We start from the raw sequence: 57,671 nt of genomic DNA, 5'->3' as shown, positions 1-57,671 counted from the left end.
ATTCACCTGGGGAAAATTGTTAATAACGGCAGGCTCATGAACCTGGTAAACAGGATCAATAGCCAGAATCCGGATCTGGTTTTGCTTCCGGGAGATATCATCGACGAAAATATCGGTCCTTTTGTCGAGCAAAAGATGCCTGACGTATTGCGCATGCTAAAACCAAAGTATGGCACATATGCTGTGTTTGGCAATCACGAATATATCGGGGGACATGCGGAAGAAGCGTTTCACCATTTGCAAGAAGCCGGGATAACAGTGCTGCGCGATGATTATGTGAAGGTGGACGAGAGCTTTTATATCGTGGGCCGGGACGAAAGTGCCGGGGGACGCTACAATGGTAAGGGCCGCCAGGAGTTATCCGTGGTGATGGAAGGAGTGGATCACTCCTTGCCGGTAATTTTAATGGACCACCAGCCGTCCCATTTAGAGGAAGGGCAGGAGCAGGGCGTGGATTTGCAGCTCTCGGGACATACCCACCACGGGCAGCTGTTTCCGTATAATCTAATCACCCAAAGAATATTCGAACAGGACTGGGGGTACCTGCGTAAGGGAGATTTCCAGATTATTGTTTCGTGCGGCTTTGGCACCTGGGGTCCGCCGATTCGAATAGGCAGCACGCCGGAGATAGTGGATACCACCATTCACTTTCAACCTTGATTGTCAACCCTTGCCTCACAAATTCCACAACCAGTGGCGCGACTTGCGCAGACACGTTGATGTTTAAAATCCTCCCTTTGAGCAGGCAGCACTTGCAGAATTCATGCGAACGCGAAAACTGACAGACATGTGTGCCAGTATGCGCAAGCTATATAGTGGATGCCAAAAGGACCGAGGATATAGAATATCCTGTTACTAGTTGAAAAGGTATAAACTAATTATTGTGGAAGTACTTTGATTCAATTCATGGATTAAAGAGTTTTTGAATCAAAGCATTAAGTGATTGTGTAAATGATATGAAACAGTCACCGTACTATTTTGTTGAGTTTGCTACCTTATGTAAACATGTTTCCTTTATTTTATATTGACTTTAATTTAAATACGGCTATAATATTTATTGTTAAAAGGGAGTAGTTAGTATTTGCATAGCCGTCATCACGGTTGACTGATCGCCCGGTTCTGCATCCGCAAGGTAACGAGACTTTTAACATAATTCTTATATTGAGAGTTATGTTAAAGGTCTTTTTCTTTTATGATTATTAAATCTGATATGAATATGAGGTGGACAGCTTATGCAAAACCTGCACAACAAAACCGCTGACCAGGTGCTTGCCCTCCTGAATGCGGACATTAACGGGTTAAATGACAGGGATGTCAATAGAATACGGTCTGAATACGGCTATAACGAGTTGAAGGAAACCAAAAAGAAAAGCGTATTCAGCGTGTTTTTCAGCCAGTTCACCGACTTTCTGGTGATAATCCTGCTGGTTGCCGCTCTGGTGTCAATTTTTCTGAGGGATTATGAAAGCGCTGTGGTAATCATCGCGGTCACCATTTTAAACGCTTTTCTGGGCACAGTGCAACATGTGAAGGCGGAAAGATCCCTGGAAAGCTTGAAGGCGCTGGCATCTCCGCTGGCCCGGGTATTGCGCAACGGCTACAAAGTGGAAATACCGTCGCGTGAAGTAGTCGTCGGCGATATTATGTACCTGGAAGCCGGAGACTATGTCAGCGCTGACTGCAGGATTATTGAGAATCACAGCCTGCAGGCAAATGAAAGCTCATTGACCGGTGAATCCGTAAGCGTCGCCAAGTCCGATGAAAAAATTGACGCAGTGGAGGTGCCGGTTGCCGATAGAAAGAATATGGCCTTTACCGGCAGTCTGATCACCTATGGCCGTGCCGTGGCGGTGGTCACCGCCACGGGGATGCATACTGAACTGGGTAAAATCGCGTCTCTGCTGGAAACTGCCAAAGAGAAGCTAACCCCGCTGCAGGTAAGTCTGGACGCCTTTGGCAAGAAACTGGCCTTTGTCATCATCGGGCTTTGTGCCATTATTTTTGTTATAAATGTGGTCAGGGACTATGGCTTGGGCGAGTCCTTTATGTTCGCGGTGGCGCTTGCGGTGGCGGCGATTCCTGAGGCCTTGAGCTCTATTGTAACCATTGTACTGGCTATCGGCACACAAAAAATGGCCAAGGAAAACGCCATCATCAGAAAGCTTCAGGCAGTGGAAAGCCTGGGCAGCGTCTCGGTAATCTGCTCGGATAAAACAGGCACTTTAACCCAGAATAAAATGGTTGTATCAAAAATTCATGTGGCCGGCAACACAGTATCCGCAAAAGAACTGGACCTAAACCACCCCTTAACCCGCGACCTGGTTGAAATGAGCGTACTCTGCAATGACGCAGTGACTCAAAACGGCCAGTCTATTGGCGACCCCACCGAAGTGGCCTTGAACGATATGGCCGCGCGATATGACCTTGCTGAGGCCGCTATAAGATCTGCCTCCCCCCGTATTGCGGAACTGCCGTTTGACTCCGACCGTAAGATGATGAGCACCCTGCATGAAAGAAAAGGCCGCCTTTTTATGATTACCAAGGGCGCCTTTGATGTAATCATAAAAAGAAGCAAGAGTATCGCCGCCCCTGCCGGTGCGCGCACCGCCACCAGGCAAGACCTGGACGGCATGGAGCAGGTTAACCTGAACCTTTCCCGAGAAGGGCTGCGTATTCTGGCCATTGCTTATAAGGTTATCGAGGACCGCCGGGAATTAATGCTGTCAGATGAAGACGGTCTTACCCTCCTGGGTCTGGTGGCCATGATTGACCCGCCGCGTGAAGAGTCCGCGAAAGCGGTCATGGATTGTGTCAAAGCCGGCATAAAGCCCGTTATGATTACCGGCGACCACAAGATCACCGCCTCGGCCATTGCCAGGGAAATCGGCATATTAAAAGATGAAAAAGAGGCCATGGAAGGCTACGAATTGGACAAGCTTACCGACGAACAGCTCAGTTCCGCCATAAACAACATTTCAGTTTATGCCCGCGTATCACCGGAACATAAAATAAGGATTGTCAAGGCCTGGCAGGAAAAAGGCCTTGTAGTGGCCATGACTGGCGACGGGGTTAACGACGCGCCCGCGCTCAAGCAGGCCAACATCGGCATAGCCATGGGAAAAGTAGGTACCGAGGTGGCCAAGGAAGCGTCTGATATGGTGCTGACGGACGACAACTTCGCTACTATTGTCAAAGCGGTTTCCAACGGCAGGAGCATTTATACCAATATTAAAAACTCCATTAAGTTCCTCCTGTCGGGGAATATGGCCGGTATACTGGCCGTTTTATATACTTCGGTGGCGCACCTGCCCCTGCCGTTTACGGCTGTGCATCTCCTTTTTATTAATTTGCTTACCGATTCCATGCCAGCTATTGCGCTGGGTCTGGAGCCGCACAATAAAGACACCATGAGCGAAAAACCCAGGAACATCAATGAGCCGATTCTGACCAAAAACTTTCTTGCGAAAATATTTCTGGAGGGTGCCGTAATTGCCGCCAGCACGATTGCCGCTTTTTATTACGGCCTGTATAAAGAAGGTGTCGGACTTGGCAGCACCATGGCCTTTTCCACCTTGTCTCTGGCCCGGCTATTTCACGGCTTAAACTGCCGTTCCAGGCTGCCGCTTTATAAAATAGGAATATTTACAAACAAATACCAGTGGGCTGCCCTGTTTATTGGCGCGGCCTTACTTACAACCGCACTCATAGTTCCAGCCTTTCAGGGCATATTTGACGTATATCCCGCAATAAAAAACGAATTGCACCTGGTGGCTGGCTTTGCCCTGATCCCGCTGGTGGTAATCCAGCTTTATAAAACAACAGCAGCAGCTCTGAATAAAAGGCGATTTGCGAAGTTGTTGTCTAACGAACAAAACTGAGGGTGCAGCGATCGATATAAAGTATAGAGTTAAAAATGGATAGGGAGGAAGGTATGCTGTAAATATTTTTCCATTATAATAATTCTTAGTTTAAATTTTGCCCTTTTCTCTGGCAATGCGGGTAAATAGCTCCATTTTATTCTTCGGGGGAACGTGCAAAACCGGCCTGCGGGACATGGTCAGCGCGCCGTTCGGACAGGCGGAGGCGCAAACGCCGCATCCAATACAGGTTTCCTTATTAATCTCCGGCACTTCAACCCCGCTTCCGTCATCGCGCATGGTAATGACTTTAATCTGGCAGCTATCGGCGCAGGTACCGCACGCGGAACAACCATCCTGGTCTAGAGCCGGGATGAAATTACTGGGGTGCGCGAACAATTTTCCATGCTTCCTGGTGGGACGCAGGGCCTCGCAGCAGCAGCCGCAGCAGTGGCAGAGGTAAGCCGGCTGGTTAAGCACATTATCTCCTAGATGGACCAGCCCCAGTTTTTCTGTTTGGTCCAGCACCTGCAGCAGTTCGTCCACAGCGGCCGGTCTGGCCATACCCCGGCTTACAAGCCAGTCTGCAGTGTCACCCAGGGTGGTACACGTTTCCATAGGCGCGCCGGCGTCACAAGTCCTGCCCAGGTGGCTTGCCTTGTGACGGCACGCACATAAGGACAGCGCCCCCCTGCCGGACTGGCGGATGATTTCAGAAGCCTTCTCGTAGCTTAAAACCTCTGTTTCCACTATAGCCGGGATCAGGCTTTCATATACCAGCGCCTTCATCAACTTGGTAGCGGTGCCGGTGAACTCTTCCCCAACTTCAGGCCTGCGAAAATATCTTTCGAATAGTTCTGCCAGTTCCCTCATGTTTTTTATCTCGTCTCTCACCCGCATGAAGGTAAACTCAAAAAAGCCTACCACCATCGGGGTCAGCATATAGTAGGTACCTTTCTTCGCGGGCAGCTCCTGCACAAGCCCCTTGTCGGACATACTGTCCAGTGTTTCTTTTAACGTTTCTTCTTTTATTCCGGTGATAGCGGCAATCTTATTCAACCTTATAGGAACCATGGGAAATTTACTGCCCACCATGGCCTCGCCCTCGGTATAGAGGCGGTGGAGAATTTCCATCAGAACCTCGTTTACGGGCGCTCCCACCGGATTCTTATGCAATCGTTCAGCCAGCGCCATGTAAACCTCTTCTTTGTCATTTGCGATATGTCCCATCGGAATTCCCCTTAGAAAAATTAATCAGCAATTCTCTCTCTATGCTTCAACTCATACATGGATTTTTTGAATAATATCATAAATTCCATGAATTCACAATTTTTTCACGCCGGTTTATAAAATCCAAAGAAGATCGAGCTGACTATACTAAAAGAGTTTTCAGCTTTGTTGCCGCCTTTTTGGAAAATGTTGATGAACCTTTATTTCATGATTAACGTCTAATAATTTAAAATTAAAAAATGAAAGAGGTTTTTCTATGAAAAAATTTATTGTCCTAATTGTAGTTCTGGCCCTGGCAGTTATTTTTATCCCCTGGCTTCAGCCAAAAGGCAGCGCCATGGAGCAGCATCAGGCAACTTTTTTAGTTAACCAGAAAATGTATATCAGCGACGGCCAAACGATTACAATGGATGTCGCCCCATTTACCCGGGATGGCCGGGTATACGTTCCGGTGCGCTACCTCGGCCGCGCCTTGGGGGTTCCGGATGAAGGTATCGCCTGGGACGGCGCGTCGCAGACAGTTGCTTTTACCACGGACGCTGCTGTGATACGGATGACCGTGGGCAGCCAGTTGTTGTACGTGGGTGAAGAGGAGCGTTCGATGGATGTTGCTCCCTTGGCCGTGTCCGACCGGGTGTTCATACCCGCCCGCTGGCTGGCTGAAGCTTTGCAGTATGAGGTGGAGTGGGATGAGACAGCTCAAGCAATTTTAATCGGACCTCCCGGCGACTTGCCCGCACCGCCTTCAAAAGCCAACGACCTCCCGGTAGTAGGCACGTATGAAAACTTAAAAAGTCTTTTAGCTAATTTACAGACTGAAGCAGGCTATGACCAGAGAGTGATGAAAAACGCCCCCGCGGTTACGGGGGCGGCGCCGGAGTCGGCAAAGTCGGCGGATACGGCGCAGTCTCTCGCTAATGCTTCCGGCAGCGACTATTCCAGAACAAATGTCCAGGTGGAGGGTGTTGACGAGGCGGATATTGTTAAAACCGACGGCAGCTATATTTATTTGGTTAAGGATCAGCGTGTCGTAATAGCTAAAGCTTACCCGGCCGGAGATATGCAAATGACCGGCAGCCTGGATTTTACCGATAAAAACTTTATTCCGAACGAAATGTATGTGGATGACAGGCACCTGATTGTAATTGGTCAGACATACAGCCGCGGGGATGGTCCCATTATTATGCCGATGGATGAAACAAGCAAAAAAATAAGTCCCGATATATACCCGCCGCCCTATCAGCGTGATACGGTAAAAGCAATTATTTATGATATCGCCGACAAGTCGGCCATTAAACAGGTGCGCGAGCTGGAGCTGGACGGGAGATACGTCTCTTCCCGGAAAATAGGCGAAGCGTTTTACCTGCTGGCAAACAGGGGTATTTATTACTATCCCCAAAAAGAGATAGAGAATCCCAAACCTTTCTACCGTGATACGGCGACAGGCAATGACTATGTAGATATAGATTATACAAGTATCAAATGCTTTCCCGATTTCATGCAGCCAAATTACCTGATTGTCGCCGGCATTAATTTAGACAGGCCGGATGAAAAAGCGGACGTGAACACTTACCTTGGTTCCAGTGAAAACATCTACGCTTCCATGAAAAACTTGTATGTCGCGGTGACGAGTGCGAGTTACCGTTATGGCATACTAGAAGATAGTGCAGCCAAAATATTGCCCGGCTCCCAGCCTGCTGACAGGAATAAAACAAAGGTTTACAAGTTCGCCCTGAATGACGGAAAGTTGTCATACTCTGCCGGCGGCGAAGTGCCGGGAACTATATTAAACCAGTTTTCCATGGATGAATACAATGATAACTTCCGGATCGCCACCACCAGCGGCGACGTATGGCGCACCGGCGAGTACACCTCGAAGAATAATGTTTACGTTCTGGATAGTGGGCTGAATGTAGTCGGCCAGTTAGAGGATATCGCGCCGGGAGAAAAAATTTACTCCGTGCGGTTCGTGGGAGACCGCGGGTACATGGTGACGTTTAAAACAGTTGATCCGTTCTTCGTGATTGACTTGGGAGACCCGGGCCAACCTGAGATACTGGGCGCTTTGAAAATACCCGGCTATAGCGACTACCTGCACCCCTACGACGAAAACCATATCATCGGCTTCGGAAAAGACACAATCGAGCTTGGACAAAAAGGCGATAACAGCGGCGGAACGAACAGCGTGGCGTATTACACGGGAATGAAAATGGCCGTCTTTGATGTGACGGACGTCAGCAATCCGGTGGAGATGTACAAAGAGAAGATCGGCGACCGGGGCACTGATTCCGAATTGCTGCGCAATCATAAGGCCTTGCTGTTCTCCAAGGATAAGAACCTGCTGGCCTTCCCCGTCAGCCTCATGGAGGTAAACGGCGGCGAAGTGCGGGATGGCTTCCCCGCATACGGTCAGTTTGTTTACCAGGGCGCTTACGTCTATAACATTGACCTGGACAACGGCTTCGCCCTCAAGGGACGGATCACTCACCTTTCGGACGAGGACTACAAGAAGGCGGGCAGCTACTGGTACGACAGCGACAAGAACGTCGACAGGATTATATATATCAATGACGTGCTGTATACCCTGTCGGGAAGATATATTAAGGCCAACAGTTTAAGCGACCTGGCGGAAATAGGGACACTGGAAATAAAATAGAGGTAAAAGGGGGAAGCGGGGGGAACGTTCTTTTTGCTTCCCCCCATCCTCTCTGGGGAGAAAACCTGAGAATGTTCTTGAGAAGACTAAGTTTTCTGAATGAAAATATTCCGAGTCGCAAGGTTTATCCGTTTTCCATGCCTGCGTTTAAGGGATTGGATACTATTGAGTTTAAAAATACGGTGACCTTTTTTATCGGAGAAAACGGCTCGGGAAAGTCAACGCTCATGGAGGCAATCGCCTATAAATGTGATTTCAACACAGCCGGGGGCGGAAGGAATAACTATTATGAAGTCCCATCCTCTGAGTCAGCATTAGGTGATTTTATAAGGCTTGCCTGGTCGCCAAAGGTAACGAACGGTTTCTTTTTAAGGGCGGAAAGCTTCTACAATTTTGCGTCCCATATTGATAGTCTTGGTCCGGAAGCTTATCTGGCTTATGGGGGAAAGTCCCTTCACGAACAATCACATGGGGAATCGTTTCTCTCCATCTTCTCCAACAGGTTTGGGAAAAAGGGGATTTACCTGCTGGATGAACCTGAGGCTGCTCTTTCCCCAACTCGCCAAATGGCTTTGTTGAAAATCATCAGGGAATTGGATCAAGAGGGTCAGTCCCAGTTTATTATCGCAACTCATTCTCCAATTATTTTGGCTTACCCGGGGGCACAAATTCTTGATTTCGACACTTCACCGGTCTCTGAGACTGCTTACGAAGAAACTTCGCATTACCAGATAACCAAAGGTTTCATGGATAACAGAGATCTATACTTGCGGAAACTCTTCGAAGAATAACGTTGTCTATTTTCAGTATTCCCGCCCTGGCTCCATGCCCATCTGCTCATTCATGAATCAAAATATAGTCTTTAAGGCGTAAATGTTAACGGGGAAGCAAAAAGAACGTCCCCTTAGGCGGCTTCCTTTTTGTTTTTTTATTGAACCATGGGTAAAAGTAAATATGGTATCTATATTATCTGCTCTGCATTTAATGTAAATATGCGCAAAAGAACTTAGCTTCAAACGAGGCCAAGCCCTTTTAGTGCTAAAAACTTTAATTTACAGTATTTTACTTCAAATCCATCTTCGAAAGCTGTTTTAGCTGTTCACGCTTGCCGTAAATAACGGCGGTAACCTGCACCTTACTATTTTCTTCGTCAATCCAGAAATAAATGAGAAAGTTTTTCACAGGCATTTTGCGAACGCCGCAGGTGCGCCACGGTTCTTCCTCTGTCACCGCAACCCGCTGCGGAAACTGTGAAAGCGACGAAATCGAGCGTTCCATTTCATTGAGCAGACGCAAAGCGGCTTTCGGTGCTTTTAGCTCGGAAGCGATGTATTTTACGATTTCCTGCAGTTGTTCCTCCGCCTGTGTGGTGATTTTAACCGTATACGTATTGTCTGTCATAAGCTATAATCCTCGTCTTAAATCAGCGAACACCTCAGAAGCTGGACGAGAATGGTCAGCTTTTGCTTCATCCAAACCATTCTGCATGATTGTATTGAACGTATCGGCATCCATTTCATCCCGTGCCATTGGAGCGGCGGGAAGCGACAGGGAAAACGGGATGCTTTTGGTCATAACAATTTGCTTGTAGAGCATATTGATAACAACGGAAGCCGGAATCCCCAGTTTTGACATGATCGCTTCCGCTTTTTCCTTTATTTCTGGCTCGACACGAGCAAGGACATTTGCTGTTTTAGCAGCCATAATAACACCACCTTTTCTTTTAAATATTATATTCTATTGTATAACGTTTAGCAATACATTATTCAAGTTTATTTCTGACTCCGAATTTCAACGTTTCGAATCTTCTATCATTAAGTATTGAAACTTTAATTGATATGCATTAAGTAATAAATGGTTTAGAACTTCGCAAATAATAATAAGAGAGAGGTACTATCCCTTGTGAGATAATGCCTCTCTTCCTTTTTCCGTATCGGTTTGGGGCATGGTTCAGTAAGTTTCTCTATTAAACCGCGCCTTTGCTTCCCTTTCCCTTGTTTCTATTACTTTGCAGGATTTTCCCTCAGTCTGAAGAATAATAATAAATCAATATAATAACAAAATAAATAACAAAAGACAGGTTAAGAGAAGCTGGTGCAAATCCAGCACGGTCGCGCCACTGTAAGGTTGAGTTGTCTGCGAGGCAATCCACTGGGCTTGAATGTCCGGGAAGGAGGCAGACGGCGGTGAAGCCGAGTCAGGAGAACTGCCTGTGTTTAGCCGCACCACTGCGCCACGCGAGATGGGGAGGTGAGGTAATAGTGTTTATCGTTACTGAACCCTGGCTTTTTGCGTGGCCGGGGTTTTATATCTGCTTGATGATAAAGGAAGCCGGAATTAAACAAGCCGTGGCTGGTTGAGATAGGGCGGGCCATGAAAAAGAAAGGTTGTCTGTCTGAGGAGAATTCCTCTCCCGAGGGCTAAAGAAGAACTGCTTTGCCGGCTTGCGGATTGCGGCGCCATGGTAAACGTGCAATAGATGGATGGGGGTAAGAGTTTTGCCTGAGAAGCGTTTGCGCGAGGGCTATACCACAGGTTCCTGCGCGGCGGCGGCGGCGAAGGCGGCTATTATGGCCCTGTGGGGAGAGTTCCTGCCTGATCGCATAAAGATAAATACACCGGGTGGGCGGGAGTTGTGCTTGCCCGTTCAGGTTGTACGGGAGCAAGATTGGGCCGAGGCGGTGGTAATTAAGGACGCTGGTGACGACCCCGATATTACCAATGGAATAGAAGTGCATGTTGCCGCCCGGCTGTGCCCGGGGCCGGTGCGGCTCCTGGCCGGGCGCGGCGTTGGTACTGTCACCCGGCCGGGTTTGGCGGTTTCCGTGGGAGAGCCGGCCATTAACCCGGTGCCCCGCACCATGATTTTGAATGAGGCCGCGCAGTTGTTGGAGCCCGGGCAAGGGGTGGAATTAACGATCAGCATTCCGGGCGGCGAGGAACTGGCCCGCCGGACGTTAAATCCCAGGCTGGGTATCGTGGGAGGCCTTTCTATTCTTGGCACTACCGGCATTGTCGAACCCATGTCTGTTGAGGCTTTCCGGTCTGCTCTCGTTCCCCAGGTCGGCATGGCCCGGGCGGCCGGCCACGAGACGCTGGTGCTGACACCGGGCCGGATGGGTCAGCGCCGGGCGGTGGAAGACTATGGTTTTGTTGGAGAAACGGTGATTCTGACCAGTAATTTTATCGGACACCTCCTGGAAGCCTGCGCGGACGCCGGAGTGAAGCGGGTGTTGTTGTGGGGCCATGCCGGCAAGCTGGTCAAGGTGGCCGGGGGCATCTTTTACACGCACAGCCGGGTGGCGGACGGCAGGCGGGAGATTATCGCGGCTCATTTGGCGGCAGGCGGGGCCGGTGCTGAGGCGGTGCGGGAGGTCCTGGCGTCACCTACCGTTGAAGCCGCGTTGGAAATAGTGCGTGGCAGCGGCCAGGCGGATTTTTGGGATTTGCTGGCCGGCCGGGCCAGCAGGCAGGCCGGGGACTTTGTTCACAACCGCCTGGCGGTGGGAACCGCTCTGTTAAACCTTAAAGGTGAAATTATCGGCCGGGATGTGATTGCCCGCCAAATTATGGAGGAGCTTCTTCATGGCTGAGTTCGAAAAAAGCTGGCTGACTGTGGTGGGAACCGGACCGGGCAGCCCGGATTACCTGACCCCGGCAGCCCGGGAGGCCGCCTCGCAGGCCAGAGTTTTAATCGGCGGGGCGAGAGCGCTGGGCCTGTTTGAATGCCTGAGGGCGGAAAAATTCATCTTGACCGGTGATCTGGAAGCCCTGGCAGCCTACCTGAGAAAAATTCGCGGGCAGCCGACGGCCGTGCTTGTTTCCGGTGATCCCGGCTTTTTCAGCCTGCTTCCCTGGCTGAAAAAGCAGTTTCCCCAGGAAGAAATACGGGTTGTGCCGGGGGTCAGCTCCATACAGCTGGCTTTCGCCCGTTTGGCGGCCACCTGGGAGCGAGCCACGTTTGTCAGCCTGCACGGGCGGGATATCGCCCTGCTGGAGCCCTTCTTGCCGGGCCTGCGGCGGGGCGGGGCCAAGCTTGTGCTTGTCCTGCTTGCCGGCGGCCGCAACTCACCGGCTGCGGTCGGGCGATATCTTGAGCATAACGGTTTGGGGGATTGCCAAGTCTGGGTCGGGGCCGCGCTGGGTTTTCCCGAAGAATGCTGTGTGAGGCTTAATGCGTCCGAACTGGCCGGCCGGGATTTGCCGGACGCGGTGATGGTGCTGGGAGATGACTGAAGTCAAATGGCCCTACCTGACGCCGGGCATCCCCGATGCCATGTTCCGGCGGGAAGAGGGGATCCCTCTGACCAAGGAGGAAATCCGGATCCTGACTATGGCTAAAGCGCGCTTGAAACCCGGGCAGACAGTGTACGATATCGGCTCCGGAACGGGTTCCTTGACAGTTGAAGCCGCGCGCCTGGTCAGCCCCGGCCAGGTATACGCCATAGAGAAAGAGCCTGCGGCTGCGGCCTTGACTAAAGCAAATGCGCATCGTTTTGCCTTGAATAACGTGGAATTGGCTGCGGGAGCGGCGCCGGCGGTGTTAGCCGGTTTGCCGGAAGCGGACAGGGTTCTGGTGGGAGGGAGTTGCGGCAGGCTTACGGCTATTCTTGAAGAATGTTTACATAAGCTAAAGCCTGAGGGCCGGATAGTAATTAATGCCATAACCTGGGAAACCTTACTGGGCGGTATGGACTTCGCCCGTGCGCATGGACTTGAGCCGGAAGTGATCAGCATTAACGTTGCCCGCCTGACGGCTGCCGGGCATAGTCAGCTCTGGAAGTCATTGAATGCAATTTATATTATTACTTTACAGGTATAGGAGGCCCTTGCAAGTTGACTGGAAGACTTTACGGCCTGGGCGTTGGTCCTGGTGATCCCGAACTGATTACTCTCAAGGCGCTGCGGGTTCTGCAGCAGGTTCCGGTAGTCGCCGTGCCGGTCTCCCGTCACGGGGAGGATAGCCTGGCCCTTGCGGTGGCAAAGCCTCATCTGAGGCCGGAGCAGGAAATTATGAGCCTGCAAATGCCCATGAGCAGGAACCGGGACTGCCTGCAAAAAGCCTGGGATTCAGCGGCGGGCAAGCTGTTGGAGAAGTTGGGCGAAGGACTGGACGTCGCTTTTCTAACCCTGGGTGACGCGAGTCTTTACAGCAGCTACAGCTACTTGGTGGAGAAGGTCGGAGAGTTGGACCCCAAGGTAGAGATTGAAACAATTCCCGGCATCACATCATTCGCAGCGGCGGCGGCGCGGCTGAACCTGCCCCTGGCCAAAGGCGACGAGTTGCTGGCGGTTGTCCCCCTGCTTGAGGAGCCGGAGGTTTTAGGTAAACTGCTGCCTCATTTTTCAAACATGGTGCTCATGAAAGTGGCGCGACGCTACGATGAGCTCGTCCGGGTATTGAAAGAAAGCGGCAGGGCTGAAAACGCGGTTTTCATCAGCCGCTGCGGCCTTGACGGGGAGATTATCAGCCGTGATTTAGAAGCAGAGACCGGCAGGAAACATGATTATCTTTCCGCGATAATTGTAAAGGGGGCCGAATCAAAATGAAAGTCTGTTTTGTCGGGGCCGGCCCCGGCGATCCGGAGCTCATTACCGTGAAAGGTCAAAAGCTGCTTGCCCGGGCTGATCTGATCATTTACGCCGGCTCGCTGGTCAATCCGGAGTTGTTGAATAACGCCCGCCCCCAGGCCAGGTGTTTTAACAGCGCGGGGATGACGCTGGAAGAGATGCTGGATCTGATGGCTGAGGCCGTGGCCCGCGGTGAACTGGTCGTGCGGCTGCATACCGGCGACCCTTCCCTTTACGGCGCCGTGCAGGAGCAGATGGACGGGCTGGCTCAAAGGGGGGTGCCTTTTGAGGTGGTGCCGGGAGTAAGCTCTTTCGCCGCGGCGGCGGCGGCCGTGCGGCGCGAGTTTACGTTGCCGGGTGTTAGCCAGACCTTGATCCTGACTCGCCACGAGGGGCGTACCCCGGTGCCTCCGGAAGAAGGTCTCGCGGCCCTGGCCGGACACCACGCCAGTCTGTGCCTTTTCTTGAGCGCCGGCTCCCTCGCGGCAGCCGCGGCCGAACTGGCGCGGGGCTATGGTCCGGACACTCCGGCGGCGTTGGTGTATAAGGCCTCCTGGCCGGAAGAAAAAGTAATCCGGGGAACGCTGGCTGATATCGCGCGACGGGCCGCCGCGGCAGGCATCAACCGTACCGCGCTGCTGTTGACCGGCGACTTTCTTTCCGCGCCTTACCGGCGCTCCAGTCTCTATGACCCTGAATTCGAACACAGCTTTCGAGGGAAGAAAGATGAATGTGGCAATTGTAACCCTGACTGAAGCCGGCCTTGAGACAGGCTTGCGCCTGGCCAAAGGCTTGGGCGGCGAGGTGACTTTCTATGCCAAACAAGCTGTGCCTGACGGTATTGAGGCAGAGCCTGTCGAAGGCAGACTGCGGGATTTCCTGGGGGTGCTCTGGGGCCGCTATGAAGGCCTGATCTTGATCATGGCGGCTGGGATTGCCGTACGCTGCCTGGCGAATTATCTGGAGAGCAAATACAAGGACCCGGCCGTAGTTGTCTTGGATGAGCAAGGCCGGTTTGCCGTCAGCCTGCTGTCAGGCCACCTGGGCGGGGCGAACGAACTGGCCAGGCGGGCAGCCGGTGTCCTGGGCGGTGAAGCGGTAATCACCACCGCCAGCGACCTGCACGGTTTGCCTGCCCTGGACTTGCTGGCGCGGGAACTGGGGCTGAAGCCGTCGCCGCCCGCCAGGCTGGCGGCGGTTAGCGCCGCCATGGTTAACGGCAGGCGGGTGGGAATATGGGCCGAAGAGCCCTGGTTAAGCCGTTGCCGCAAGGTGGCGCCGGAACTGCCATGTTTCAGCCTGGAATCTTTCGGCGGGACGTCAGGTTGGGACGCTGGAGTGCTGGTAACGTCGTTGCGCCTGCCTGACCCCGGCCCCCGCTGGCTCTTCTTCCGCCCGGCGCAAATTGTGGCCGGCATAGGCTGCCGGCGGGACATCGGGGAAGGCCGAATTCTGGCGGCCCTCAGGCGGGCGCTGCGTGAGGCTGGCTATAGCAGGTGGAGCCTGGCGGCGCTGGCCAGCATGGATCTTAAGGCCGGTGAGCCGGGCTTGCTGGCGGCAGCGCGGCGGCTGGGCTGCGGACTGAATACTTATCCGGCGGAAGATCTGGCTGCCGTGTTAAAGATGAGGCCGGATCTGACTTTTTCTTCAACAGTACAGGAAAAGGTGGGAGTTGGTGGCGTATGCGAACCGGCGGCTCTGCTGGCTGCGGGGGGAGGGGAACTGATTTTCCGGAAACACTGCTACGGAGGAGTGACCATAGCCCTGGCCAGGGCAGCCTGGCGATAATCGGTCTCGGACCCGGCCGGGCGGAAGGCATGACGGCCGGCGCGCTTGAAGCGCTGGGGCAAGCCGAAGTGATCGTGGGTTACCACGTCTATATCGAACTGATCAGAAACCTTATCGGCAGCCGGGCAGTAGTGTCATCAGGGATGACTCAAGAATTGGAGCGCTGCCGTGAAGCGGTGCGGCTGGCCCTGGCCGGGAGACGGGTAGCTGTCGTTTCCAGCGGTGACCCTGGTGTTTACGGCATGGCCGGCCTGGTTCTGGAAGTTCTGCATCAGGCCGCGCCGGAGAGCAGACTGCCGGTTCAGGTCATTCCGGGCGTGACCGCGGCTACGGCGGCGGCCGCCTTACTGGGAGCGCCTTTAATGCATGACTTCGCCGTGATTAGCCTGAGCGATCGCCTGACCCCCTGGGACCTGATCGCCCGGCGGCTGGAAATGGCCGCCGGGGGGGATTTCGTGACCGTTCTTTATAATCCCCGCAGTCACGGCAGACGAAGCCAGCTGCAGCAGGCCGGGGAGATATTTTTAAAACACAGGCCGCCGGAAACGCCCGTGGGCGTGGTGCGCAACGCCGGGCGCGGCGGGGAGGAAGTTTGGGTGAGCAGTCTCCAGAAATTTGCCGGCCTGCCGGTGGATATGCTGTCGACAGTGATTATCGGCAACAGCCGGACCAGGGTATTGAGCGGCCGCCTGGTAACACCGCGGGGTTATCAGATATGATCCTGGTGTTGGCAGGCACGGCCGAGGGACGTGAAATGGTGGCCGGCCTTTGCGCGCGGGGTTATCAGGTGGCGGCCGCGACCTTGACTGCCTACGGGGCCGAACTGGCCGGCGCCGCCGGGGCGGCGGCGAATATAAACGGCCCGCTTTCAGAGGACGGCCTGTCCGCCCTGCTGCAGGGCAGTCATTTTACGGCGCTGGTGGACTGCACCCATCCTTTCGCGGCTAACATCACTGAGATGGCGAAACAGGTCTGCGCCCGGCACGGTTTGCCTTATTACCGCTGCGCCCGGCCGGCAGCCGAGCTGCCCGTCAGTCCCTTGATAAAACGGGTCGATGGATGGGCTGGGGCGGTGAACGCCGTGGCATCCCCTGTATTTAACAATATCTTCCTGGCAATCGGTACGCGTCACTTGCCTGAGTTTGTCCATTCTCCAGATTTGCAGGGCAAGCGGTTAATCGCGCGGGTATTGTCTGAAACAGATTCAATTGCCTTCTGCCGCTCGCTCGGCCTGACGCCACGCGATATCATCGCCCTGCAGGGGCCTTGCGGCAGGGAACTGAATGCAGCCCTCTACCGTTATTACAAAGCCGATATTGTGGTTACCAAAGATAGCGGAACAGCCGGCGGCATGGAGGAAAAAGTATCCGCGGCCCTGGAATTGGGCCTGCCCGTGATTGTTATCAACCGTCCGCGAGAAGAAGCCGGCATGAGCAAAGCCGAAATACTGGCGGCCTTAAAAAAGACAATGGGGACGGTTCTCATTGTCTAATACGGGACCCCAAACACAAACAATGAGAACCGTCCCCATTGTCCCCAAGAGAGAGTTACTTTATAGGAGGTGGCGAGTCGTTGGCTTTTATGCAAAACCCGCAGGCTATCGAGGCCCGGAGTTATGATCTTATCGCCGCTGAACTGGGCTGCTGCCGGTTGACTCCTGGAGAAAAGGCGGTCTTGCTCAGGATCATTCACGCTACCGGCGACCACGATTATGTCCGGTTAATATCTTTTCACCCGGACTTTATCACGGCGGCGGTGGCGGCTTTGAAGCAGGGCGCCGGCATTTTTACCGATATAGAAATGGTCCGCGCGGGTATCAATGCCCGTTTGGTTGACTCGCTGGGCGGCAAAACCTTTTGCGCGATCCGGGAGCCCGACGTGGCTGCCGAAGCAAAAAAAAGAAATATCACAAGAGGCATGGCGGCCATGGAGTGGCTTGCCCACCGGATGGACGGCGGCCTGGTGGTTATCGGCAACGCGCCTACCGCTCTCTTTCGCCTGCTGGAGTTGATTGAGGCGGGCGCTGCCCGGCCGGCGGCGGTTATCGGTGTGCCTGTCGGTTTTGTCGGCGCGGCCGAGGCCAAGGAAGCCCTGGCCGGCACGGCTGTCCCGCACGTGATGGTGCGTGGAACAAAGGGGGGCAGCCCGGTGGCCGTCGCTGCCGTCAACGCCCTGCTCAAACTGGCGGTGGAATGATGAACTACAGTGTTATGTTGCAAGGCACCAGTTCCAGTGTCGGCAAAAGCGTTCTCGCCGCCGCCCTCTGCCGTCTCTTTTACCGGGCGGGTTACCGGGTGGCCCCGTTCAAGTCTCAAAATATGGCCCTGAATTCCTGTGTAACCCGCGATGGCGGCGAAATGGGCCGTGCCCAGGTTCTCCAGGCGTATGCCGCCGGCGTGGAGCCGAGCGTGCGGATGAATCCCATTTTGCTTAAGCCGACCGCCCCCGCCTCTTCGCAAATAGTGGTGCTGGGCAGCCCGGTGGGGAACCTTTCGGCCATGGAATACCACGGTAACTACAACCAGAGCTTGCTGGGCGTGGTGGAAGGGGCCTACACGAGTCTTTGCCGGGAGTTTGAAATTATCGTCATTGAAGGCGCTGGCAGTCCGGCGGAAGTCAATTTAAAGAAACACGAGATTGCCAACATGCGCATCGCCAGGATGACCGGGGCTCCGGTGCTGCTGGTGGCCGACATTGACCGCGGCGGCGCGCTGGCGGCGGTGGTGGGCACTCTTGAATTGCTTGATCCTGATGAGAGAGAGATGGTGTCAGGCATTATCATCAATAAGTTCAGGGGTGATTTGGCGCTGTTGCGGCCGGCGCTGGAATTTCTTGAGGCCAGAACCGGCAAGCCGGTGCTCGGGGTAATTCCCTACCTGCCTGACTTGGGCTTGCCTGAAGAAGATTCAGTGGCTTTAGAAAGGAAAATCAACCGGGCTTCGACAGCGGAGCAAATAGAAATTGCCGTTGTGACGACTCCGCGCATCTCTAATTTTACCGACTTTGACCCCCTGGAGCGGGAGCCTGGGGTAAATGTCCGTTATGTTGCCGGAAAGGAGCCTTTGGGGAAGCCGGACCTGGTCATTTTGCCCGGAAGCAAAAATACCCTGAGCGACCTCCTGTTCTTGGAAGAATGCGGCAAGGTCGCTGAGATTAAAAGGCTGGCCGCTGCCGGTGTGCCTGTGATCGGCATTTGTGGCGGTTATCAGATGCTGGGTATTGAAATAAACGACCCTGAGGGCAGTGAAGGCGGCGGCGCGCGGAGAGTCAAAGGGATGGGACTGCTCGATATTGTGACTGATTTCGCTCTTACCAAGGCCACTTATCTTGTTGAGGCGAATATAACCGGCGATGGTCCTTTTCTGGGACCCTGCCGCGGCTGGCAGGTGAGGGGATATGAAATCCACATGGGTGAGAGCAGGCGCGTGAACCGGACAGAAGCGGCCTTTCGGATCAAAAAGAGGGGAGAGGAACCGGCTGAAGTTGACGACGGTGCCGTGGCTCCCGGCGGGTTGATCCTGGGTACGTACATGCACGGCATCTTTGATAACGACAACTTCCGCGGCAATGTGCTGTCTTTTTTGCGGCGGCGGCGCGGCCTGGCGGACCGTCAGGGTGATTATAAATTTGCGGCCGATCTGGAAAAGCGCCTGGACGAACTGGCGCGGGTTGTCGGAGCTTCCTTGGACTTGGAACGGCTGGCGGAGATCATGGGACTATCCCGTCCCCTGGAGGTTGTGGATTTTGTTTCTTAACCTGCCCGTTTTCCTGGGAGCGATTGCCCTGGATCTGGCAATCGGCGACCCCAGGTGGCTACCCCACCCGACCCGGCTGATCGGCCGGCTGATCGCCCGCCTGGAAGGTTTATTCCGTCCCCTGGCGGTCACGCCGCGCGGGCAATTAATTGCCGGAGCAACACTGGTGACACTGGTGGCGGGTTCATCCTGGCTTTCCGCTTATGTGCTGCTTGCTTTGGCCTGCCGCCTGGCTCCGGCGGCGGGTGTCTGTCTGGGTATCTGGCTGCTGTCGACAACGGTGGCCTGGCGCGGCCTGGCGGAAGCAGGCCTGGAGATCTACCGGCTGCTTAAAAACAATAAACTTACGGAAGCCCGCAGGCAGACAGGATTAATTGTCGGGCGCGATACCGGGGAACTGCCGCCGGGTGAAATCGCGCGGGCGGTAGTAGAAACAGTCGCGGAAAATGCCAGCGACGCGGTAATCGCCCCTCTCTTTTGGGGCCTGGTTGGCGGGGTGCCGCTAGCGATGGCTTACCGGGCGATTAATACCCTGGACTCCATGCTGGGCTACCGCAACGAGCAGTATCTTTATTTCGGCCGCGCGGCCGCGCGCCTGGACGATCTGGCCAATTATCTTCCGGCCAGGCTGACCGGCCTGTTCATTTGCCTGGCTGCCGCCCTGACCGGCACTAGCTTCTCCCGCTCCTGGTCGACCATGCGGCGCGACGCGCGCAGCCACCCCAGTCCCAACAGCGGCTTTCCCGAGGCGGCCGCCGCCGGCGCCATGGGGGTGCGTCTTGGCGGCTTGAATTACTACCGGGGAATAGCTTCTTTCCGTCCTCATATTGGTGCACCATGTGAGGAGATAACATCGGAACATATTGCCGGTTCGGTCAAGCTGTTGAACGTGGCAATATTGTTGTTTACCGTGGCGGGCGGTATAATACTCTGGTTTCTACCGGACTTGGAACTTGGGAGGAGCTTTTTATGGTTCAGGCACGGGTAGTAATTGCCGGTGTGAAAAGCGGCTCAGGTAAAACTACCGTGGCCGCCGGACTGATGGCGGCCCTGGCGCGCCGGGGATTGCAGGTGCAGGGGTACAAGGTCGGCCCCGATTATATCGACCCCGGCTACCACACAGCGGTAACCGGACGCCCGTCCCGCAATTTGGACAGTTTTTTATTGCCTGAGGCGACAATCAGGGAGTTATACTTGAGAGCCGCTGCTACAGCCAATATAGGAATAATTGAAGGAGTAATGGGTCTTTATGACGGCAGGGCGGGCAGCGGCGCGGGGAGCACGGCGGAAGTGGCCCGCATGCTCAAGGCACCGGTATTGCTTGTTCTGGACGCGGGTTCTCTGGCCCAGAGCGCGGCCGCCATGGTAATGGGCTATGCCGGTTATGATTCCGGAGTGCATATCGCCGGTGTAATACTAAACCGTGTCGCCGGGGAACGGCACAAAGAGATTCTGCAAAAGGCGATTGAGGAAGCCACCGGCATTCCCGTCGTCGGCTGCCTGGAACGGGAGGCGGGTTTGGCGCTGCCCTCGCGGCACCTCGGACTCACTCCGGCGGTGGAGATGGCGGAGCTTGACAAGGTGCTGGACCGGCTCGCCCATATCGCCGGCGAAGCACTGGACCTGGATCGGATCATGACCCTGGCGGGTGGGGCGGAAAAGTTGGGGGCGCCGGAGCGCCCTTTATTCGCGCCTCAGCCGGTGACCGGGCGTTTGCCGGTAGCCATTGCCCATGACGCTGCTTTTAATTTTTATTACCGGGATGCCCTGGATTATCTTGAGTCCCGCGGCGCTTGCCTGCTGCCTTTCAGCCCGCTGACAGACGCCCGGCTTCCCGCGGGCGCGGCAGGACTGATCATCGGCGGCGGTTTCCCGGAAATGTTTTTGCCGGAACTGGCTGCCAATACAACGTTGCATGAAGATATCAGGCGAAAAGCAGCCGGGGGATTGCCGCTCTATGCTGAATGCGGAGGGCTGATGTATCTTTGCCGGGCGATCAAAGACTTTGATGACAGAATCTGGCCTATGGCCGGTCTGGTGCCCGCCGTCTGCGGCATGCAAAAGAGACTGGCCGGCATGGGTTACCGGGAGGCGGCAACACAGGGCATTAGTATCCTCGGCCCGGCCGGTTTATTGGTAAAAGGCCACGAGTTTCATTATTCAGGGCTGGAAGTGGCAGAAGGTCATCCCTGGGCCTATCGCCTGACTGAAAATAATCAATTAGAAGGTTATGCTTCAGGTTCAGTGCTTGCATCGTATATACATCTCCATTGGGCCGGGAATCCGGGTGCCGCAAATAATTTTTTGGCGCGATGCCGCGCCTATGCCCGCAGTTTAAAAAAGTAGGGGGAATGCTGAAAAGATGGAATTGCTCACTCGCACTATGGAAGCGATCAAGCCATTGAACAATGAGGCAAAAGACAGGGTCCAGGCCAGGCTCGATAATCTTACCAAACCGCCTGGCAGCCTGGGGGTATTGGAAGATATCGTCCTTGCTCTCGCCGGTATTACCGGCAGGCAGCCGCCGGCTCCGCTGCGCAAGACTCATGTCCTTATGGCGGGCGATCATGGCGTTACGGCCTGTGGAGTCAGCGCCTTTCCCCGGGAAGTGACTCTCCAGATGGTCTTAAATTTTGCCAACGGCGGGGCGGCGATCAATGTTCTGGCCCGCCATGCCGGAGTGGAGCTGCTGCTGGTCGACATCGGCGTTGCTGCCGACCTGCCCGACCTGCCCGGTTTGCTGAAGCGCAAAGTGTCCTATGGCACGGCGAACCTTGCCGAGGGGCCGGCGCTAACCAGGGAGCAGGCGATAGCAGCCCTGGAGGTGGGGATCGAGGTGGCTAATGACTGCGTCCGGCGTGGCGCGGAACTGCTCGGTACCGGTGAAATGGGCATCGGCAATACCACGCCAAGCACAGCCATTCTAGCCGCTCTTTCCGGCAAGCCGGTGAGGGATATCGTGGGCCGCGGCACCGGCCTTGATGATCAGCGACTGGAGCTTAAAATTAAGGCTATTGAGCAAGGATTAAAGGTAAACCGGCCTGACCCGGAGGACGGTCTTGATGTTCTGGCAAAATTGGGGGGACTGGAAATCGCCGGCTTGGCCGGTTTAATCCTGGCAGGCGCGGCCGCCCGCGTGCCGGTGATGATCGACGGTTTTATTTCCGCCGCCGCGGCCTGTATCGCGGCAAAGCTGAACCCGTTATGCCGCCGGTACATGATCGCGTCTCACCTGTCTGAGGAGCCCGGCCACAGGGTAATGCTTCAGATGCTGGGACTGCGGCCCATGCTGACCATGCGCATGCGGCTGGGTGAAGGCACCGGCGCGGTCCTGGGCATGACTCTCGTCGACGCGGCGGTGAAGGTATTAAACGAGATGGCTACCTTTAGCGAGGCAGGCGTGGCGGAGTCATTACCAAGCGCCGCCCCAACTGCCTGAATAACTTTATACCCATAATTCGGTTTGGAGGTTGCGGCCTTAGCATGGTCAAAAGAGGAATAGAAGAGAGGATGGCTCAAACAGAAGGGATTGTTCACGGGGGCAACTGGCGCGAGGCGTCGCTGCAGTATGGCAGAACCCCTGAGGAAACGCTGGATTTCAGCCTGAATGTCAATCCGCTGGGGCCTCCGGCAGCGGTGCTGGATTGCCTGAGACGCAATCTTAAAGTCATTCAGCGCTATCCGGACCCGGAGAACCACGGCCTTAGAAAGAACCTTTCTGACTATCTCGGTGTGGGAGTGGAGAATGTGGCAGCCGGCAATGGCTCGATGGAAATCCTGCACTTGCTGATGCAAACCCTTGAGCCGCGCCGGGTGCTCATATGCGAGCCGACCTTTGGCGAATACCGGCGCGTGTCGCAAATAAGCGGCGCGGAAATAGCCACGGTGTTCTTGAAGCCGCAGGACGGCTTTCAGCTGGATCCCGCGTTTATCTCGAATAAACTTTCTAGTGAGGAACTTGTTTTTTTATGCAACCCCAACAACCCGACCGGCAATCTCATTCCGGAAAAAGCCCTGCGGGAGATCTCGGAAATCTGCCGCCGCAGGGGGGTGTTCCTGGTTATCGATGAATCTTTTCTTGATTTCTTGCCGGAGTGGCGGAAGCTGACTTTATGCGCCAAGGCCGTTGACGCCGACAACATGCTCGTACTGCGCTCGCTTACCAAGTTTTTTGCCATGCCGGGGCTGCGTTTGGGAGCCGCCGTTGCCAATGCAGCGCTGACCTCTATCCTGAACAGAGTCCGGGACCCCTGGAACGTCAACATCCTGGCCCAAATGGCCGGAGAGATCGCCCTTAGGGAAGATGACTATATGGAAAGCAGCCGGGCTTTAATTCGGCGGGAGAAAAACTTTCTTGCCGGCCGGCTGGCGGAACTTGGTTTGAAACCGTTTCCTGCCGCGGCTAATTTTTTGCTTGTCGATACCAGCGCCGCGGGGTGGAAAGCTCAGGAGCTGGCGAGGGCGGCCGGCCGGCGGGGGATTTTAATACGCGACTGCAGTTCTTTTCCCGGCTTGGGATCCGGCTACATTCGCCTGGCGGTTAAAGATCACGTCTCTAATTCAACGCTGCTGCGGGTTTTGGCAGAGATATTACAGGTATAATTAACTATATACGACCTATATACGACCAAACTGTGCGAGTATTTTTTTTATCATAACTTTCTAAGAAGGAGAATTTAGAAATGCAAATTGGCATTGTAGTTCTGGGGCACGGCAGCAGGGCGGTAGTGGATGAAGCTAATGAGGTTTTACTGGAGCTGTCGAACATGATTAAAGCTAACAATGGTTTTCAATTGCTGGAAACTGCCTTTATGAACCCGGAATCCGGGAGACCGGGGCTGGAGGAAGCCGTATACAAGCTGATTGGAAGCGGCGCGAAAAAAATAATTGTTGCGCCGGTCTTTATCTCAAACGGTATACATATGCAGAAAGATATACCTGTCATGATTGAGCAGCTCAAAGCAAAATATGAAGTGGAGATAAAGTGCGCCGCTCATATGGGAGCTGATGCAAAAATTGCCGAGATCGTTTCCGAACGCATCAGAGAAGTAGTGTGAGTTTGTGAATGCGGTATCTTCTAATATTTACCATCTATGGAATTAATCTGGAATTAATATTAAAAAAATATTGACAAACAGTTTTGTCTTGGCATAAACTAGGGGCAAAAGAATAGTTTATTAATGGAGCAGGCGATATACAGGCGATATACTTAATCTTCAGTTGCATGGAGCCGGCTTGGCATTGCCGGCAACAGATAAAATACCTATGGGACTATAATAGTTGAAATTATGGTGCCACAGGTATTTTTTATAATATCTGAATAAAATATCTTGCAAAGGAAAATAATTAATCCAGGAGGTTAGATTATGGGATTTTTATCTAAGTTTTCACGTTCATCAAGTAAGGGACATTATCGCCGTGGAAGCCATGGCAGTCACTATTACAAGAGGCGGGGCGGTATTTTAGGAAAAATTATTGACGCTATAAACAGTTCCAGAAGACACTCGCATTCTCATTCGCATCATTACAGACGCCGTCACTCGCGCCGCAGTTCATGGTCATAAGATTATTTCACAAGGATACGGTATATTCACCATCTCAAAAAATTGGTGAATATACCGTTTTAAAAATAATCGGTGAAGGCAGATATGGTATTTGCTATCTGGTTTGTGATCATGAAAAACAATATATACTTAAGCAATTAAAAAAAGGAATGCTGAAAAAAAGCCGGGCAAAAGCTGGTTATGAAGAAAAAATATTAAAGACTTTAAAGCATGAATGCATTCCGGGATTTATAAAGAAAATTGAGCAGGAAAAATGCTATGGTTATGTTTTAGAGTATAAAGAAGGCAATACTTTCGAGGAATTAATTTTTGCTGAAAATTATGTTTTCGGCCGTGAAGAGATATGCCGGATCGGTGAGCAGGTAATTAGCATATTAAAATATTTGCATGGAAGCAATATTGTGCACAGGGATATAAGGGTGCCGAACACATTATATGACGGCAATAAGGTAAGTTTAATAGATTTCGGGCTGGCCCGTTGGATTGACGAAAAAAGATATACCGTGGATGTGGATTTTTCTTACTTGGGGGACTTTCTTTTACACCTGTACTATACATCTTTTGAGCCAAAAGATAACAAGAAAAAAGCTTGGTATGAAGAATTGGATTTACAGCAAAAGGAGATTCTGTTTTTAAAAAAATTAATGGGCATCGAAGATAGGTACAAAAGTATCCAAGATGTTGAAAGGGACTTTAAGGAACTTTAATCTTAAAGTTCCTTAAGAAAATTTTTTAAATACAGACATGATCTCGGTTAGAGAATCCTTGACGTCCTTGCCTTCTCGTATGTTGCTTTCTATTGTGTCGGAAACGTGACAGGTAAGCACAGTGATACCCACCCTGTTTACCGCCGCTCTGATGGCGGCAAGTTGGATAACGATATCACTGCAGCTGCGGCTGTCTTCAATCATTCTGTAAACACCGCGCACTTGCCCCTCAATTTTTTTGAGCCTGCTTAGCAATTCTTCCTGCAATAGCTGATGTTTATCCTCGGCATTTTGTTGCGTCCCGCTCTGCAATTATATACATCTCCTTAGTTCTAGTTATTAGCATAGTTCTTCTTGTTTAAACATCTGCGAAACCAAGGGCTTTTTTGGGGCATGAGGCGATGCATGAAGAACACTTGAGGCAATCGCTGTCGCTCATTAGCCCTACAGACGCGAACTCGTAGGGTTGCAGTTGCATAGGACAAGCTTTGGAGCAAATTTTACACTTAGTGCAACTCTGTCCGACAACAAGGGGATGCCTGTCTCTGGAAACCCAGTTGCCCAGTGTGCCGACGGGACAAATGTGACACCATGTGCGCGGATGATAAAACAATGCCAGCATTATTCCGGCAATAGTGGTTGCAGTGAGAACACGCACCATGGCCAAGCCCATTTGGTCAAACCTGCCCCAGGCCAGGTAAAGCTGGGTTCCCAACACCAGGAAAATCATTCCCAGCATGAAGCTGCGAAAAATTTTGCCTCTTAAGAAAGACGGTATTCGTTTTTGGGGACTGACGCTGCTAAACAAGAGGTCAAAGAAACTTCCCCTTGGACACATCCAGTCACACCATGCCCGGCCTCTGTAAAATGCGATGCCCACCCCGGCGATCATGCAGCCGAGAAGCAGAAAACCCAATACGGGATAAAACCAGCCGCCAATAGCGACCAATGGCAGTCCCAGCACGGTCGATAATTGCAGGTAACGTCTTTTCTTTTTTAATTCTTTTAACATACTGCATCTTCCTTTCTACATAATCAAATAAATTCTGGAGCATGACAATACCGGGAAGGGGTATATGTACAGCAATGCCTTTTATTCGTGGCTATTTATCATGTCACAGAACTACCTATACCCCTACTGGTATAGGTAGTTATAATAATAAAATACCATGCTCTATTTGCTCTGTCAACACCCTTTGATATTAAAAACTCCATTCTCAGCCGAATGGAGAAAAAGAAAGGCAGATGTGATTGTATCGGGGGATGAGAAAATCATTCCCTTCTCAGCGCCTCGATGGGGTTCAGCCTGGCCGCCTTGTTGGCGGGCAAAAGTCCGAACACCACGCCTATGGCGGCGGAAAACGCAAAAGCCAGCAGCGCCGTCCACCAGGACACCAGTGGCGGCCATTTGGCCAGTTTGGCGATCAGGTAGGCTCCTCCGGCGCCCAGGGCCATGCCGATTATGCCTCCCAGCAGGCATAGCATAATCGATTCGATCAGGAACTGAACCAGGATGTCTCTGCGCCTGGCTCCCAAGGCCATGCGGATGCCGATTTCCCTGGTGCGCTCGGTCACCGACACCAGCATGATGTTCATTACCCCGATGCCGCCGACAAATAGTGATATTCCGGCTATAGCTCCGATAATCAAGGTCATGATGCCGGTTATCTTGTTGGCCGCCTGCATCTCCTGCTCCATGCTCATGCCGGCGTACTTACCGGGTGTCTGGTGCCGCCGCTCCAGCACTTTCACGGCCTGGCCCATGGCCTCGTCCACTTTTTCCTTCGAAGCGGCGCTGCCCTCCAGTTCCTGCACCTGGCTGTTGAACATAACCTGCCAGGCCTGGATGGGGACATACACGCCGGGATTTTCACTAAATCCCAGGGCGGATTCACTCTTTGCCAATATTCCCACGACCAGGAAAGGGGTGCTGTTGAGCGTGATAATGCTGCCCAGCGCCTCCGCCCTGCCGAAAACCTGCCCGGCCAGCTCTTCGTCAAGCACGGCCACGCGGCGCTTGCCCGCGTCGTCTTCCTCCGTGAAAAAGTGGCCTTCTTTCATGTTAAACTTACGGATATAGAAATAATCAGACGAGACGCCTATTACCCGGCCTGTTTTTTGGTCTTTGGGTCCCCTGACGTCGCACAGGGAATTGTTAACGGGAGAAAGGTGGGTGATATCGGGCACCTTATCCTTGATCACCGCTACATCGCTTAAGTTGAACTCGCGTCCCGTAACCTTTTTATCGCTCCGCCAGTCCACGTAAATGGCGAAAATATTGGTGCCTATCTTTTCCATCTCGGCCATTAACACCGCCCTGCCGCCCTGGCCGATGGCCACCACCGCGATCACGGCGGCGATACCGATCACAATGCCCAGGGTGGTTAAAAAGGAGCGCAGCTTACTGGTCATGATTCCTTCCAGAGCTACTCTAACGCTCTCCAGCAGGTTCACCGCCCGAATTCCCCCCCGCTTTCAATATTGCTGCCGGCTTGACCAACCGGCACCGCCGCGCTGATATGTTCCCTGGCGTCCAGCGGGGCGGCCACAGGTTCATCCTCCACCAGGCGCCCGTCCCGGAAATGGACGATCCTGGACGTATGCAGGGCGATCTCCCGCTCGTGCGTGACCAGGACGATGGTGGCCCCGCCGCGGTTCAATTCCTGAAAAATAGCCATAATCTCTTCTCCCGAGCGGGTGTCCAGGTTTCCCGTGGGCTCGTCCGCCAGGATTACGGCAGGATTGTTAACCAGCGCCCGGGCTATGGAAACCCGCTGGATCTGGCCGCCGGACAGTTCGCCGGGCCGGTGGCTCATTCTTTGCGCCAGGCCTACCTTCTCCAGCGCTTCCGCAGCCCGCCTCGCTCTTTCGCGGGGAGCGACCCCGGCGTAGATCATGGGCAGTTCAACATTGCGTATGGCGCTCATGCGGGGCAGCAGGTTAAAGGCCTGAAAAACAAAGCCGATCTTGAGTTTGCGGACCTGCGCCAGCTCCGTTTCGCTCATGCCGCTGACTTCCATGCCGTCCAACAAATAGGAGCCGGAAGTCAGAATATCCAGGCAGCCCAGCAGATTCATGAGAGTGGATTTACCTGACCCGGAAGGCCCCATCACGGACACGAACTCACCCGGCTTAACGGTCAGATCAACATCAGCCAGGGCTACCACCGGATGCGCGCCCGCCTTGTAAATTTTACCCAGGTTTTTTACTTTGATCATGTCAGGTTAACTCCCTCATTGACTGGCGTTTCCGTCACTTCTTGCACCCGGCTGCCGTCTTGCAGTTCTTTGCCGGGACTAACGATAACTTTTTCTCCTTCAGAAAGCCCCGCTAATATTTCCGTTAGCAACGCGGTGTCGACCCCGGTGGTAACATCTTTCAGCCTGGCCACCTGGTTTTCCACCACAAAAACTTGTTTTACTCCTTCTTTTTCCACGACGGATTCATATGGCACCACCAAAGCATTGTCCTTATCCACCGCGGTGATGCTCAGGTCAACCGTATACCCCGGGCGCAGCCCCTCTGTGTCGCCGTCTATTCTGACGATAACCGGAACTTCGGTTTGACTGCCCTGCTCCGTGGTCTTCGCCGCCACCGCGCCGGGGGAAACGCTCTGCAATATGCCGCTGTACTCCCGTCCGGGCTGAGCAGCGGTAGTGACCTTAACCTTCTGGCCCGGCTTCAATTTACCGCTGTCGGCTTCATTCACACCGGCAGTCACCTCCAACTGCCCGGTATCACCAATGGTAATCAGCTTGGTTCCCGGCTGGACGTAATCGCCCAAGGCCACTTCCACCGTGGTTACCACGCCGTCCATTTCCGCGCGGAGCACAGTCTTGTTTAACTTGTTTTCTTCCTGTTCGAACCGGTAACGGGCTTGTTCGATCTGAGCCTGCAGGGCGGTCAGTTCATGGCCGACAGGACCGGTTTCCTGCATTTTCCACTCTTCTTCAGCGATTTTGTATTCAGCTTCCTTTTGCGCCATGTCGAGCTCAGCGTCGTCAAGCTCCTTTTCACTCAGCGCGCCCTGATCGTATAAAAGCTTTTTGCGCTCGTAGTTCTTCTGAGCGTTCCGGTATTCGGCTTCCGCTCTCTGGCAGCTTGCCCTTTTCTGGGCTACTTCCTCTTCCCGGGGATACATGGCCTTGTTTAAAGTCGCCTCCTGGGCGATAAAATTCGCCTTTGCCTCATTGTAATCGTCCTCGATCTCGTCGGCATTCAGCAGACCCAGAACCTGTCCCTTGCTCACCCGGTCGCCGGGTGAAACGTTCAGCTCCTGTACCGTTGTGCCGGTAAATGTGTACAACTCCTGTTTCGCGCACAGCCTTACCCTGCCGGAGGCAAAAACGTTATCCTGAATGGGCTTGTTCTCAACAATGGCGGTTTTCACCGGGACACCGGCCTGTCCTTTGCTTCTCACCATGTTCAGCGCAACCACCGACATAATAAGGCCGAGGATCAACACCCCGGCAAGCACTCTTTTCCCAGGCATATTCCGAAGTCTTTGCAAGACTGGCCGCAAAACAAGTCTCCCCTTTCATTCATGAACAAAGCTTTCTCTCAATATAATTAGACGGATCAACCACACAATTTATTTCAATTTAATAGCTTATTTCCGCTAAAATTCTCTCGCTATAAAAATATTGTTAATATATAGACGCAGTAAAATGCTGTTTTGTGACACTTTTCTCTAAAATTGCTGATAGCAATTTGCTGATTGATACAACTTGGTATGGTATGGAAAGTCACTCATATTTTACCATGAATTCGTCTTTTTTTATATGAAGTTAAAAAATGATCATTCAAGCAGAAGGAAATTTGGTGTAAAAGGTAGAAGTGTGCAATACAGTTATCATTATCCAATAGGAGTTATAATGCGGATTATTAGTTGAGGGAAGAGTCCTTGGGATGTATGATGATTATAAGAATATAGCGGGGCATTATGACTATATGCTGGTAAAGCAGTATTTTGAGATTCGGCGGTGGCATTATTGCAAAAATATAAAGATGAGTTAATTGAGATCCCAAAAGGCTTAATAGCAGAATATAATCAATTGTGTTTATTTACGAAAATACAAGTTTTTGGGGAGGAAGAGCTATCACACTGGCAATGTTCATTGACTTTACCAAAAAAAATCATGGTTTTTAAAAAGGAAAATAATAATGCGGATAAGGTAAGTTTTCAGTATGTGTTGGGTGATAAACCAGGATTTAAGTACAGCATCAGGACCTTTACCGGCAGTCTTTCTACAAATACAAGTCATTTAGGCTGAGCAAGAGTATATGAAAGAGAGGATGTGTTTTGTTTGGCGTTATATGTTTTAGGATATATATTATTGGTTCTCGGTTTGCTGTTTTTGGTGCCTCTTTTGCTACAGTATCTTTGGAATATAACGATGCCGGATTTGTTTAACTTAAAGCAGATAACTTATTGGCAAGCTTTCAGACTTCTACTCATAGCCGGCATGCTGTTTGGCGGCCCCTTTTTCCTTGTGGCACAGCATTAACATATTGTGCATTTGTTTTGGCGCACGGAGAAAGGTTAATTCCCAAAATGGATTTGAATTGCTGGAGATCTGAAATAATTCCGGTTTGGGGTGATTATAATGACCCGTGAAGTGCATATCGTCACAGGAGCATTCGGTTATTCAGGCCAATATATAACTAAAAGACTGCTTGATCTTGGACATCAAGTCCGCACCCTTACAAACTCTACCAGCCGCTCAAACCCCTTCGGGAGCAGAGTGCAAGTATATCCGTATAATTTTGACGATGAAGACAAGCTTGTAGAATCCATGCAAGGAGCCGCCGTATTATACAATACTTACTGGGTCAGGTTTAATCATACCAATTTCAAACATAAAGCGGCGGTTGAAAACACGCTAAAACTGTTTCAGACCGCCCAAAAAGCAAATATTAAGAGGATAGTGCATGTCAGCATCACAAATCCGGCGGAAGATTCTCATCTTGAATACTTTCGGGGAAAAGCAAGGCTGGAAAAGGCGCTGAAAGAATCGGGGATATCATACGCCATACTGCGCCCGGCCGTCCTGTTCGGGAAGGAGGACATACTCATCAACAACATTGCCTGGATGCTGAGAAGGTTCCCCGTGTTCGGAGTATTCGGAGACGGCAGCTATCGTTTGCAGCCGGTATTTGTGGATGACCTGGCCGGGCTGGCGGTGGAGCAGGGGGCGGCAAGGGAAAACAGGATTATTAACGCAATCGGGCCGGAAACTTTTACATACCGGGAACTGGTTCAAAAAATCGGCGAGATTATTGGAAAGCCCAGGCCGGTGGTATCTGTTCCTGATTTCATCGGATATATGGTTGGCTGGTTTATCGGAAAAATAGTCGGGGATGTGGTAATTACCCGGGAGGAAATTGAAGGGCTGAAAGCAGATTTGCTCTATACGGATTCACCGCCCGCGGGAAAAACAAGGCTGACTGAATGGGCGGCATTGAATTCAAAGATGCTGGGTGTAAAATATGCCAGCGAGCTTGCGCGGCGGAGAAACAGGAAGGAATCTTATGAAAAGCTGTAATGGTACCGGACCTTTGAAAAGCAGGATGGTCAGAAGGATTTCGGCTGTTTTCGTCATGCTGGCAGTGATAATTATCAGTTCAGCTTTACTCATAGACCAGTACGTTCAACGAACCAGTTCGAGGTACATTGTCGGAGCAAGCGAGGTTCCTGAAGCGGACGCCATACTTGTACCGGGTGCTTACGTCTTTCCGGACGGCACGGTCTCTTTCATGCTCTATGACCGCTTAAACGGGGCATACGAACTGTATAAAAGCGGAAAGGTCCGGAAAATACTGGTTAGCGGTGACCACGGGCGCAAGGATTACGACGAGGTCAACACCATGAAAAAATTCTTAAAAGATAAAGGCGTTCCGGAAGCGGACGTGTTTATGGACCACGCCGGCTTTTGTACCTACGAGAGTATTTACCGGGCGAGGGATGTTTTTCTGGTTAAAAAAGTTATTATAGTGACCCAGGAATACCACCTGAAGCGGGCAGTGTTTGCCGCCAGGGAATTGGGGCTTGAGGCTTACGGAGTGGCGTCCGATCAGCACGATTACGGTGAGGTCATGACGATATACAAGCTGAGGGAAATAGTTGCCAGGAACAAGGATTTCTTCCTGGCTAAAATCCTTAAACCTCAGCCTACTTTTCTGGGCGATACCATCCCGGTGACCGGAGACGGAAGGAGCACGGACGATCAATAACACATCCTTACCGTGCCGTAATTTTTATAGCGCCCGTGCCGACGCGCAGATTGGCCTGACCCTTGCCGTTACCCAGCTGACCGCTGAATTCGTCTCCCGGCCCTGTTTTATCTGCATCATTTGCATTTGCAAGACCCTCCACCGACACTCTGCCTGTGCGGGATTCAGCGTTAATAACCAAGTCGGATTGCTTCGGCAGCAGCAGACTAACCATGCCGGTGCTGCTTTCCAAGTCATATTTGCCGGACAACGGGCGCTCGGAAGATACTTCTATGCTGCCGGTGTTGTTTTTGGCCAGCAAGTCGCCGCCCGGTTCGAAAATCCTGATCCGGCCCGTGTTGCTCACAACCTCAATGTTACCGCTTATCGCATTGAGATCAATTGTGCCTACCGATCCTTCAACATTCAGGTTTGCCTGCATGTTTTCCGCCGTCACCCGCCCGGTGCCGCTTTTTACATATACATTTACTCCGGACGGTATTGACACCTCCAGGTCTGTATACGGAGGCCGCATAAGCGAATTCCCGGTATCAGGCGCCTGAACGGAAACCCGGTCGCCGTCCCGCTTGATCTCCGGGGCTACCTTATCGGCCAATTCTCTGGCCGGGCCGCTCTCAGGTGAGTGGATCGAAGCCTTAAGATTCAGTCCGTCGCCTTGAGCAGGCAGGAGTTTGATGCTGCCTGTTTTATTTTCGATGATTAATTGCTCTCCCGCCGTTATTTCCAAAGGTCCGGACTCCCAATTCCTGCTGTAGGTATAATTTGCGGAACTCCATGGAAAGCCGTCAATAAAGCTGCTGATGTTCTTTCCAAAACTGGTTGCGGCGTATAACAGGCAACCGGCTATAATCATTACCAGGATCAGCAGGAAGCTGGGGACGTGGAAATGGACATCCCGCTCGGGATCAGCCCTTTTTTTTAAAAGATATTCAACGCCCAAGCCGATCAACAACACCGGCCAGAGCTTCCACAGCCATTCCAGGCTGGAAATCGCCCCAAAGTTATATAAAAGCAGCGTCAAACCCCCGATAATCAATCCTGCGGCCAGCGTTATCGGTCCGACTTTAGATTTCTCTTTCACTGTCATCGTTTTTCCTCCTCCTTAAACTCCTGTATAAGATAAATATTCCGACTGCAATGATTAATAACGGAGATAGCAGCTTATGCACAAACCGGTAATCAAAAAGCTCCGGCAGAAAGTTATTTGCCAGCGCCAGGAGTCCAATCCCGACCAGCCCGTAACCTAATAAATTATGCCAGTTGGCATGTTCTCCGGCAGCTATCAATGGTTTATCCTCTATAAATACACCCTCATTCATCTGTCCCGCCAGCTGCAAGGTGTCGAAGATAGAGTAAAATATTATTACCGGCAGCACCAGGGCGGTAATTCCTCCGATTCCCGTCATCGCGGCTATAAAAATTGTCCCGAAAAAAATAATCATAGTCTGCAGTCCCCTGTTCATCAACCCCAGGTACATATATCCGGCCCCGGGGAGCAAAGAGATCAGCAAAACCAAGAACTTGCTCCTGTGATTGTTCACGCTTTTTAAAACGCCAATCTTTTCTTCCAAACAATGCCTGCAGTAGTTTTTGCTTCGCAGCTCGACTAAACACTCCTCGCAGATAGGAGCATTACAGATGGCGCAAATTGCTTGCGCGTCATTTTCCGGGTGGTTTACACATTTCATCTCTGCTTCAACTCCTCTAATATAGTCGGCCTGGTATATTTTCCCGCCGCTCCGGTTGTTCGCTCCAGGAATTTATCTACAGTGCCAGTATAAGCGGATGTCACGCTATTAATGCTGTTGCCGTAATCTGCCATCTGCCGTCCGTCAAACCAACCTCCGGCGCCCCAGAAGATTGCCAGAGATACGGCGGCCGCGGTCAGCAGGTCGCGCAGCAGCGACATTTCCGGCTGTTTGAAAAAGGTCGGCAGACTGTACCGCTGGCGGTTCACGGACCGTGTCCCGGCTGGTTGAGGGAAAGCGCTTTGTGCTGCTTCTGCCATCACGTCCGCCCAAAAATTATCCGGGGCGGGTTCGGGCCGCCAGAGGTCCAGCAGTCGGTCCAGCCTTTGGAGTTCTTTCAGCTCGGCAGCGCATGCCGGACAGCCGGCCAGGTGTTTTTCAATTGCCGCGGTTTCAGAAGATCGTAACTCTCCGGCCAGATACTTGCTTAACGCTTTTTTTGTTTTCCGGCAGTTCACCGCCTTCACCTCCCAGCAGAATTTCCTTTAGCATTATTTTAGCCCTGTGAATGCGGGTGGCCACTGTTTTCTCCGGCAGGTTCATGACTTCGGCCACCTGCTTGTAGCTGAGTCCCTGGTAGTGATGCAGCACCAGCGCTATGCGATAGCCGTCCGGCAGTGTGTCTACGGCTTGCCTCAATTCCCTTAGGCGTTCCTTTTCCAGCAGAACCTCTTCCGGTCCCTGGCTATTATCCGCCAAACAATCTGCCCGGACCTTGTTTTCCCGCAGGGGTTCGCTGCGCTTCTGCTCCTTGCCGCGGCGGCGCAGAAAATCCAGGCATACATTAGTGGACACTCTGTAAAGCCAGGTCGCGAAGCTTGCCCGGAAATCAAATCCTGGCAACGATTTATAAACCTTGATAAAAATCTCCTGGGAAACGTCGCGGGCATCTTCCGGTGTGTTAAGCATTCTGGCTGCCAGGCTGTAAACCCGGTCCTGGTATCTCTGCACAAGCTCACCATAAGCTGCCAGATCGCAGTTTTGCACTTTTTTTACCAAGATCTCGTCAGCGGTCATTTCACTACCTCTTTGAGGGGCCTCTATTAGGTTAGACGATTTAAGTATAGCTTTCTTTCAATTATGTGAAATATTAAAGTAAAAAAACCGTGCCACTTTAATGGCGGCACAGGTTTCTTGAAAGAAAAACATATTGACAGACGTGTATTATTAGAATATAATGTGATGATATCTATTGCAAAACTTAAATATATCATAAATTTAACTATTTGTCAATAGCAAATTTTGAAATTTTGTTTGTTAAATCTTATTAAAATGGGAGGGCTGATTTGATGAATTGGCTTGATCTTTATCATTCAACGGGGCAAGCTTTGAAACAGCTTAACATAAATGAAATACTCGAGACCAACAAAGAATCCATAAAATATGGATTGATATTGACAGCCGCGGAAGCGCAAGAGCTTATCGAAGCGAGAAACCGGGCCGTCCGCAGCCATGGACGAGTTGAATTAGGGATTGAAGCGGTGAAGAAAATCATAGCCACTTTTTGCACTTTACCCTATATTAACACTGATGATTATGCGTTGACCCTATATGAACTGGTGGAAATATTTTATTACATGAAAAGCGAAACGGAAGACAGAATAGGCGATGATGAATTAATCAGCTTAATGAGGGATTTCTTTAATCATTCCAGCCGGGGGTCGATAGAGCTTCTAAAAAATAGGGAACTCGCGCTTTTTGCCGATAATCTTAAGCGCGCCAGTCGGTAAACAGGTCATTCTCCGGGAGGGGACTCATTATAATGAAATACACGGAAATTGAGATTAAGACAATACTCAATAAAGAACGTTTGGATCCGAACCAGTATACCCTTTCGCTCCTGAAAGAAGGAAGACGAGCGGGGCTGATTGACCGGCGGACCGTCGATAATATTCAGTCTCAGATCATGTCTTTATTGGCGAGCTTAATAATAAGGCATACGAAAGGTGAAAGCACATCTATTAAGGTCGAGACGGCGCAGAGTATTTTTATGTCTATGCTTTATTCTATCGATGCCTGGATCAGCAAATTTAACGATCCGGAAGCTGCCCTAGCTTGCTTGAGAACACATGACATAGAGGATACGCACAAGAAAGGCCTCGCGCTTGTGGCTGCTTGCCTCGCGGAAACAAAGGCGCTATACCGGGAAATAAAAGATAAAAAACTTAATGTTTCGGTCAAAGCGTACCACTCAACCATAGATGAGGCCCTGCCGGAGTTTTTGATAAGTTACGATGAGGTGTTTAAAGCGCATGATACCATGGCGAGTGTGGACTATCCACTGCTTCTTGATGATATGCGCGTTAAAGGGATTTTTTATATTAAACAATACCTTGAAAAGCTAAAAATAGAAAATCAGTTTTGCAGTCTTTTCGCTGATAAGGATGTTGGGAAGCTGTTAGTTAACTACGGCAAAGTATATCGTATCGATTACAGAGAAGCGTTGATTAATGTGTTTGAAATATTGATAACGAATTCTATTTTTTCCGTGTTGTCAGAAAGTGAAGCGAAAAAATTAAGCATTTCCAAATACCAATATGCACTTCTGCTTGATCAGTTTAAAGGTTTAGACCGCAGTCAATGTTCGTCTCTCATAAAAAAAGCGTTTGAAGTTCTGATAGGGGAGCTCCATATAGAGCAGCCGCAGCTAAAGGATTATATTCGCAATGCCGCGTCAGTATTAATGCCCAGATACTTAAGCGCGTTGGACCATGACTGCCTGGATAATGTCGTTATTCTTGATGATGAAGAGAACCGCTGGTTTGACATTATTTTTGATGAGGGAAAGAGTATGGATGATCACAGTTTTCGCATGGTGGTCGAGCAAATAATAGAGTGCGTCGATTCTGCGGAAAAAACCGCGATAATAACCTCAAGCATTCACTCTCTAGGTGATTTTATTGATGTGCTTGAAGCAAACTGCTTGTTTGAAGACGAATTTAGCGCTTTATTTAATGCATTAGGGGATATGGAGTTGTCCATACTGGCCAGAATAGTTTTTATAGAGGAAATAAGAAACGAACCAACGGGTTTTTCGGTGCGGAACGCCGCTGAAAAGCCGATGGAAAGGCAGTGGCAGACTGAATATGCCAGGTTTTTGCTGAGTTTAAGCGCAGACAGGATAAGATCAATCGAGCAATATATTAACTCATCCTTGCAAGAGACAGGTTCCCCGCGATTTTTGCAGCATTAAACAAAATTATGGGCGGCCTGCCGGGTATCAAGGCGGCTCGTTACACCGGCACAGGTTACCTTACTTCTTTTCATGCGCCCGAAGTAGCAGCCTTGTTATTTTACCGGTATGGCTATCCTGGTCAAAAGCTCGCTCTCAGGCACATCATTTGGTGAGTTAAAGTAAAACTCGTAGTACACGCCTTTTGGTTCATAGCCTTTTTCTTCCATCCATTTAAACATCTCGTTGTATGGTTGCTCCATTTGACTGTATGTGCCTTTATGCATGGCGGACACATATTTGCCCTGGGGGATCTCACCTGATTTGACGTCTCCTTTTTCGGACAACGATTTTGCGACGGGAAAGCCCATTTCCACGTCTAAATCCTTCATGTCCAGGTTGTAATAGGCCGTGTACGGCGCGTCTGTCGGCTGCTCACCGAGTTCGGCCAGATACCGCATGATTTTTCCATAGGATTCGCCAATTACTTTGGGCAAGTTTTCTACCGCCGTTCTTGTTCTGATAAGCAACACGGGTTGTGACTTCTGCTCGTTTAATTCAATTTTCAATCCCATCATCATTTCCTCGCTTTTCTTTAAGTAATTTGGTTGGCCGTCAATAAACCATATGATGACAAATCGTTTTTAACAGTATACCAAACATCAGTTCTGAAGTAAAGGGCTTTACCGATTGTTTACTGATTAAAGATTAAGATTAATAGTCTTTGATTTAATTTCCCCTAAGGACGGTAATGGTATTATTGCTTAATTTAAGGACGAATATTAAATGAATTAGATTTTTAGGGTGGGGATTGCCGATATGCCGGCTGATGTTTCCTGGGTATATTTGCCAGACTATAATAGAGACAGACTATGAAGGAAGTTTGTTGCAAGAAATAGAATTATAAAACGTTTCAGGATGAACTATGGCTAGAGGATAAAATACAATGGCTAAAAAAGTGTTGATGAAACTTAATCAGGTAACCAGGAACTATGTGATGGGCGAGGTGACCGTTCAGGCATTAAGAGAAACCTCTCTGTTCATATACGAGGGCGAGCTGCTGGTTATCCTGGGTCCCAGCGGTTCCGGCAAGAGCACCCTGCTGAACATTATCGGCGGTATGGACTTGCCGTCGAGCGGCCTGTTATGTTTCGGGGAAGAAGACTTGAGTCGGGCCGGAGACAGCAAGCTAACCCAATTTCGACGCTGCGAGTTGGGTTTTGTTTTTCAGCACTACAATCTTATTCCGGACCTGACGGCCAGGGAAAATGTGGAACTGGCGGCCGATCTGGTGGACAAGCCGCTGCCCACGGAAGAAGTATTAACAGAAGTGGGATTGGAAACAAGAATGGACCACTTTCCCTCCCAGCTGAGCGGCGGCGAGCAGCAGCGGGTGGCGATCGCCCGGGCGGCGGTCAAAAGCCCCCGCCTGCTGCTCTGCGACGAGCCCACCGGCGCGCTGGACTACCAGACGGGCAAACTGATCCTGAGTTTGCTGGCCAAAATTAACCGGGAGCGGAACAGCACGGTGGTGATAGTCACTCACAACACTCCCATCAGTGCCATGGGACACCGGGTTGTGCGCATGAGCAGCGGCAATATTGTGGAAATAACGGAGAATCAATCCCCGGTATCACCCGAAAGGATTGAGTGGTAATGAGCGTCTTAACCAGGAAACTGTGGCGCACCATCCGGAATACCAAAGGTCAGTTCCTGGCGGTGGTGGCTGTGGTGATGGTTGGCATATGCGTTTATATTTCGATGTCCACCGCCTACTACAATATGAGCAGATCTCAGGAGTTGTTTTACGAAGAAACCAACTTTGCCGATTACTACTTTCATGTGATCAGGGCGCCCTTGCAAATAATCAGGCAGATTGAGGCGATACCCGGGGTGAGCAAAGTCACCGGGCGGATTCAGAAGGATGTGCCGGTACTTAAAGATGATCAGCAAAGAGCCACCGCCCGTTTAATCAGTTATCCCCTGCCTATGGAAAACGAGGTTAACCGTCTTTATTTGCTCAGCGGGCGGCTTTTTGAAAAATACCCCCAGAGCGGTGGCGTCGAAATTCTTACAGATCCGCAGTATGCCAAAGCCAATGGACTATCCTTCAACAGCATAGTTAATATTGTAGCGGAAGGCAAACAAGTTCCGCTGACCGTGGTAGGCGCCGCCACCAGCCCAGAATTTGTTATTGCTATGAAAGACGCGGCTACGCTGTTGCCGGATCCCAAGACCTTCGGCATCATCATGCTGCCCCAGAATCAGGCGGAACAAATTCTGAATTTTTCCGGGCAGATAAACCAGGTGGTGGTGTCACTGGCTCCCGGAGCGGACGAAAAAAGGATCGCGGAGCAGATTAAGAATATCCTGGAGCCCTACGGCAATCTGGGCAGCTATCCCCGTAAAGACCAGTTAAGCCATAACGTGCTGCAGAGTGAAATTAACAACCTGCGCACCCTGTCCCGCTTCATGCCGGCGATCTTTCTGGGGGTCGCCGCCGCCATCCAGTTCGTTATGCTGGGCCGGATGGTCAAGGCTCAGCGCGTGGAAATCGGCGTGATGAAAGCCCTGGGGTATGACAGCCGGCAGCTCATGCTGCATTATACCGGCTATTCCCTGTCAGTGGCTTTTCTGGGAGCCTTGCTGGGCACCTTGACGGGGATATCGCTTGCCTCGGTCCTTTCCCAGACATACACTATTTATTTTAACCTGCCGGAGACTATCGGCGGGATTAATTCTAAAGCAATTCTATACGGTTTCATGATTAGTATGGCGGTGAGCCTCATTGCCGGTCTGACCGCGTCCCGGGGGGTAGTCGCCATCAATCCGGCCGAATCCATGCGGCCTGAACCGCCCCGGGGAACCGGCAAAATAATCATCGAGCGTTGGACCTGGCTCTGGCGCAGGCTGGACGCGACCTGGAAGATGAGTCTGAGGAGCGTCTGCCGCAAGTGGGGCCGGTTCGCGGTAACTCTTATGGGGGTCATTTTTGCCGTGGGTTTGCTGGTGCTGTCTATCTTCTCCAACGATTCAGTTAATTTTATGATTAATCAACACTTCTATAAGGAACAGCATTATGATTTTTTAGTACGCTTCGGTACACCGGTAAAGGAATATGAACTTTTAAACCTGGCGCGCCTGGATGGTGTCATAAGAACGGAACCTCTCTTTGATATACCGGTAAAATTACATTTTAACGGGCGTTCCGAAGACGATGTGCTGCAGGGACTGCCATCGGAGCTAACTCTGAAAGAACTGACCGGCGAAAACGGAAAACCGTTATATTTACCGGAAGAAGGCATTCTCATCAGCCAGAGGACGGCATCCAAACTCGGCGCCCGGGTCGGCGACGCAGTGGAAGTGGAAACACTCCTGGGGCTGGGGCCTTCCCGCTATGCCGATGTGAAAATTACCGGCATTAACAGCCAGCTTGTCGGAAGCGGGTCTTACATCGCCCTCGCTCAAGCCAACCGGATCCTTCAGGAAAGCCGGCTTGTTTCTGGAGCCATGTTAAAGGTAGAGCCCGGCAAAACCGGACTCTTGGAAGAAGAATTAAATAACATGACCAACGTTTCCGCCATCTCCAGCCCCCGGAAGGAGCTGGACAACCTGAACCAGAACCTGGACAGTATGCTTTATACCATAACCATCATGATTATTTTTGCCGCGCTGCTGGGGTTCGCTATTGTCTATAATTCCTCGGTGATCAGCTTCGCCGAGCGCAAAAGGGAACTTGCCTCATTGCGGGTTTTAGGTTTTACCAACGGTGAGGTCTCCGGCCTGCTGCTGAAAGAAATCCTCCTGCAGTCGCTGCTGGGAGTGGCATTAGGCCTGCCGTTCGGCCGCTTTATGACCGAATGGTATGTTAGAGCGGTCAGCACCGATCTATTTACGATGCCGATGGTATTTTCTTTCCAGACCTACCTGATTTCCGCCCTGGGAGGAATTGCTTTTATATTAGCCGGCCATCTGATGGTGGTAAAAGGGGTGAAAAAGCTGGATCTGGTGGATGTTTTGAAGAATAGAGATTAAATGCGCCGGTATGGTGCTTACCTACGGGCTCATGGAGTAAACAAGTGTTATAGTCTTTAGATGTCGGAGGGGTTGAGTTATGAAGCGTAAGAAAAAATTTTGCCTGGGGGCCGGAGTCCTTACCGTCCTGGTGATAGCCGTGTTGGCGGTTGCCGGGGGCGGGCAGGAGGTTGAAACAGTGCAGGCGAGTCAGGGCAACATTATTTGTACGGTAACAGATAGTGGCTATGTGCAGCCTGCGACGGATTATGACATTCATGCCACTCAAAGCGCCAGGGTTGTTCAAGTGCCGGTGGAAACAGGCCAGCCGGTTCATCAGGGGCAAACCCTTGTCTTGCTGGAAAATTTGGACCTGGCAGCGCAAATTAGCGAGGCGCGCTCCCAACTGTCTCAATCCCAGACCACTGCCAACGGCGCCCGGGCCGCTATGGAGCGTATTCAACTGGAACTCAACGATGCCAAACAGAATCTTGACCGTATGCAAGAACTTTTTCAGGCGGGAGCCGTCGCCAAGACGGATTATGACAAGGCCAAACTGCAGGTGGAAACAACACAGCAAAGTTTAAACGAGCAGCAATCCCTGCTGGACACCGCCCTGGCGCAGGCCGACGGTCTGAATCAGTTGCTGCAGCAATATGGTGCCAAAGAGCAGCAGTTGGTGGTAAAGAGTCCTGTCGGCGGCATGGTGTTGAACCTGCCGGTCAAGCAGGAGCAGGTAATAACCGCCGGCACTCTGCTGGTCAGCGTGGCTATTCCGGAACAATTGGAGATTAAAGCCGACATTTTAAGTGACGATCTGGCGGATGTCAAAGTGGGGCAAAAAGTTGCCGTTACTGCTCCGGTACTGGGTCAGAAAGTGCTGACGGGTGAAGTGAAGCAAATATATCCCCGCGCCGAGGAAAAACAGTCTGCCCTGGGTATTTTGCAGCGCCGCGTGCCGGTAATCGTTGCTTTGCCGGATCAGGCCAATCTGAAATCCGGCTATGAGGTAAAAGTTGCCATTGAAACCCTGAGCCGTCAGGATATACTGACGCTGCCCCGGGAGGCGGTACGCACCACCGGAGACGGCCAGAAGGAAGTCATGGTTGTGATCAACAAAAAAGTTTACCACCGTCCCGTGCAGACCGGCATCAGCGATCAAAATAACATTGAAATTACCGACGGCCTGTCAGCCGGAGATGAAGTTGTAAAGGATGGCAGCTTGGCGTTGAAGGAGAAGTCTAAGGTTAAGCCAGCTGTTAAGAAATCCTGACTTGCATTGCAAAATCGTCAAGCATCAGTTCAGCCGAATTGAAGCTGGCTATATTTTGCTAAACGATGAAAGCCGCATAAATTGCGGCTTTCATCATCCCTATAAACCAAGTTGCCAGCATAAGTAGGACTGTATTATTTGTAAAAAGTTTTTATTGACAACGCTTGGAAGGAAATATGGTGTGGATAATTTAAACGATAGGCTTTATATAAAGTATTAAAATAAACCGTAAGTTTTGTTTACGTCAAGGATAAATATGATCCCTTTTCCCGGTGCATCAATATGAATATGCTCTCTAATCGAAGCAACGATTGAATCTATTTGATCTTTCTTGCTTATTATCACTACCAGTTCTTTTTCCGGCTCTATCGCCATGGAGAACAGGGTATGCGTTTCATGAATCCCGGAACCTCTTGCGTTAATAATAGTTCCTCCTCTAGCGCCACCCTTATTTGCCGCCTCAATAACATCTTCGGCATTTCCTCTATCTACGATGGTAAAAATAGCCTGATACATGGTATTTCCCTCACTTTTTTTTCCTTTATTATCTTGGTATTGGTAGCTTCTGTTTCCCGGCAAGTCGGCAACAGAGATAGTAAAAGCTATACCATGATTGGGTTTATGGAAAGCTAATTCTTTATTCAGTATTGTCAGAGCTTGGTAAGCTGTTGTTTTGTCAGCGATCAATAAGACAATTTCTTTACTTGTGTCATTTAACTCCAGAAACTCTAAAAAACGGTTCTTAATTGTTCCTTTGCCTAAAAGAACTGTCCCTCCCGATACTCCGTTTTTTTTGGCAATCTTGATGGCTTTACTTCCTAAGCCGAAATTTACAATAATACAAATCAGCTCAAATTCTTTTTTATCGGGACAATTCTGTAGCTCCATCAGCTTCCATTCCTCCTTTGGCGGACTTTATTTTAAAAATAAAACCCAAGGTTTGTAAAGCAATTAATGGCGTTAAAGCTACCATTGCAATCATGCCAAATCCTTCTCTTAAAACATCTGCTCCTTCAATTGCTTCCGCCACACCTTGGGCAAAAGCCAAGATAAAAGCTGCTGTCATAGGCCCGGAAGCAACACCTCCGGAATCGAAGGCAATTCCTACAAATAGCTTTGGTACAAAATAACTCATGGCAATGGCGATTATATATCCCGGTAATAGATAATGCCATAATTGTACCTCGGTAATGATTATTCTGACCATGGACAGGGCAATTGCTGCACCAACTCCAATAGATAAAGCTACTAATACCACTTTTCTTTTGACATATCCGCTTGTAACCTCTTCTATCTGGTGAGTTAGTACGTGAACGGCGGGCTCGGCTAATATGGTTACCAAACCCAGAACAAATCCGATAATTACCACATAAGACTTGTTTTCCAGAGATGCTACGCTGTATCCTATAACACTGCCCACATCCATGAAACCTGCGTTTACACCAACTAAAAACAAGACCAGCCCTAAAAATGTATACACAAGTCCTTTTATAATTTTATGAATGGATCTTCGGGGCAGTTTAAATGATATCTTTTGAAAAACTATAAACAGGATTATGATAGGCAGCAGTGCCAAAATAATTTCGCCCGCTATTATTGGCAGTTCATGAATAAATGGTGCGATAATTGAAGCTGATTCAAAGGCGCTATATTCAAGGCTTCCTGAGATTTCATCTGTTCCAGCGATAATATTCATCACCATTACAGCTATTATAGCACCTACAGATGTAATAGCAACTAAACCGAAGCTGTCTTTTTCGGAAGCCTTACTATCCTTTTTTAATGTGGAAACACCTAAGGCAAGGGCTAAAATAAAGGGAACGGTCAGGGCACCGGTGGTGGCACCAGAAGCATCAAAAGATATGGCGAGAAATTCTGGTGAAGTAAAGATAGCTAAAACAAAAACAATTAAATATAGTATGCTTAGAAGTTTATATAAAGGTATATTATAAACTATTCTTATTAAACCCAGGGTGAGGAGTGCTGCTATACCGACAGATACAATGACAACAATGGTAAACTTTGGTATCACACCGCCTGTAACAAAATCCACTTGCCCCGCCAGGATATGCAAATCAGGTTCGGCAATGGAAATAAAAAAACCAAGAATGAGCCCGGCAACGCCTACGATCCATATTTTATTGGTTTTCGTGAGAGTTGCTCCCATTAGATTGCCAATGGGAGTGATTCCTTTGTCTACTCCAACTAAAAAAATAGATAGTCCGATAATTATGAGCAAAGCGCCGAAAAGAAATCTGATTAATTGGGGTGTTTCCAGATTAGTAAGGGTAAAATGTAATACCAAAACAATAACTGTGATGGGCAGGACGGAAAATATTACTTCTTTGAATTTCTCAAAAAGTATATTCAAATGCAACTTCCTTTCAAGTTATATTTTTTAACCTCTTTTTGCTACGTAAAAAATCTATGAAGTCTCTCACCTCTTCCAGTTCTTTTTCATCCAGCTCTTCAATTCCAGGTAAACTTACCGGTGAAACTGAAGCAGATAAAAAATTATCTGTATATCCTGCCGCCTCCATAATATCCTCGAAATTTAAATCTAGGGCATGGGCAATAGATTTCAGGACAAAGGGCGAGGGGTTTTTTCTTTCGCCGGCTTCCAGGCGGTGTATTTCAGTATGGCTTATTTTGGCAAGATTAGCCAGTTTTCGCATAGAAAGATTTTTTGTCGTTCTCTGGTCAGCAATATATTTTCCCAACATACTCATTAAAGTAATACACCTCTTTTTTTTGCTGTTAAAAAAATTATAACACGAATGTAAACGATAGGGAACAATAATTAGGTTTTTGGTGACGATGAGTTCAATAAACAATGATTTCAATGGTCAGAATAAAGAACTGTTATTATGTATATTTAAAGAAAAATGGAGGGATTTATCTTTTGTGCAGTAAATATACTTAAGTATAAAAAAGTGGTTGACCGGTTTTTTGCTGCTGACAACTACTTTTTTCATTTGGATTGGGGGTTGTTAATAATAATGATTACAATTTCCGATGTTTTCAAGAATTTTATGGTGGAACCTATTCTTGTGCATAAAAATGAGAAAATAAAATCTATTCATAAAAAGTTTATAATGCAGAAGGTGCCCATTTGTCGATGTGCTTATGTTATAGATGATTATAAACAAATTGTCGGGAGGATAACTCTAAGAAAAATTATGAATTATGTAGCTATAAAAAAAGCATTGACCGGAAATAAACCATATTCTGTAAATACACTTTTTCAATATATTTCTCCCGATTTAGTTGCAGAAAATATTATGGGGCCTGCCATTGTTGTTGACATAGATCAGTCTTTAGAAGAGGCTTTCCAATTAATGCTGGATAAAAATGTTGAGGAGGCAGCAGTGGTAGATAAGGATGGGCATGTTCTAGGCGATCTTAACATATATGAGGTTCTTAAAAAAATAGAAATAGATTAGCATGAATCCGGAGTTGATCGTCGACGGCCATCTTGAGCGTATGAAGTGAGGTTTCACCGCTTCATGCTTAATCAAGTGCCTTTTTTCCGCCACATACGATCGGTGAAAATAACAACTAATACAACAACCGCTAGTACCGCATAAACAGTAATTGTCTTCTCCTATCGTTCCTGGCAACAGCAGCCTGAATGATTTTCGCGGGGGGCCTTCCTGGGATTCCTGAAGGTATGTCTGATATAGAATAGCACGAACTATATTTATAATACAAGATACTGTAATATCTAGTTGCAGATCGGAGCAACCCGATTCAGGCAATGGGCAACTGGAGTATTACGTATCTGTTTATGTCATTGTTAAGAGACAGGGTTGATGTCTATGCAAAAAAGTGGCAAAATAAAGAGGGTAAATCTGGATAAATGTAATAAAAACTGTGGTATTACTTGTTATTACATGATAAAAATGGAAATAAAGCTTTTTATAAATTATAAAAAGCAGGTGTAATTAAATGTTTATAACTGATTTTCATATACATTCAAAATACTCAAGAGCTACAAGCAGGGATTGCGTACCTGAAGTGCTTGAATTTTGGGCGCGGCGTAAAGGGATCGGCGTTATTGGCACGGGTGATTTCACTCATCCGGCCTGGCGTGAGGAATTAAAGGAGAAGCTTGTCCCCTCGGGAGAAGGCCTTTATACCCTTAAGAATGATTTCCGCAAAGAGGATAAAGTCGCGGGAGCAGATTTTAAACCTCAATTCATTGTTTCCGGCGAGATCAGCTCAATATACAAAAAAAACGGAAGAGTAAGAAAGGTTCACAACCTGATCATACTACCCGGCCTGGAACATGCCGAATCAATATCACACCGGCTTGAGGCCATAGGCAATTTGCATTCTGACGGCAGGCCGATATTGGGCCTTGACAGCAGGGATCTGCTGGAAATAGTGCTTGATATGTGCCCGGAGGCCATATTTATACCTGCTCACATATGGACCCCGCATTTCTCACTGTACGGCGCCTATTCCGGCTTTGACGACATTATGGAGTGTTTCGGGGACCTCGCAGGCTATATCTATGCGCTGGAAACGGGCCTTTCCTCGGACCCGCCCATGAACTGGCGCCTTTCCGCGCTGGATGACTTCACGCTGGTTTCCAACTCGGATGCGCATTCCCCGGCCAATCTGGGCAGAGAAGCAAATATCTTTGATACCGTGCTTTCTTATCAGGGCGTGTTGGATGCTTTAAAAAGCCGCAGCACAAAGAAATTTCACGGCACGATGGAGTTTTTCCCGGAGGAAGGCAAATACCACTATGACGGGCACAGGGCATGCAAGGTGTGCTGGAAGCCTGCGGATACAAAAGCAGCGGGAGGCGTATGCCCTGTATGCGGCGGCAGGATCACAGTCGGAGTGCTGCACCGGGTTGAAGCCCTTGCAGACAGGGAAGAAGGGTTCGTACCACCGGCGGCAAAGCATTTTGAAAGCCTTGTTCCGCTTCATGAGGTGGTAGCCGCCTCAATAGGTTATACCGCTGCCAGTATGAAGGTAAAGAAAAAGTACGATGACCTTATTCGGAACCTCGGACCGGAGTTGTTTATACTGCGTGAGGCGCCGCTGAACGATATTGAGCTGGCGGCAGGGCCATGCATAGCTGAAGGCATCCGCAGGCTGAGGTGCGGCAAGGTTGAGATACAACCCGGATTTGACGGGGAATACGGCAGAATCAAAATAATGGATAAAAGCGAGATAGACATGCTTTCCGGCCAGTTGTGCTTTTTTAACGATATACCCAAAACTATTGAGGACATAAAGGTTTCGGCAAATGAAGCGGAACCGGCGCCGGTTTTAGCAGATACCTATCCGCCTGATAACGGCGGGGACACTATTAAAACCGTTCCTTCAGGCTTTCCCTACGGGTTGAACCGAGAGCAGTGGGAAGCCGTTTCATCCGCCAGCCCGGCAATTGCGGTAATCGCCGGTCCTGGAACCGGAAAAACCAAAACACTGGTATGCCGTATCGCCTACCTTGTTGAGAAATGCGGTATAGATCCCTCGCAGGTAACCGCCGTTACTTTTACCAACAAGGCGGCAAACGAGATGCGCGTCCGTCTGGAGAAGCATTTCGGGAACAAGCGGACGGCAGGTGCAATGACAATAGGAACATTTCACTCCATATGCCTGCAAATTTTGTCCAAGTGGAGAGGCAAGAATAACAAAACTATTATTGATGAATATAATGCCGTTTCAATAATCGAAGAAATATTAAAGGACATGCAGTTGAAAATTTCTCCAAGGGATGTCATGAGAAGAATATCGCTGATTAAAAGCGGTGTTGCGCCGGCAGGAGATCAGCAAAAAACGGATGTTCCGGCAGAGGTATACGCTTTATATTGCGCACAGCTTGAACGTTACGGTGTAATGGACTATGACGATATTCTGCTTGAAGTGCTCAAGCGGTTTGAGTCTGCAAACACAGAAAGTATATCAGAGAGGAGCCTGGCAAACTCTTTCTCATACCTGCTGGTGGATGAGTTCCAGGATATAAACGGGATTCAATACCGCTTGATCAAAAAATGGGGTGAGAAAAGCGGGAGTATTTTTATTATAGGTGACCCCGACCAGTCCATTTATGGTTTCAGGGGCTCGGATTTCCGTTATTTTGAAAGGTTTAAAGCAGATTTCCCCGACCTCCGGCAAGTCCGGCTGACTTGGAATTACCGCTCAACACCCGAGATAATCATTAGTGCCGAATCGGTAATCTCAAAGAAAGCCGCGGGGGGGCGCGCCTGTTCCCTCGACGCAAAAAGGGAAAGCGGGGCAAAGGTACGTCTCATAGAAACCAAGGATGAATTTTCGGAGGCACTGTTTGTGGCAAAGGAGATAAACCGTATGGTTGGCGGTATCGATATGCTTGACACACAGACACTGTCGGCACCCCGCAGAAAAAGGCCTGCGGCAAACCAACCAAGAGGATTTTCCGATATTGTCGTATTATACCGCACCAATCGCCAGGCGGAAATTGTGGAGCAGTGCTTTTTAAAAGAGGGTATCCAGTATGTGGTCGTGGGACGGGACGAGTTTCTCGCAGATAAGTTGGTCCGTGAGGCGATGGCGTTTTTCAGGTTTTTGCTCAACCCCGGGGATATCGCTTCCCTATTGTTATACCTTAAAGCAAAAAACATATATTCGGCAGACCTGAACCAAAAAGTTCTGGAAAGCTACGTTGCAGGTGAGAAAAGCGTTCCATCCCTCATAAGGATTATGGAAAGGACTGAACTGCCGCCGCATGAACCGGGCAAACCACAAAATTTCATGGAAATGCTGAGGAAATATGAACCTGTGATCAATAAAGAAAAGCCGTGGAAGATTTTAGATTCCTGGATTAACGACAACAGTATGTCAGGCGTCAGGTGCCTGGAACTGCTTTTAAACTCGTCTGTTATGCATAACAAAATGTCTTCCTTTATGCAAAACCTTGTGTTGGGCCGCGAAAGTGATGTTGTCCGCAGCGGCAGCAAGGTTTATTCTCCGGAGGCGGTTTCGTTAATGACCATGCATGCGGCAAAAGGTCTTGAATTTCCCATAGTATTTATTTGCGGCGTAAACGACGGCATGATTCCTCTAAGGAACAGCAACCCCGACTTTGATATTGACGAAGAGAGACGGCTTTTCTATGTCGGGATGACCAGGGCAAGGGATGAGCTCATACTTTTGACGTCCCGTACTCCATCTCCTTTTACTGCCGACATATCTGAAGAGCAGCTTATCAGAGAGAAGACTTTTACGCAAAAGAAAATGCCTCAATACAAGCAAGTCAGCCTTTTTGACTAATTAGTCGGTTATAAATAGATATTTGAAAGAATCCTGATATGCAAAGTGGTATATTGTTTAGAATAAGGAAGAAATTCAAAACAACATCAGGTTATAATAAGAATTATTGCATATGAAGCGCTGATATCAAAGCCAGCGCTTCGTCAATGGTCACGGCTACACCGGCCGCCTTTTCATTTCCGCCTTCTTGCCAGCTTATGCTGCCAAAAACCACTCCCACAACCTGACCGTTCATATTGAACACAGGGCTGCCGCTGTTGCCCGGATAAATGGGGGCGTCGATACTGAATATTTTGCCCTGCATATCCTTTACTCTCAGGTACTGTCCGACATTTCCTTCAACCATTATGCTGTTAAGCGCCAATGGATTTCCCACCAACTTGATTTTATCACCCGGAGCGGGTGGTGTTGTTGTACCGACAGGTACCGCCGGAAGTCCTTCCGCCTCTAAAACAATTACCGCCAAGTCGGATTCCGGCTTGCTCGACCAGCGCGCGGCTTTATACACTTTTCCGTCAGGAAACGTTATAGTCATATTTAAGGTGTCCTCAATTACATGGTGATTTGTTATTATTACTCCGCTTGGATCGATATTGAACCCGGTGCCGGTTTTTTGCTCTACGGCGATAGAAGCGCCTTGACTGCGGGAAAGCACGTTGATTAGCACCACAGCCTGCGCCAGATCGGTACTGGTGTCATTCTTAAGCTGGTAGGATTTGCTGACAAGCTCAGCCAGAGGAATCTTTTGATCGGGCCACGACGTAGCAACAACCAGCCCGATAAACGCCAGGACAGTAATCAGAGCCACCAGGCGCAGCAACGGGGAACGCCGGTTTGGAGCTTCCTCGAAATCTTCCGTTGGTGAGCCGGTTCCATCTTCTAAATTTTCTTCTAATAACGGATCGTTTTTATCCATTGATTAACCACTCGCTTTTAAAAGTTTGCCGGCTATGCAAGATATGCTTGTATGATCACACTATAACAAAAAAAACAGGGGAGGGACAGAATTTATAATATCACTGAAGAAAACTATGTTATACTGAAATTGTCTTATTTTCTTGAAAATGAGAGGAGAAAATTGTGATGACATACCTTGTTGTTGTTTTTTTAATTGGCTTTCTGATCACTGCTCATGAGCTGGGACATTTTCTTGCGGCGCGCTGGTTGAAAGTGCCTATTGCCCGGTTTTCGATTGGTTTTGGCCCCAAGTTGTGGGGATGCAAAAGAGGAGATACTGAATATTGGCTGTCGTTGATCCCCATAGGGGGATATGTGCTGCCTGAAATCGAAGATGAAGCCGAATTTTTTCAAATCCCCATATATAAGAGACTGATATTTTCACTTGGCGGTCCGGTTGCAAACATAATCCTCATTTTGTTTTTCTTCGGGATAATGAATGTTATGGCTTCGGGTTTTTCATTAAACGGTATTTTTATTAAACCATTTTTACAGACGTCGGGTTTATTGGTGAATTTTATAATCGCAATTCCAACCTTGTTCTCCAATTCCGAACAACTCTCCGGCGTTGTTGGAATTGTCGTAGGGGGCGGACAGTATGTAGGTGTAGATGTGCTGAGAATATTGGATTTTTCAATTATTCTAAGTCTTAACCTGGCTGTGCTGAATTTGCTGCCAATTCCCGCTTTAGACGGTGGGAAAATTATATTGTACCTGCTGGAAAAAATTCACCCGAAGTTTTTACGGCTGCATGTTCCACTCGCCTTAGTCGGCTGGGTGTTTTTAATTGGTCTTATGGTTTATGCCACAGTGCTTGATGTCGGGAGATATGTTCCAGGGATCTAATGATATATGATTCTGTGTAATTGGAATAGAGCAATGGTTTTGGAGCAATGAGTCAGGCGTGAGTCGGAGAATCGTCCCCTGCCCCGCTCCTGACTCGGAATCCCTGATTCGGAGTTACAGCCCGGAAAAATCAAGGGTGGCAAAGTAGTCTTCGACTGTTTCGGCCCGCCTGATCATTTTCACGCTTCCGTCGGTTTGCAGCAACAGCTCGGCCGGCCGCAGCTTGCCGTTGTAGTTGAATCCCATGGCGTGTCCGTGTGCGCCGGTGTCATGAATGATCAGAATATCACCGACCTCAATTGCCGGCAGCTTGCGATCAATGGCAAATTTGTCGTTGTTTTCACATAGTGAGCCAGTAACATCATAAATATGATCGTGCGGCTGGTCCTCTTTGCCGACTACCGTGATGTGATGATACGCGCCGTAAATGCCGGGACGCATGAGATCGGCCATGCAGGCGTCCAGTCCGACGTAATTTTTATAAATCTTCTTTTTGTGCAGCACTGTAGAAACCAGACACCCGTAAGGTCCGGTGATCATCCGGCCGCTTTCCATGGTCAGTTTCAAAGGGTGCAGGCCGTTGGAAACGATCTTTTCCTCGTAAACACGTCTGATGCCCTTGCTTAAATAGGCCAGGTCGACTGCCTTTTCCTCCGGACGGTATGGTATGCCGATACCACCGCCAAAGTTTACCATCTCCATGCGAATACCCAGTGAACGATATATTTCCACGACCAGATCGAACATCATGCTGGCAGTTTCAATAAAAAAGTTGGGATCCAACTGATTCGAAATAATCATGGTGTGCAGCCCAAAGCGCTTGACCCCTTTGGCTTGAACGATCCTGTAAGCATCCATTAGCTGTTCCATGGTGAGGCCGTATTTGGATTCCTCCGGATTGCCGATAATGGAGTTGCCGCCGGACCGGAGCGGCCCGGGATTATAACGGAAGGATAGCAGCTCCGGCAGACCGGCGTGCTTATCCAGGTATTCAATATGGGTGATATCGTCAAGGTTTATTACCGCGCCGAGTCTCCTGGCCAGGCGGTATTCTTGAAAAGGTGTGTCATTCGAGGTAAACATGATTTCCTCACCTAGAATGCCGGATTTTTCAGCCAGGATCAACTCCGCCAGAGAACTGCAATCTGCGCCAAGACCTTCCTCGTGTAAGAGCTTTAAGATAAACGGGTTGGGTGTGGCTTTTACGGCGAAATATTCCTTAAATACCGGCGCCCAGGCGAACTCCGTCACCAATTCACGGGCATTGGCCCGGATAGCTGCTTCATCGTATATATGAAATGGGGTTGGATAACGTGCGATAATCTCGCTTAGCTGCTCCTTGGAAAAAGGTATATTTTTTGCTGGCATTTGTGCTCCTCCAAATTTCGACTTATTGATAGATTATAAAGTTGATAAGCCCATTCGCGCAAGACTAATAAGGGAATTATTTAGAAAAACCATTTAATTTTCTGAAGGAATAATACTACTGACAGTAGAAAAGAGCTTGACGAAAATATCTGTCATGCCGGGGGTATCCTAAATATTAGAACTGTTGACTTTTACCCCCTGATTTTTAGAAACGTGGTGATTTGGGTTGTCTAAATACATTGGGCAAGAATCAAAAAAAGCAGGTCTTAGTCCCGGGACTCTGGTTCATATCGGCGAGGAGAGAAAAGAAGAAATAAAAATAACGCTGTTTGAGTATCATGAACAGAGTTTTCAGGAAAAACAAATTGAGACCGTTGACGAGTGCGAGCTGTATAAAGACAGTCCGGCCGTGACATGGATAAATGTTGACGGTATTCATCAGGTCGAGGTAATAGAAAAAATAGGTAAATGCTTTGGGCTTCATCCTTTGCTTTTGGAAGATATCTTAAATACCGGCCATCGTCCTAAAATGGAAGATTTCGGTGACTACATTTATATTATTCTGAAGATGTTGTTTTTTGACAGCAAAAGCAAAAGTGTGGTTACCGAACAGATCAGTATCATCCTTGGTCCGAATTATGTCCTTTCCTTCCAGGAAAGAGAAGGAGAAATATTTAATCAGCTTAAGGAGCGGATCAGGAGTGGATTGGGCCGCATAAGAAAAATGGGGGCGGATTATCTTTTTTATGCCTTGGTAGACTCGATAGTCGACAACTATTTTGTGGTGCTGGAAGAACTGGGAGAAAAAATTGAATTTCTGGAAGAAAGACTGGTGACAAATCCGTCACCAGTCACTTTAAAGTCAATTCATCGGTTAAAGACAGACATGCTATTTCTCAGTAAGTCGGTTTGGCCTTTAAGAGAGGTGATTGGCGGGCTGGAAAGAGGAGATACGCCGCTGATTAAGGAATCCACCGGGATTTATCTCAGGGATGTTTATGATCATACGATTCAGGTGATTGACACTATAGAGACATACCGTGACATGATTACCGGGATGTTGGACATCTACCTTTCGAGTATCAATAATAGAATAAGTGAAGTGATGAAAGTATTGACGATCATCACGACTATATTTATTCCCCTTACCTTCATCGCAGGGGTATATGGAATGAATTTCGCATATATGCCGGAGCTGCAGTGGCGTTGGAGCTATCCCGTGGTTTTGTCGGTCATGGTTATTATTGGAATATTAATGGGGGTTTATTTTAAGCGGAGGAAATGGTTGTAAAATAATAATGGACCAATTGGCTGTTGTACAGCACCCGATGGACGCGGTTTTCGTTGGAGATGTGGTTAAGGTGCGTGTAATAGCGGTGGATTTGGAGAGGGGCAGGGTTTCTCTGTCCAGGAAAAATGCGATATTATAGTTGAAATTGCGTAAACTGAAAGTGGGAATTAGGGATGTTGCAAAAGGCCCGGACGATTTTAAAAGAACATTTCGGCTACTCCTCCTTTAAAAAAGGGCAGGAGCCGATTATTGAAAGCATTCTGCAAGGCAGGGACACCTTGGGGATAATGCCCACGGGCGGCGGCAAGTCCGCCTGCTACCAAATCCCTGCTTTGCTGTTTCCCGGCCTGACCCTGGTTTTCTCCCCCTTGATTTCCCTGATGAAGGATCAGGTGGACTCCCTCGACGGTTTGGGCATTCCGGGAACTTTTATCAACAGCAGCTTGAGCTATGCGGAGGTGGAGGAGAGAATCAGCCGGGCAAAACGGGGGAAATTCAAGCTGCTTTACGTGGCGCCCGAGAGATTGGAATCAAACCGGTTTCTCGCCAGCGTTGGAGCACTGCCGGTTTCTTTACTGGCTGTGGACGAAGCTCATTGCGTGTCTCAGTGGGGTCACGACTTCCGGCCCAGTTATTTGGCGATTGGTCAATTTATTCAGGAACTGCCCCACCGGCCGCCTGTGGCAGCCTTTACCGCGACCGCCACAGCCGAGGTGCGCCAGGATATCGTCAAGATGCTCGGCTTGAGCAATCCGCGGCTTGTGGTAACGGGCTTCAACCGGGAGAACCTGTTTTTTTCCGTAATCCGGGGCGAGAACAAAAGGGACTTTTTACTGGAGTACTTGGCCGGCCGGAAAGAGGAGGCCGGCATCATTTACGCGGCGACCCGGAAAGAAGTGGACAATCTGTACGAGTTTCTTTGTAAGAAAGGATACTCCGCAGGAAAATACCACGCCGGACTGAGTGAAGAAGAGCGAACCGGCAGCCAGGACAAGTTCCTTTACGACGACATCCGGATTATGGTTGCCACGAACGCTTTTGGCATGGGTATCGACAAGTCCAACGTCCGCTATGTGATCCACTACAACCTGCCCAAAAACATGGAGGCTTACTACCAGGAAGCCGGCCGCGCCGGAAGGGACGACGGGCCGGGGGAATGTGTCTTGCTGTTTGGCCCGCAGGACATCCAGATTCAAAAATTCCTTATCGAGCAGACGCAATATACACCGGAAAGAAAGCTGAACGAGTACCGGAAATTGCAGGCCATGGTAGATTATTGCCATACCCCGCACTGCCTGAGAAAATATATTTTGCGGTATTTCGGAGAAGAGAGCATAGCGGAGGAATGCGGGAACTGCGGCACCTGCAACGAAAAAACCGAACTGGTTGATCAAACAGTTGACGCCCAGATGCTCTTTTCCTGCATCCTGCGCCTGCGGGAACAGTTCGGAATTTCAATGGCGGCGGAAGTTTTAAAAGGTTCCTTGAACAAAAAAGTGCTGCGTTACGGGTTTAACGAATTGTCCACCTACGGCCTGATGAAAGACCGGACCCTGAAGCAAATCAGCGACTTTGCCAATGTACTGATTGCCGAAGGGTACATTCAGCTGACGGAGGGCCAGTACCCCGTGGCCAGGTTGACTCCCCGGGCCTTTCCCGTCCTGAAAGGGTTGGAAAAAGTGATGCTCAAGGTAAGGATAAAAGAAGCGGCCGCCACTGTGGACGACTCACTTTTTGAACAATTGCGCGGATTGCGCAAAGAGATTGCGCAAAAAGAGGGAGTACCTCCTTATATAGTTTTCGCGGACAGCACCCTGCGGGAAATGTCCATCCGCCTGCCGGCAGATCAACACGCCATGCTGTCCATCAAGGGGGTCGGGCAAAGGAAATTTGCAAGCTACGGCGGGCAGTTCCTGGAGTTGATTCAGAAATACGTGGCCGAAAAGGGAATTATCCTCCGGCAGGGGAAGCCCGCCGGGAAAAAGGTGCGGGACAATGAAACGCCGAGCCACCTGATGACTCTGCACCTGTACCGGGAAGGCGTCACTATTCCAGAAATTGCCAGACAAAGAGGCTTGAGCGCGGTCACCATTCAAGACCACCTCGTCCGGTGCGGCCTGGAAGGTCACCACATCGATTGGGACGACTTTATCCCGCAAGAATATGAAGCCTTAATCTTGCAGAAAATTGAAGAGGTCGGCGCTCAAAGATTAAGGCCCATCAAGGAAGAATTGCCGGCCGGGGTGGATTACTTTGCCATTAAGGCCGTGTTGTGCAAATACAGACTGATGACAGGAGAACAAACTTGAGCCCATTAAACAACAGTCATGTTTCGACATATTAATATTTTATTTATAAAATACAAATATTTTAGAGGAATTATTTGCAGATTCATCTAATCTTTAATATTTTGATGGGAGGTGTAACTTTATAGAACCGCTATGATTCCAACAGTTAATAAAAATAGCCTCTCGGCATTCGCCGAGGCAGATGGCACAAGGCTTTGCTTGAACCATCGTTATTGAATTCCTCCTACTTACCATAGAGGAATTTTTTTTAAATCCGCATCCAATTGGGAATTCGGATCTAAAATATTGTTGTGAAATTTGTCGGAAACACTTGACATTTCCAGAATAACCCCAGAATCGGTTAGGAGGAATATTTTTCCTTACTAATTGCGATTGGGATGTTTATTTTGAAACCTGTCATTAAACTGCATGAAACGTACCAAAGCTTTGTCATCGAACAACTGCAACAACACTATGCCGGTGGGCTGCTCGTTCTCGTCAATAAGGACTGGCCCCTTATCACCAAGCTCTGGATCACGAACCTGGCTGACATCACGACGTCACTTCGTGATCTTTACTGCGCCAGAGGTCCTGCACCCCGTGATCCTGCCTCCATGCTCCGTTCGTTTCTGCTCTTTTTGCTCACCAAACCGGAAATCGGCATTACTGCATGGGTTGACGAACTGCACCGTGTTCCTCTCTATGCTATCCTCAGCGGTTTTGAACCCGGTGACGTTCCCGGCGTTGGCACGTTCTATGATTTCTTTGCTCGTTTATGGGCTGCTTCTAAAAATAGCATTAGGCCTCATATGAACAAGCGCAAGCGGAAACCAAAGAAGGGCAAGAAGAAGGGTGAAAAAGCCCCAACAACAACACATGGCCGCATTATGCGCTTAGCCAACTGGATGATGCGCCATATAAACACGCAAAAGGATTTGCCAATGGATCGTCTATTCCGTTTCTTCCAATCTCAATTTCTTGCGGTATCAGCAAGGCTCGGATTGCTCGGGGATATGGGCGCGCTCAGTATCGCTGGTGACGGCACCCCTGTTGTCACCGCAGCCTATCCCCGCAGCAAACC

Annotated in this window: 53 protein-coding genes, 1 pseudogene and 1 riboswitch (1 of these 55 running past the window's edge); of the genes and pseudogenes, 36 read left to right on the top strand and 18 right to left on the bottom strand. The window is 49.8% G+C overall.

Translation table 11 applies throughout. The annotated features are described in order from the left end of the window. Together L9W92_RS04615 and L9W92_RS04610 are read left to right on the top strand one after the other, a co-directional pair. Window positions 1-660, top strand: the 3' portion of a protein-coding gene (locus L9W92_RS04615; RefSeq protein WP_240082580.1) for a metallophosphoesterase. It extends 495 nt beyond the left edge of the window; 660 of the gene's 1,155 nt are visible here — the last part of the coding sequence; its start codon lies beyond the left edge, outside the window; its stop codon occupies window positions 658-660. Between the two features lie 572 nt (window positions 661-1,232). Further along, a complete protein-coding gene (locus tag L9W92_RS04610; protein WP_240082579.1) occupies window positions 1,233-3,878 on the top strand; it encodes a cation-translocating P-type ATPase in 2,646 nt (881 codons plus the stop codon). Between the two features lie 90 nt (window positions 3,879-3,968). Here the strand turns inward: L9W92_RS04610 and L9W92_RS04605 are convergent, their stop codons facing one another. After that, window positions 3,969-5,087, bottom strand: coding sequence for a 4Fe-4S dicluster domain-containing protein (locus tag L9W92_RS04605; RefSeq protein WP_240082578.1), 1,119 nt, complete (start codon window positions 5,085-5,087; stop codon window positions 3,969-3,971). 256 nt (window positions 5,088-5,343) lie between these two features. Between L9W92_RS04605 and L9W92_RS04600 the strand changes: the two genes are divergently transcribed. Next, entirely contained in the window at window positions 5,344-7,743 is a 2,400-nt protein-coding gene (locus L9W92_RS04600; RefSeq protein WP_240082577.1) for a beta-propeller domain-containing protein, read from the top strand. Between the two features lie 155 nt (window positions 7,744-7,898). Next, window positions 7,899-8,534: an AAA family ATPase gene (locus L9W92_RS04595; RefSeq protein ID WP_376741782.1), complete on the top strand. Its 636-nt coding sequence runs from the start codon at window positions 7,899-7,901 to the stop codon at window positions 8,532-8,534. Between the two features lie 271 nt (window positions 8,535-8,805). On the opposite strand, the gene L9W92_RS04590 is transcribed toward L9W92_RS04595, so the two are convergent. Both L9W92_RS04590 and L9W92_RS04585 read right to left on the bottom strand, forming a co-directional pair. Beyond that, a complete protein-coding gene (locus L9W92_RS04590) occupies window positions 8,806-9,144 on the bottom strand; it encodes a type II toxin-antitoxin system RelE/ParE family toxin (RefSeq protein WP_240082575.1) in 339 nt (112 codons plus the stop codon). Window positions 9,145-9,147: 3 nt separating this feature from the next. Continuing rightward, the gene (locus L9W92_RS04585; protein WP_240082574.1) at window positions 9,148-9,447 is read right to left on the bottom strand and encodes a type II toxin-antitoxin system RelB/DinJ family antitoxin; all 300 of its coding nucleotides are present in this window, start codon (window positions 9,445-9,447) and stop codon (window positions 9,148-9,150) included. A 357-nt stretch (window positions 9,448-9,804) separates the two neighbouring features. Continuing rightward, window positions 9,805-9,971: riboswitch (cobalamin riboswitch) on the top strand. Here L9W92_RS04585 and L9W92_RS04580 point away from each other — a divergent pair. The 17 genes from L9W92_RS04580 to L9W92_RS04500 all read left to right on the top strand — a co-directional run bounded on the left by L9W92_RS04580 (window position 9,930) and on the right by L9W92_RS04500 (window position 25,128). Continuing rightward, window positions 9,930-10,103, top strand: coding sequence for a hypothetical protein (locus L9W92_RS04580; RefSeq protein WP_240082573.1), 174 nt, complete (start codon window positions 9,930-9,932; stop codon window positions 10,101-10,103). Its footprint overlaps the riboswitch before it by 42 nt. A gap of 138 nt (window positions 10,104-10,241) precedes the next feature. Next, a complete protein-coding gene (gene cbiD, locus L9W92_RS04575) occupies window positions 10,242-11,336 on the top strand; it encodes a cobalt-precorrin-5B (C(1))-methyltransferase CbiD (RefSeq protein ID WP_240082572.1) in 1,095 nt (364 codons plus the stop codon). Then, the gene (cbiE, locus tag L9W92_RS04570) at window positions 11,329-11,979 is read left to right on the top strand and encodes a precorrin-6y C5,15-methyltransferase (decarboxylating) subunit CbiE (protein ID WP_240082571.1); all 651 of its coding nucleotides are present in this window, start codon (window positions 11,329-11,331) and stop codon (window positions 11,977-11,979) included. Before cbiD ends, cbiE begins: the two co-directional genes overlap by 8 nt. Then, entirely contained in the window at window positions 11,972-12,565 is a 594-nt protein-coding gene (gene cbiT, locus L9W92_RS04565) for a precorrin-6Y C5,15-methyltransferase (decarboxylating) subunit CbiT (RefSeq protein ID WP_240082570.1), read from the top strand. Before cbiE ends, cbiT begins: the two co-directional genes overlap by 8 nt. Window positions 12,566-12,579: 14 nt before the next feature. Then, on the top strand, window positions 12,580-13,293 hold the full coding sequence (gene cobI / locus L9W92_RS04560) for a precorrin-2 C(20)-methyltransferase (protein ID WP_240082569.1): 714 nt from the start codon (window positions 12,580-12,582) through the stop codon (window positions 13,291-13,293). Next, window positions 13,290-14,069: a precorrin-4 C(11)-methyltransferase gene (cobM, locus tag L9W92_RS04555; RefSeq protein WP_240082568.1), complete on the top strand. Its 780-nt coding sequence runs from the start codon at window positions 13,290-13,292 to the stop codon at window positions 14,067-14,069. Before cobI ends, cobM begins: the two co-directional genes overlap by 4 nt. Beyond that, window positions 14,041-15,102, top strand: coding sequence for a cobalt-precorrin 5A hydrolase (locus tag L9W92_RS04550; protein ID WP_240082567.1), 1,062 nt, complete (start codon window positions 14,041-14,043; stop codon window positions 15,100-15,102). The genes cobM and L9W92_RS04550 overlap by 29 nt, the downstream gene beginning before the upstream one ends. Window positions 15,103-15,131: 29 nt before the next feature. Beyond that, window positions 15,132-15,821, top strand: a complete 690-nt coding sequence (gene cobJ, locus L9W92_RS04545) for a precorrin-3B C(17)-methyltransferase (protein WP_240082566.1) — start codon at window positions 15,132-15,134, stop codon at window positions 15,819-15,821. Further along, window positions 15,818-16,594: a precorrin-6A reductase gene (gene cobK, locus L9W92_RS04540; protein WP_240082565.1), complete on the top strand. Its 777-nt coding sequence runs from the start codon at window positions 15,818-15,820 to the stop codon at window positions 16,592-16,594. The genes cobJ and cobK overlap by 4 nt, the downstream gene beginning before the upstream one ends. 89 nt (window positions 16,595-16,683) lie before the next feature. Continuing rightward, window positions 16,684-17,298, top strand: coding sequence for a precorrin-8X methylmutase (locus tag L9W92_RS04535; protein WP_240082681.1), 615 nt, complete (start codon window positions 16,684-16,686; stop codon window positions 17,296-17,298). After that, entirely contained in the window at window positions 17,295-18,857 is a 1,563-nt protein-coding gene (locus L9W92_RS04530) for a cobyric acid synthase (RefSeq protein WP_240082564.1), read from the top strand. The genes L9W92_RS04535 and L9W92_RS04530 overlap by 4 nt, the downstream gene beginning before the upstream one ends. Further along, on the top strand, window positions 18,847-19,845 hold the full coding sequence (gene cbiB / locus L9W92_RS04525) for an adenosylcobinamide-phosphate synthase CbiB (protein ID WP_240082563.1): 999 nt from the start codon (window positions 18,847-18,849) through the stop codon (window positions 19,843-19,845). The genes L9W92_RS04530 and cbiB overlap by 11 nt, the downstream gene beginning before the upstream one ends. Next, window positions 19,827-21,203 carry a cobyrinic acid a,c-diamide synthase CobB gene (locus L9W92_RS04520; protein WP_240082562.1) on the top strand — a complete coding sequence of 459 codons (1,377 nt, stop codon included), beginning with the start codon at window positions 19,827-19,829 and terminating at the stop codon, window positions 21,201-21,203. Before cbiB ends, L9W92_RS04520 begins: the two co-directional genes overlap by 19 nt. 16 nt (window positions 21,204-21,219) lie before the next feature. Next, on the top strand, window positions 21,220-22,296 hold the full coding sequence (gene cobT, locus L9W92_RS04515) for a nicotinate-nucleotide--dimethylbenzimidazole phosphoribosyltransferase (protein WP_240082561.1): 1,077 nt from the start codon (window positions 21,220-21,222) through the stop codon (window positions 22,294-22,296). A gap of 44 nt (window positions 22,297-22,340) precedes the next feature. Continuing rightward, complete coding sequence (cobD, locus tag L9W92_RS04510; protein WP_240082560.1) at window positions 22,341-23,459, top strand: threonine-phosphate decarboxylase CobD; 1,119 nt, start codon at window positions 22,341-22,343, stop codon at window positions 23,457-23,459. An 80-nt stretch (window positions 23,460-23,539) separates the two neighbouring features. After that, the gene (locus L9W92_RS04505) at window positions 23,540-23,914 is read left to right on the top strand and encodes a sirohydrochlorin chelatase (protein WP_240082559.1); all 375 of its coding nucleotides are present in this window, start codon (window positions 23,540-23,542) and stop codon (window positions 23,912-23,914) included. 497 nt (window positions 23,915-24,411) lie between these two features. Continuing rightward, entirely contained in the window at window positions 24,412-25,128 is a 717-nt protein-coding gene (locus L9W92_RS04500; protein ID WP_240082558.1) for a protein kinase domain-containing protein, read from the top strand. A gap of 12 nt (window positions 25,129-25,140) precedes the next feature. Here the strand turns inward: L9W92_RS04500 and L9W92_RS04495 are convergent, their stop codons facing one another. The 5 genes from L9W92_RS04495 to L9W92_RS04475 form a co-directional block, all read right to left on the bottom strand. Further along, the gene (locus tag L9W92_RS04495; protein ID WP_240082557.1) at window positions 25,141-25,440 is read right to left on the bottom strand and encodes a metal-sensitive transcriptional regulator; all 300 of its coding nucleotides are present in this window, start codon (window positions 25,438-25,440) and stop codon (window positions 25,141-25,143) included. Window positions 25,441-25,486: 46 nt separating this feature from the next. After that, the gene (locus L9W92_RS04490) at window positions 25,487-26,140 is read right to left on the bottom strand and encodes a 4Fe-4S binding protein (protein ID WP_240082556.1); all 654 of its coding nucleotides are present in this window, start codon (window positions 26,138-26,140) and stop codon (window positions 25,487-25,489) included. Window positions 26,141-26,400: 260 nt separating this feature from the next. Beyond that, window positions 26,401-27,582, bottom strand: coding sequence for an ABC transporter permease (locus tag L9W92_RS04485; protein ID WP_240082555.1), 1,182 nt, complete (start codon window positions 27,580-27,582; stop codon window positions 26,401-26,403). Beyond that, complete coding sequence (locus L9W92_RS04480) at window positions 27,579-28,346, bottom strand: ABC transporter ATP-binding protein (protein WP_240082554.1); 768 nt, start codon at window positions 28,344-28,346, stop codon at window positions 27,579-27,581. Before L9W92_RS04480 ends, L9W92_RS04485 begins: the two co-directional genes overlap by 4 nt. Further along, window positions 28,343-29,620 (bottom strand): efflux RND transporter periplasmic adaptor subunit, encoded by a 1,278-nt coding sequence (locus L9W92_RS04475; protein ID WP_240082553.1) that lies wholly within the window; start codon window positions 29,618-29,620, stop codon window positions 28,343-28,345. Before L9W92_RS04475 ends, L9W92_RS04480 begins: the two co-directional genes overlap by 4 nt. 499 nt (window positions 29,621-30,119) lie before the next feature. Between L9W92_RS04475 and L9W92_RS04470 the strand changes: the two genes are divergently transcribed. The 3 genes from L9W92_RS04470 to L9W92_RS04460 all read left to right on the top strand — a co-directional run bounded on the left by L9W92_RS04470 (window position 30,120) and on the right by L9W92_RS04460 (window position 32,361). Then, entirely contained in the window at window positions 30,120-30,401 is a 282-nt protein-coding gene (locus tag L9W92_RS04470) for a hypothetical protein (RefSeq protein ID WP_240082552.1), read from the top strand. 333 nt (window positions 30,402-30,734) lie between these two features. After that, complete coding sequence (locus L9W92_RS04465) at window positions 30,735-31,673, top strand: SDR family oxidoreductase (protein WP_240082551.1); 939 nt, start codon at window positions 30,735-30,737, stop codon at window positions 31,671-31,673. A 25-nt stretch (window positions 31,674-31,698) separates the two neighbouring features. Further along, the gene (locus tag L9W92_RS04460; RefSeq protein ID WP_240082680.1) at window positions 31,699-32,361 is read left to right on the top strand and encodes a SanA/YdcF family protein; all 663 of its coding nucleotides are present in this window, start codon (window positions 31,699-31,701) and stop codon (window positions 32,359-32,361) included. A gap of 7 nt (window positions 32,362-32,368) precedes the next feature. On the opposite strand, the gene L9W92_RS04455 is transcribed toward L9W92_RS04460, so the two are convergent. Genes L9W92_RS04455 through L9W92_RS04440 form a run of 4 tightly spaced genes read right to left on the bottom strand, consistent with a single transcriptional unit; the run spans window position 32,369 to window position 35,126 of the window. Continuing rightward, entirely contained in the window at window positions 32,369-33,448 is a 1,080-nt protein-coding gene (locus tag L9W92_RS04455) for a DUF4097 family beta strand repeat-containing protein (RefSeq protein WP_240082550.1), read from the bottom strand. Continuing rightward, on the bottom strand, window positions 33,426-34,049 hold the full coding sequence (locus L9W92_RS04450; protein ID WP_240082549.1) for a B-box zinc finger protein: 624 nt from the start codon (window positions 34,047-34,049) through the stop codon (window positions 33,426-33,428). Before L9W92_RS04450 ends, L9W92_RS04455 begins: the two co-directional genes overlap by 23 nt. Next, a complete protein-coding gene (locus L9W92_RS04445) occupies window positions 34,046-34,567 on the bottom strand; it encodes an anti-sigma factor family protein (RefSeq protein WP_240082548.1) in 522 nt (173 codons plus the stop codon). The genes L9W92_RS04450 and L9W92_RS04445 overlap by 4 nt, the downstream gene beginning before the upstream one ends. Beyond that, complete coding sequence (locus L9W92_RS04440) at window positions 34,503-35,126, bottom strand: RNA polymerase sigma factor (protein WP_240082547.1); 624 nt, start codon at window positions 35,124-35,126, stop codon at window positions 34,503-34,505. The genes L9W92_RS04445 and L9W92_RS04440 overlap by 65 nt, the downstream gene beginning before the upstream one ends. 272 nt (window positions 35,127-35,398) lie before the next feature. On the opposite strand from L9W92_RS04440, the gene L9W92_RS04435 reads away from it, so the two are divergent. Together L9W92_RS04435 and L9W92_RS04430 are read left to right on the top strand one after the other, a co-directional pair. Then, window positions 35,399-35,839: a DUF6323 family protein gene (locus tag L9W92_RS04435; RefSeq protein ID WP_240082546.1), complete on the top strand. Its 441-nt coding sequence runs from the start codon at window positions 35,399-35,401 to the stop codon at window positions 35,837-35,839. Between the two features lie 32 nt (window positions 35,840-35,871). After that, complete coding sequence (locus L9W92_RS04430) at window positions 35,872-37,302, top strand: DUF6179 domain-containing protein (protein WP_240082545.1); 1,431 nt, start codon at window positions 35,872-35,874, stop codon at window positions 37,300-37,302. 95 nt (window positions 37,303-37,397) lie between these two features. On the opposite strand, the gene L9W92_RS04425 is transcribed toward L9W92_RS04430, so the two are convergent. After that, complete coding sequence (locus tag L9W92_RS04425; RefSeq protein ID WP_240082544.1) at window positions 37,398-37,856, bottom strand: GyrI-like domain-containing protein; 459 nt, start codon at window positions 37,854-37,856, stop codon at window positions 37,398-37,400. Window positions 37,857-38,227: 371 nt separating this feature from the next. Between L9W92_RS04425 and L9W92_RS04420 the strand changes: the two genes are divergently transcribed. From L9W92_RS04420 to L9W92_RS04410, 3 genes are all read left to right on the top strand, one after another. Continuing rightward, window positions 38,228-38,938 (top strand): ABC transporter ATP-binding protein, encoded by a 711-nt coding sequence (locus tag L9W92_RS04420; RefSeq protein ID WP_240082543.1) that lies wholly within the window; start codon window positions 38,228-38,230, stop codon window positions 38,936-38,938. Then, a complete protein-coding gene (locus L9W92_RS04415; protein WP_240082542.1) occupies window positions 38,938-41,316 on the top strand; it encodes an ABC transporter permease in 2,379 nt (792 codons plus the stop codon). The genes L9W92_RS04420 and L9W92_RS04415 overlap by 1 nt, the downstream gene beginning before the upstream one ends. A 79-nt stretch (window positions 41,317-41,395) precedes the next feature. Next, window positions 41,396-42,568 carry an efflux RND transporter periplasmic adaptor subunit gene (locus L9W92_RS04410; protein ID WP_240082541.1) on the top strand — a complete coding sequence of 391 codons (1,173 nt, stop codon included), beginning with the start codon at window positions 41,396-41,398 and terminating at the stop codon, window positions 42,566-42,568. A 216-nt stretch (window positions 42,569-42,784) separates the two neighbouring features. On the opposite strand, the gene L9W92_RS04405 is transcribed toward L9W92_RS04410, so the two are convergent. From L9W92_RS04405 to L9W92_RS04395, 3 genes are read right to left on the bottom strand one after another with little or no spacing between them, the layout of a single operon-like run. Next, window positions 42,785-43,456 carry a P-II family nitrogen regulator gene (locus L9W92_RS04405; protein ID WP_240082540.1) on the bottom strand — a complete coding sequence of 224 codons (672 nt, stop codon included), beginning with the start codon at window positions 43,454-43,456 and terminating at the stop codon, window positions 42,785-42,787. Then, on the bottom strand, window positions 43,431-44,939 hold the full coding sequence (locus L9W92_RS04400; protein WP_240082539.1) for a DUF1538 domain-containing protein: 1,509 nt from the start codon (window positions 44,937-44,939) through the stop codon (window positions 43,431-43,433). The genes L9W92_RS04405 and L9W92_RS04400 overlap by 26 nt, the downstream gene beginning before the upstream one ends. Before the next feature lie 13 nt (window positions 44,940-44,952). Next, window positions 44,953-45,297: a helix-turn-helix domain-containing protein gene (locus L9W92_RS04395; RefSeq protein ID WP_240082538.1), complete on the bottom strand. Its 345-nt coding sequence runs from the start codon at window positions 45,295-45,297 to the stop codon at window positions 44,953-44,955. Between the two features lie 270 nt (window positions 45,298-45,567). On the opposite strand from L9W92_RS04395, the gene L9W92_RS04390 reads away from it, so the two are divergent. Further along, on the top strand, window positions 45,568-46,011 hold the full coding sequence (locus tag L9W92_RS04390; protein ID WP_240082537.1) for a CBS domain-containing protein: 444 nt from the start codon (window positions 45,568-45,570) through the stop codon (window positions 46,009-46,011). Between the two features lie 505 nt (window positions 46,012-46,516). Beyond that, window positions 46,517-49,840, top strand: a complete 3,324-nt coding sequence (locus tag L9W92_RS04385; protein ID WP_240082536.1) for a UvrD-helicase domain-containing protein — start codon at window positions 46,517-46,519, stop codon at window positions 49,838-49,840. Between the two features lie 103 nt (window positions 49,841-49,943). On the opposite strand, the gene L9W92_RS04380 is transcribed toward L9W92_RS04385, so the two are convergent. After that, window positions 49,944-50,756: a S1C family serine protease gene (locus L9W92_RS04380; RefSeq protein ID WP_240082535.1), complete on the bottom strand. Its 813-nt coding sequence runs from the start codon at window positions 50,754-50,756 to the stop codon at window positions 49,944-49,946. A 167-nt stretch (window positions 50,757-50,923) separates the two neighbouring features. Here L9W92_RS04380 and L9W92_RS04375 point away from each other — a divergent pair, with 167 nt between their 5' ends. Continuing rightward, window positions 50,924-51,643: a site-2 protease family protein gene (locus L9W92_RS04375; protein WP_240082679.1), complete on the top strand. Its 720-nt coding sequence runs from the start codon at window positions 50,924-50,926 to the stop codon at window positions 51,641-51,643. Between the two features lie 114 nt (window positions 51,644-51,757). Here L9W92_RS04375 and L9W92_RS04370 read toward each other — a convergent pair whose 3' ends face one another. Next, a complete protein-coding gene (locus tag L9W92_RS04370; RefSeq protein ID WP_240082534.1) occupies window positions 51,758-53,011 on the bottom strand; it encodes a diaminopimelate decarboxylase family protein in 1,254 nt (417 codons plus the stop codon). 226 nt (window positions 53,012-53,237) lie between these two features. Between L9W92_RS04370 and corA the strand changes: the two genes are divergently transcribed. The 4 genes and pseudogenes from corA to L9W92_RS04350 all read left to right on the top strand — a co-directional run. Beyond that, window positions 53,238-54,302: a magnesium/cobalt transporter CorA gene (gene corA, locus L9W92_RS04365; RefSeq protein WP_240082533.1), complete on the top strand. Its 1,065-nt coding sequence runs from the start codon at window positions 53,238-53,240 to the stop codon at window positions 54,300-54,302. A 16-nt stretch (window positions 54,303-54,318) separates the two neighbouring features. After that, window positions 54,319-54,441: a S1 RNA-binding domain-containing protein gene (locus L9W92_RS04360; protein ID WP_240082532.1), complete on the top strand. Its 123-nt coding sequence runs from the start codon at window positions 54,319-54,321 to the stop codon at window positions 54,439-54,441. Between the two features lie 34 nt (window positions 54,442-54,475). Then, complete coding sequence (gene recQ, locus L9W92_RS04355; RefSeq protein WP_240082531.1) at window positions 54,476-56,611, top strand: DNA helicase RecQ; 2,136 nt, start codon at window positions 54,476-54,478, stop codon at window positions 56,609-56,611. Between the two features lie 377 nt (window positions 56,612-56,988). Next, window positions 56,989-57,671, top strand: a pseudogene (locus L9W92_RS04350) (hypothetical protein); the annotation flags it as partial.

This window comes from Pelotomaculum terephthalicicum JT (genome assembly GCF_022410535.1).
Lineage (GTDB): Bacteria > Bacillota > Desulfotomaculia > Desulfotomaculales > Pelotomaculaceae > Pelotomaculum_D > Pelotomaculum_D terephthalicicum.
The sequence above is the reverse complement of the archived record's forward strand: the minus strand, read 5'-3'. Positions and strand labels throughout refer to the sequence as shown.

Coding starts and splice junctions, on each gene's coding strand:
- L9W92_RS04610 (WP_240082579.1), top strand. CDS start 1,233: ATGCAAAACCTGCACAACAAAACCGCTGACCAGGTGCTTGCCCTCCTG.
- L9W92_RS04605 (WP_240082578.1), bottom strand. CDS start 5,087: ATGGGACATATCGCAAATGACAAAGAAGAGGTTTACATGGCGCTGGCT.
- L9W92_RS04600 (WP_240082577.1), top strand. CDS start 5,344: ATGAAAAAATTTATTGTCCTAATTGTAGTTCTGGCCCTGGCAGTTATT.
- L9W92_RS04590 (WP_240082575.1), bottom strand. CDS start 9,144: ATGACAGACAATACGTATACGGTTAAAATCACCACACAGGCGGAGGAA.
- L9W92_RS04585 (WP_240082574.1), bottom strand. CDS start 9,447: ATGGCTGCTAAAACAGCAAATGTCCTTGCTCGTGTCGAGCCAGAAATA.
- cbiE (WP_240082571.1), top strand. CDS start 11,329: ATGGCTGAGTTCGAAAAAAGCTGGCTGACTGTGGTGGGAACCGGACCG.
- cbiT (WP_240082570.1), top strand. CDS start 11,972: ATGACTGAAGTCAAATGGCCCTACCTGACGCCGGGCATCCCCGATGCC.
- cobM (WP_240082568.1), top strand. CDS start 13,290: ATGAAAGTCTGTTTTGTCGGGGCCGGCCCCGGCGATCCGGAGCTCATT.
- L9W92_RS04550 (WP_240082567.1), top strand. CDS start 14,041: ATGAATGTGGCAATTGTAACCCTGACTGAAGCCGGCCTTGAGACAGGC.
- cobJ (WP_240082566.1), top strand. CDS start 15,132: ATGACGGCCGGCGCGCTTGAAGCGCTGGGGCAAGCCGAAGTGATCGTG.
- cobK (WP_240082565.1), top strand. CDS start 15,818: ATGATCCTGGTGTTGGCAGGCACGGCCGAGGGACGTGAAATGGTGGCC.
- L9W92_RS04535 (WP_240082681.1), top strand. CDS start 16,684: ATGCAAAACCCGCAGGCTATCGAGGCCCGGAGTTATGATCTTATCGCC.
- L9W92_RS04530 (WP_240082564.1), top strand. CDS start 17,295: ATGATGAACTACAGTGTTATGTTGCAAGGCACCAGTTCCAGTGTCGGC.
- L9W92_RS04520 (WP_240082562.1), top strand. CDS start 19,827: ATGGTTCAGGCACGGGTAGTAATTGCCGGTGTGAAAAGCGGCTCAGGT.
- cobT (WP_240082561.1), top strand. CDS start 21,220: ATGGAATTGCTCACTCGCACTATGGAAGCGATCAAGCCATTGAACAAT.
- cobD (WP_240082560.1), top strand. CDS start 22,341: ATGGTCAAAAGAGGAATAGAAGAGAGGATGGCTCAAACAGAAGGGATT.
- L9W92_RS04505 (WP_240082559.1), top strand. CDS start 23,540: ATGCAAATTGGCATTGTAGTTCTGGGGCACGGCAGCAGGGCGGTAGTG.
- L9W92_RS04500 (WP_240082558.1), top strand. CDS start 24,412: ATGGTCATAAGATTATTTCACAAGGATACGGTATATTCACCATCTCAA.
- L9W92_RS04490 (WP_240082556.1), bottom strand. CDS start 26,140: ATGTTAAAAGAATTAAAAAAGAAAAGACGTTACCTGCAATTATCGACC.
- L9W92_RS04480 (WP_240082554.1), bottom strand. CDS start 28,346: ATGATCAAAGTAAAAAACCTGGGTAAAATTTACAAGGCGGGCGCGCAT.
- L9W92_RS04475 (WP_240082553.1), bottom strand. CDS start 29,620: ATGCCTGGGAAAAGAGTGCTTGCCGGGGTGTTGATCCTCGGCCTTATT.
- L9W92_RS04465 (WP_240082551.1), top strand. CDS start 30,735: ATGACCCGTGAAGTGCATATCGTCACAGGAGCATTCGGTTATTCAGGC.
- L9W92_RS04460 (WP_240082680.1), top strand. CDS start 31,699: ATGGTCAGAAGGATTTCGGCTGTTTTCGTCATGCTGGCAGTGATAATT.
- L9W92_RS04455 (WP_240082550.1), bottom strand. CDS start 33,448: ATGACAGTGAAAGAGAAATCTAAAGTCGGACCGATAACGCTGGCCGCA.
- L9W92_RS04450 (WP_240082549.1), bottom strand. CDS start 34,049: ATGAAATGTGTAAACCACCCGGAAAATGACGCGCAAGCAATTTGCGCC.
- L9W92_RS04440 (WP_240082547.1), bottom strand. CDS start 35,126: ATGACCGCTGACGAGATCTTGGTAAAAAAAGTGCAAAACTGCGATCTG.
- L9W92_RS04435 (WP_240082546.1), top strand. CDS start 35,399: ATGAATTGGCTTGATCTTTATCATTCAACGGGGCAAGCTTTGAAACAG.
- L9W92_RS04430 (WP_240082545.1), top strand. CDS start 35,872: ATGAAATACACGGAAATTGAGATTAAGACAATACTCAATAAAGAACGT.
- L9W92_RS04425 (WP_240082544.1), bottom strand. CDS start 37,856: ATGGGATTGAAAATTGAATTAAACGAGCAGAAGTCACAACCCGTGTTG.
- L9W92_RS04420 (WP_240082543.1), top strand. CDS start 38,228: ATGGCTAAAAAAGTGTTGATGAAACTTAATCAGGTAACCAGGAACTAT.
- L9W92_RS04415 (WP_240082542.1), top strand. CDS start 38,938: ATGAGCGTCTTAACCAGGAAACTGTGGCGCACCATCCGGAATACCAAA.
- L9W92_RS04410 (WP_240082541.1), top strand. CDS start 41,396: ATGAAGCGTAAGAAAAAATTTTGCCTGGGGGCCGGAGTCCTTACCGTC.
- L9W92_RS04405 (WP_240082540.1), bottom strand. CDS start 43,456: ATGGAGCTACAGAATTGTCCCGATAAAAAAGAATTTGAGCTGATTTGT.
- L9W92_RS04395 (WP_240082538.1), bottom strand. CDS start 45,297: ATGAGTATGTTGGGAAAATATATTGCTGACCAGAGAACGACAAAAAAT.
- L9W92_RS04390 (WP_240082537.1), top strand. CDS start 45,568: ATGATTACAATTTCCGATGTTTTCAAGAATTTTATGGTGGAACCTATT.
- L9W92_RS04385 (WP_240082536.1), top strand. CDS start 46,517: ATGTTTATAACTGATTTTCATATACATTCAAAATACTCAAGAGCTACA.
- L9W92_RS04380 (WP_240082535.1), bottom strand. CDS start 50,756: ATGGATAAAAACGATCCGTTATTAGAAGAAAATTTAGAAGATGGAACC.
- L9W92_RS04375 (WP_240082679.1), top strand. CDS start 50,924: ATGACATACCTTGTTGTTGTTTTTTTAATTGGCTTTCTGATCACTGCT.
- L9W92_RS04370 (WP_240082534.1), bottom strand. CDS start 53,011: ATGCCAGCAAAAAATATACCTTTTTCCAAGGAGCAGCTAAGCGAGATT.
- recQ (WP_240082531.1), top strand. CDS start 54,476: ATGTTGCAAAAGGCCCGGACGATTTTAAAAGAACATTTCGGCTACTCC.